A 55,983-nucleotide genomic window follows, 5' to 3' on the forward strand; every position below is an offset into this window, starting at 1 on the left:
CGCTGGTGCCGCTGTTGCAGTGGCTGTGCCTGGGCAGAATACCGGGCCTGATGTCGTGCATTGGTATCGTGCTGGCGTTCATCGGCCTCATTTTATTAGCCGGGCCGGAAAATAATCTGCTGGCGCTGGGGCCGGGAGAGATCATCACGCTGGTGGGGGCCGTTGCCATTGCGGCAGAAATTATTTTGATTAGCGCCTGGGCAGGAAAAGTGGACGTCAAGCGGGTGACGGTCGTGCAGCTTGCCACCGCGTCGCTGGTGGCGTTCGCGACGATGGTGCCGGCAGGGGAGTCCGTCCCGCCGATGTCTACCGGGCTTATCGTCGTGGCGCTGGGGCTGGGCGTTTTTAGCGCCATTATTCAGGTCACCATGAACTGGGCGCAGCGCAGCGTATCTCCGACACGGGCGACGGTCATCTATACCGGTGAACCGGTGTGGGCGGGTATTTTCGGGCGACTCGCCGGTGAGCGTCTGCCGCTGCTGGCGCTGGTGGGCGCGGCATTTATTGTCGCCGGGGTGCTGGTGAGCGAGTTAAAGTTAAAAAAACGACGTAAGGCGACTGCCGGGTTGGGCACTGAACAAGGGGCAGATAGCTAACAACGCGCACGCTGTCCGTTTTGCCCGGCGGCGCTTCGCTTGCACGGGCCTACAATTGGCATGTAGGCCGGGTAAGCGTAGCGTCAACCGGCTATTTCAGGATCAGGGGGTGACGGCTTCCGCTTGCGCTTTATCCCCTTTGCGGCGGCTAAGCAGGGCGTTGAGCAGGATCGCGCCGAAGGTCGCCGTACCAATCCCGCCCACCGTAAACCCGCCCAGCGTCAGGGCGAAGTCGCCTGCGCCCAGCACCAACGTGACCGCCACCATGATCAGGTTACCGTTCTGGCTCAGATCAACATGATTCTGCACCCAGATGCGTGCCCCCGCGACGGCAATCAGACCAAATACAACAATCGAGGCGCCGCCAATCACGGGTGCCGGGATGGTGTGGATCAATGCGCCGAATTTTGGGGAAAAGCCGAGCAGTATCGCCATCACCGCCGCCGCCACGAAGACCAGCGTCGAGTAGACTTTGGTCACTGCCATCACGCCGATGTTTTCCGCGTAGGTCGTCACGCCGCTGCCGCCGACCGAGCCGGAGAGCATGGTCGCCAGACCGTCTCCCACAAACGCCCGCCCCATATACGGGTCCATATTGCGCCCGGTCATTCCCGCTACGGCTTTCAGGTGGCCCAGGTTTTCAGCCACCAGAATCACCGCGACAGGCGCGATGAGCATCATCGCCTGAGCGTTAAAGGTGGGTGAGGTCACCTGCGGCATGCCGAACCAGGCGGCCTGGTGAATCAGTGTGAAATCAACCGGCTTGCCGAGACCAAACACGTTCGCCAGCAGCGCGTAGATCAGACAGGCCGCAATCAGCCCGACCAGGATCAGCAGCCGCTGGATCATCCCACGCGTAAAGACCGCCACCACGCCGATGCACAGCACCGTAATCACCGCCATCCAGCTTTCAAACGGCGAGCCGGATACGCTCTTCACCGCAATCGGCGCGAGGTTCAGGCCTATCGCCATCACCACCGCCCCGGTGACGACGGGGGGCATCATCCGCTCGATCCAGCGCGTGCCGACTTTCATCACCACCAGACCGGTCAGGGTGTAGACCAGCCCACAGGCGATAATGCCGCCGAGGGCCACGCTCAGGTTGGGGTTAATGCCCTGACCGTTAAACCCGGTCGCTGCAATAACGACTCCCACAAAGGCGGCGCTGGAGCCCAGATAGCTGGGCACGCGCCCGCCGGTGACAAAAAAGAACAGCAGGGTACCCATTCCCGACATCAAAATGGCGAGGTTAGGATCCAGCCCCATCAGCATGGGCATTAGCACCGTCGCACCAAACATCGCGACCGCATGCTGCACGCCCATCACCATTGTCTGCCCGAGCGGGAGCCTTTCATCCGGCGCGACCACGCCTGCTTCTGTGGAGGTCGATTTCAACTGCCAGTGGGGAAGTCCGAACATGTTCTGTCTCCTGAATGCGGATTAACACGCGGGTCGCATAAGTGCGTGATAGCCGCGGTCGAACCACACCAGCCCTTGCGGTGCCGGGTGGCGAACGATGGATACGATGTCGCAAAACAGAATGTCGTGGGTGCCGACGCTAACCACCTGGCTGATGCGGCAGTCGAACGAGGCCAGGGCATTTTCCAGACGTGGACAGCCCGTGTCGCCTGTCTGCCAGCGGGCAGCGGCAAAGCGTTCCGCCATCGGCGTTTTACCGCCAAACAGGTTGGATAATGGCTCCTGTCCGGCACTCAGCGTGTTAACGCACAGGGTGCGGTTCTCGCTGAAAATCGGCCAGACGGACGCGCCACGGTTGAGGCAAACCAGCAGAGTGGGCGGGGAATCGGTCACGCTGCATACCGCGCTGGCGGTGAAGCCCGCCATTCCCGCAGGGCCGTCGGTGGTGATGATATTGACCGCCGCACCGACGCAGGCCATGGCATCACGGAAGGTTTGTTGATCGGGTGTCGTCATGATGGCTCCTTACGCCAGCCCGCAGGCGTCTTCGAAGGTCAGACGCGGTAAGCGCCCATAGACTTTGCTCATATCGCCATAGCCGATGTTAATCAGCAGATTGCTTTTAAGCAGCGTGCCCGTGAAAAAGGCCGCGTCCACTTTTTCCCGGTCAAAGCCGGACATCGGCCCGGTGTCGAGCCCGAGCGCGCGGCAGGCGAAAATCAGGTACGCGGCCTGCATCGAGCTGTTGCGAAAGGCGGTCTCTTCCGCCAGTGCGGGGCTGGAGGTAAACCAGCTTCTGGCATCGCCGTGCGGGAACAGTACAGGCAGGCGCTCATAAAACTCGCTGTCCCAGGCGACAATTGCCGTGACCGGGGCGGTGAGCGTTTTCTCAAGGTTGCCGCTGGAGAGCGCCGGGCGCAGCTTCTCTTTTCCTTCCGGGCTTCGCACAAAGACAATGCGCGCCGGGGAACAGTTGGCGGACGTCGGCCCCCATTTCATCAGGTCATAAATCTCGCGCAGCGTCTCGTCACTGACCGGTATATCCAGCCAGCCGTTATGGGTACGTGCGCCGGTAAACAGCGTTTCCAGCGCGGCGGGCGTGATGGCTTCGCTCATTCAGGCTCCTTACAAAGCGGGTTCAGGGCTGTGCAGCAGGCTGGCAAGCCCGTTCAGCAGCAGCGTGTTAAAGATGTCCGGCGCGGTCACGTTGCAGGCATGCCCGCCCTGGCGCATGACCGTTTTGCGGGCGTGCGGGAGGGCGGCGTGCAGTTCCGCGGAGCAGACGGACGGCACCAGCAGATCGTCGGTGGAACAAATAATCTGCACGGGGCAGCGAACGCGTGCAGCGTGGCGGCTGAAATCGGCCTGTTTCAGCGCATGCAGCCTGCGCAGCAGATTGGCTTTGCCCTGGAAATGGGCCAGCGCCAGCGCTTCCTCGGCCTCCAGCCGCGGAGCGCGGGCAGCCATCCAGTCTGCCGGGTAAAGAAACAGCGGCTGTGCCTCTACCCACGCCTGAGCCCCGCCCGCATGCAGCAGACGTTCGCGAACGTCAAAACAGCGTCGGGTATGGGCATTGAGGGTCAGCCAGCCGTTGACACAAACCAGCGCGGTGAGTGCGTCAGGCTTATCGATAGCCAGCCGCAGGCCGACCAGCGCCCCCAGCGCGTGGCCGACCACGCAGTAACGGGCGATCCCGGCCCCGGCTAACGCCAGCGCGAGCTCGTCGGCCATGTGTGCGAGGGTGTAGTCTTCCGGCAGGGTATCCGGGTTATTCCCCGTGCCCCGCTGGTCGTAGCACACCACCTGATACTCCTGCCCCAGCACGGCGAGCTGAGGCAGCCAGTAGCTCCCGCTGCCTCCGAGCCCGGCAATCAGCACCACCACGGGCGCGCCCGCAAAGGGGGGCGGGGAAATGGACAGTTTCATGGCGGCCTCACTTCGCGATGTGCGCAACGGTGGCAATTTCAACCAGCGCTTCAGGCTTTACCAGCCCGCACTGGATGCAAAATCGCGCCGGTTTATCGCCGGGGAAAAACTCCGCGTAGATCTCGTTAATCGCGGCGTAGTTTTTCCAGTCGGTGATAAAGATGCTGTTGAAGGTCACGTCCTCCATCGTGCCACCCGCCGTTTCGATCACGGTTTTGATCGTCTCCAGCACGTGGCGGGTTTGCGCCTTTGGGTCATCGATAAACACCACGTTGTTGTCTTTATCAAACGGCAGCGTGCCTGAGACATACACCACGCCGTCGGCGAGGGTACCGGGGACAAACGGGGCTATCGGGGTGCTGGTGCCCGGCGGAATAATCACGGATTTCGGCATAGCGGTTCTCCTCAGGCGATGCGGGCGAGCGGGGGATCCAGCGCGTCGCAGAAATCATTGACGTTACTGACCCAGCCAAAAAAGGTTTCGATATTGAACAGGGCGGCTTTCTGGGCAAAATCCGGCCCGGCCTGATGGGTAGCGTCTTCCAGCACAACGCCAAAATACTCGAGGAAGAAGCCGTCGCGCAGGGTGGACTCCACGCAGACGTTGGTGGCAATGCCCGTAAAGACCAGATGACGAATGCCCCGGCTGCGCAGCAGGCTGTCGAGCGGGGTATTGAAAAAGCCGCTGTAGCGCGGTTTCGGCAGCACGATATCGCCAGCTTCCGGTACCAGCTCATCCACCAGCTGATAATCCCAGCCGCCTTTCGCCAGCAGCGTGCCCTGGAGTTCAGGCCGTTGGCGCATGGTTTTCAGGGCATTGGATTTGTGAAAGTTGGGTGAGCCGGGACCGCCAGCTTCGACGTACTGGTCGTCCCAGCCATTCTGGAACCAGACGATCAGCATGCCCGCAGCACGCGCGGCGCTCACGGCGGTTTTGATATTCTCAATCACCGGCTGCGTGGCCGAGACGTCGAACCCGGCCAGATCCAGATACCCGCCTTTACTGGCATAAGCGTTTTGCATATCCACCACGATCAGCGCGCTCTGCTGCGCGTCAAAGGTGATGGCCTCCGGGCGAGCGTTGAGGGTCGTCATTACGCCACCTCCTTCGTCACGGCAGGGATGTGGGCGCGGCACTGCATCAGCGGCTGAATACGCTCGCCGAAGGTTTCCACGCCGGTGAGAAAATCATCGAAGGTCAGCAGCACGCCTTCGGCGCCGGGCACGGCAGCTACTTCGTCGAGCATTCTGGCGACGCTGGCATACGAGCCAACCAGGGTGCCCATGTTGATATTAACGGCAGACGTCGGGTCGGCCATCTGGCGAACGTTGGTGTCCGCGCCGGAGCGGGTATCCTTCTGGCTCTGCTCGGTCAGCCAGCTCAGGGCTTCCTCGTCGGCGCCGTCCTTGTATCGTTCCCATTTGGCGCGCGCGGCGTCGTCGGTTTCGTCGGCAATCACCATAAACAGCACGTAGGAGCCCACGTCGCGCCCGATTTTGTCGGCGGCCGCTTTCATGCGTGCCGCGGTGGGCGCGAAGGCGGCAGGGGTGTTAACGCCTTTGCCGAAGCAGAAGTTGAAGTCGGCGTATTTGGCGGAGAATTCCATCCCCGCGTCGCTCTGCCCGGCGCAAATCACCTTCATCGGCACCGACGGCTGGGGGCTGACGCGGCAGTCGTTCATGGTGAAGAAGTCGCCTTTGAAATCGCTTTTGCCGGTGCCCCACAGATCGCGCAGCACCTGCACGTATTCAGTCAGGTAGTCGTAGCGACGGGAGAAGTAATCGTCCCCCGGCCAGATCCCCATCTGCTCGTACTCCGGCTTTTGCCAGCCGGTGACCAGGTTAACGCCAAAGCGCCCGCCGGAGATGGAGTCGATGGTGGAGGCCATCCGCGCCACGATTGCCGGGGGAAGGGTAAGGGTGGCGGCGGTGGCGTAAATCTGGATGCGCGAGGTTACCGCCGCCAGGCCCGCCATCAGGGTAAAGGACTCCAGGTTGTGGTCCCAGAATTCGGTCTTACCGCCGAAACCGCGCAGCTTGATCATCGAGAGCGCAAAGTCGAAGTGGTAATGCTCCGCTTTCTGCACGATGGCTTTATTCAGCTCAAAGGTCGGCATGTATTGCGGGGCCGTGGTCGAGATAAGCCAGCCGTTGTTGCCGATCGGTACAAATACGCCAATTTTCATCACGAACCTCTCTTCATTACGTCGCAGGTGTCACGACGTTTTTGCAAAGGGAGTGCCAGTTTTGAAAAATACTTTGTTATTAGGGAGTTAACTGGTGGCTGTTAAATTTAACAGCGAAAATGTGGACTAAGTGGTCAAAATCATTGCACAGAAAACAGGCACTCATGCGCGCTAAGGGTGCAGAAGGTCGTGGCGAGACGGGGGTTTTGCTATGCTGAGCGCAGGACAGAAAATGGAGAGCGAAAATGACACAAGGCGCAGTGAAAACACCCGGTAAACGTTCGCAGGCGGTGAGCGCCAAGAAACAGGCGATCCTCAGCGCCGCGCTGGAGACATTTTCGCAGTTTGGTATTCACGGTACACGCCTTGAGCAGGTGGCGGAGCAGGCCGGGGTGTCCAAGACCAATCTGCTCTACTACTACCCGTCGAAAGAGGCGCTATATGTGGCGGTGATGCAGCAGATCCTGGATATCTGGCTCGCACCGCTTAAAGCATTTCGCGAAGAGCTGGCCCCGCTGGTTGCGATAGAGGAGTACATACGCCTGAAGCTGGAGGTATCGCGTGATTATCCCCAGGCATCGAGGCTGTTTTGTCTGGAGATGTTACAGGGCGCGCCGCTGTTGCAGGCGGAGCTGACGGGAGATCTAAAGCAGCTGGTGGACGAAAAATCGGCCATTATTGCCGGATGGGTCGCCAGCGGAAAGCTGGCCCCGGTCGATCCGCAGCATCTGATTTTCATGATTTGGGCCTCAACCCAGCACTACGCTGACTTCGCGGCCCAGGTCGAGGCGGTAACCGGTAAAACGCTCCAGGACGAGGCGTTTTTCCAGAGCACCCTGGAAAACGTGCAGCGGATGATTATTGAAGGGATCCGCGTGCGTTAATCAGCCGGTTGGAAAGGGCAGCTTAAATTGCCCTCTTCACACTGCATCAACGAGGCCAGAAAGGCTTCGCGCTCCGCTGTTTTCTCCGTCAGGCACTGGTTGATAATCATCGGCTGAATAGTGCCACCTTCGGTTCCTGAACCCATCAATTTACAGTCTGCGTCACGCAGGGCGATCCACGCCTGCTGCGCCTTTTTCAGCAGGTCGCGCTGAGGGGCTGCCGCGCGTTTGATGGCGGCCTGGTACGTCTGGTTGAGCTTTTTATCCGCAGCCTGGTACTGCTCTGCCGCACAGGCACTGAGTTCTGTCTGGGTGGTCGCTTTGTCGCACTCGTCGGCAAGCGCACTGGCGCTGAGCAGCAGTGCTGCGCCTGCGAGAAATACTCTTTTCATCATTCCCTCCGTGTAAAAAAGCCGGATGCGCTGCGCTTATCCGGCCTACGGTGATTTTGTAGCCCCGGTAAGCGTAGCGTCACCGGGGAAAGTTTACACGATTAACCGATTGTCATCAGGCTGGCGTTACCGCCTGCCGCCGCGGTGTTGACGCTGAGCGAGCGCTCCACGTACAGACGCTCCAGCAGCAGGTTGGTTTCCCCGCGCGCAAAGCCCTGCACGGAAACGATGGCACCGCTGCGGGCCGCAACCTGCTCACACAGTTCGCGCAGCTGGTCGGAATCACCGTGGTAGATCACCGCGTCAAACGGCTGCGTCAGCAGGGCATCGGCCTTCGCAAAGCGAATGCGAGCCGAGACCGCTTTTGGCAACTGTTTGGCGAGGTCGCGATGCAGCGCATCTTCCGGCCACAGCACCTCACAGCCCGTTGCTGTAGCGGCTGCCAGCTGCACCAGCGCATCCTGCTCGTCATCCGCCATGCACAGCACACGCTCGCGCGGCATCAGCGTCCAGGTGTTGCGCTCACCGGTTGGACCCGGCAGCAGGCGCTGGGTACCGGCCTGCGCCAGCTCGCCGTACTGCTGCGCAATTGCACGCAGTTCAGGGCGGTTTTCTGCCCACTTAATCAGCGCCTCCAGCGGCTGGGTCAGCACGGCTTTCACCTGCGCATCCACCGGATAGTCCGCGTCCTGACGCGCCAGCGTCACGCCCAGCGCATTTTCCGGACGGTTTGCCAGCAGACGGTACAGATAGAGCGGACCGCCCGCTTTCGGGCCGGTGCCGGAGAGGCCTTCGCCGCCGAACGGCTGCACGCCCACGACTGCGCCGACCATATTACGGTTGACGTACAGGTTGCCGACTTTAGCATTGCCGGTCACCTGGGCAATGGTTTCGTCGATACGGGTATGTACACCGAGCGTCAGGCCGTAACCCGAGGCGTTGATCTGATCGATCAGCTCGTTGAGGTTGTTACGGTTGTAGCGCACAACGTGCAGTACCGGGCCGAAGACCTCTTTTTTCAGCTCGTCGAAGCTTGCCAGCTCAATCAGCGTTGGCGGCACGAAGGTGCCGGTCTGCCACTCGCGGGCATCTTCGCTGTTCTCGCGCACCGCCTGGAACACCGGACGGCCTTTGGCACGCATGGTCTGAATGTGGTTTTCGATGTTGGCTTTGGCTTCCGCGTCGATCACCGGCCCAATATCGGTGGTGAGACGGCCCGGGTTGCCCATGCGGCATTCCGCCATCGCACCGCGCAGCATCTTCAGCGTGTGGTCAGCCACGTCATCCTGTAAGCACAGCACGCGCAGGGCGGAACAGCGTTGACCTGCGCTGTCGAAGGCAGAGGCCAGCACGTCAACGACGACCTGCTCAGTGAGCGCGGAGGAGTCCACGATCATGGCGTTCATGCCGCCGGTTTCAGCGATCAGCGGCGTTGGACGGCCCTGCGCATCCAGACGGGTGGCGATGTTGCGTTGCAGCAGGGAGGCTACTTCGGTCGAACCGGTAAACATCACGCCGCGCACGCGGTTATCGGAGGTCAGTTTGGCACCCACCGTTTCACCGCGCCCCGGCAACAGCTGCACCACGCCCGCCGGTACGCCCGCTTCCAGCAGAATGTTGATGCCCTGAGCGGCAATCAGCGGAGTCTGCTCTGCCGGTTTTGCCAGCACGCTGTTGCCTGCGGCAAGGGCCGCGGCAATCTGGCCGGTGAAGATTGCCAGCGGGAAGTTCCACGGGCTGATACAGACCACCGGGCCGAGCGGACGGTGCGTTTCGTTGTCGAAATCATCGCGCACCTGACCGGCGTAGTAGTGCAGGAAGTCGACCGCCTCGCGCACTTCGGCGATGGCGTTGCTGAAGGTTTTACCCGCTTCACGCACCAGAATGCCGATAAGCTGCTGCATCTGATCTTCCATCAGCACCGCCGCGCGTTCCAGAATGGCGGCACGCTCCTGCGGCGGGGTGGCAAACCAGATTGGCGCGTTGTTCACCGCGCTCTCCAAAGCCTGATCCACTTCCGCTTCTGTGGCTTCGCGCACGTAGCCGACGATATCCTTCGGCTCTGCCGGGTTGATCACCGGCTGCATTTCACCGTCTTCAACGGACTGCTCAAGGATCGGTTTGGCCTGCCACTTCTGCAATGCGCTGTTAAGCAGGGCAGAAGAGAGCGACGCCAGACGGTGTTCGTTGGCGAGATCCAGACCCGCCGAGTTGACGCGACCTGCACCATACAGCTCGCGCGGCAGGGCAATCTTCGGATGCGGCAGACCAATCTGGCCTTCCTGCGCCGCCATCTTCTCTACGGCCTGTACCGGATCGGCCACCAGTTCGTCCAGCGGCAGGGTGGTATCGGCGATGCGGTTAACGAAGGAGGTGTTCGCCCCGTTCTCCAGCAGACGACGCACCAGGTAGGCCAGCAGGGTTTCGTGAGTACCTACCGGGGCATAAATACGGCACGGACGGTTCAGCTTGCCGTCGGCCACTTTACCGGTCACCTGCTCGTACAGCGGTTCACCCATGCCATGCAGACACTGGAACTCGTACTGGCCCGGATAGTAGTTCTGACCCGCCAGGCTGTAGATCGCCGCCAGGGTGTGGGCGTTGTGGGTGGCGAACTGCGGATAAATCAGGTTCGGCACGCCGAGCAGTTTTTTCGCGCAGGCGAGGTAAGAGACGTCGGTGTAGACCTTGCGGGTATAGACCGGATAGCCTTCCAGTCCTTCCATTTGGGCGCGTTTGATTTCGCTGTCCCAGTAGGCACCCTTCACCAGACGGATCATCAGGCGGCGACGGCTGCGGCTGGCCAGGTCAATCAGGTAGTCAATGACGAACGGGCAGCGTTTCTGGTAGGCCTGGATAACGAAACCAATCCCGTTCCAGCCCGCCAGCTCCGGCTCGAAGCACAGTTTTTCCAGCAGATCGAGGGAGATCTCCAGACGATCCGCCTCTTCGGCGTCGATGTTGATGCCGATGTCATACTGGCGCGCCAGCAGGGTCAGGGACTTCAGGCGCGGGTAGAGTTCTTCCATCACCCGGTCGTACTGCGCGCGGCTGTAGCGCGGGTGCAGGGCGGAAAGCTTGATAGAGATGCCTGGCCCTTCATAAATACCGCGACCGTTGGACGCTTTACCGATGGCGTGGATCGCCTGCTGGTAAGAGACCATGTAGGCCTGCGCGTCGGCGGCGGTCAGCGCCGCTTCACCCAGCATGTCGTAGGAGTAGCGGAAGCCTTTGTCTTCCAGCTTGCGGGCGTTCGCCAGCGCTTCGGCAATGGTTTCCCCGGTGACGAACTGCTCGCCCATCAGGCGCATCGCCATGTCCACGCCCTTACGGATCAGCGGTTCGCCGCTCTTGCCGATAATACGGTTCAGGGAGCGCGACAGGTTGGCTTCGTTATGGGTGGAGACCAGCTTGCCGGTAAACAGCAGGCCCCAGGTGGCGGCGTTCACAAACAGGGACGGGCTGCGGCCAATGTGGGAGTGCCAGTTGCCGTTGCTGATTTTGTCGCGGATAAGGGCATCGCGGGTGGCTTTATCCGGAATACGCAGCAGCGCTTCCGCCAGACACATCAGCGCCACGCCTTCCTGCGAGGAGAGGGAGAACTCCTGCAACAGACCCTGCACCATGCCGGCGCGTCCGCTGGCGGTTTTCTGATTACGCAGCTTGTCGGCGAGCTGATACGCCAGGCTGTGCGCCTGAGCGGCAACGGCTTCCGGCAGGCGCGCCTGCTCCAGCAGCATCGGCACGGCGTCGGTTTCGGCACGGCGATAGGCGCCGGTAATGGCGGCGCGGCTGACGGACTGCGGCAGGATCTGCTCGGCAAATTCCAGGAACGGCTGGTGGTTCTCATCAGCGGCCGTCGCGGCCTCTTCGCCTTCGTTCGCAGCGCCCGCCAGCAGGGCAGGCAGCTCCGGCAGACCTTCTTCACTCTCCAGTCTTTCCAGATAGTTAAAAATCGCCTGCTTGATTAACCAGTGCGGCGTGCGGTCGATACGGGTCGCAGCGGTTTTAATCCGTTCGCGGGTAGCGTCATCCAGCTTAACCCCCATGGTGGTCATCCCCATGCCAAAACTCCTGTTGTTCTGTAATAGCGTTCTGTTGATAGCGTGAAATATCCACCATGTTGCAACTTTGTGCAACCGTGTTAAATGTGACCTGGTCTGCAAGCTGGAAAATGAATGGATTGTTAACGATTAGTTAGCTGTGAAAAAGAACGCGCGGCGGTTTCTGAGCCCAGTTTTTATGCGGTGCTTAACACTTTTTAAAGGTGCAACCCATAAAAGCGTGAGCGAGTGCAACCTATAGGAAAGACGTATAAAACCAGGGATGAAATTCATGTAAATGCAGTGTTAAATCGTTTGTCAGTGGGATGCGTATACGGCAGGATAGCGCGCCCAACGGAAACACATACACACATCACTACGTTCCGGTGATGACATAACAAGGCAGCCCGGACGGCTGTCGCTCGACATTTTGGAGAATTTGAATGGCTATTAGCACACCGATGCTGGTGACATTTCTCGTTTATATTTTTGGCATGATCCTGATAGGGTTTTTGGCATGGCGTTCCACTAAAAACTTTGACGACTACATCCTCGGCGGGCGCAGCTTAGGCCCGATGGTCACCGCGCTCTCAGCGGGCGCTTCCGACATGAGTGGCTGGCTGCTGATGGGGCTGCCGGGCGCGATTTTCATCTCCGGTATCTCCGAAAGCTGGATCGCCATCGGCCTGACCGTTGGCGCGTGGATTAACTGGAAGCTGGTAGCAGGCCGTCTGCGTGTGCATACCGAAGCCAACAACAACGCCCTGACGCTGCCGGATTACTTCACCGGACGCTTTGAAGATAACAGCCGCATATTGCGTATTATCTCTGCGGTGGTGATCCTGCTGTTCTTCACCATCTACTGTGCCTCCGGCATTGTGGCGGGCGCGCGTCTGTTCGAAAGCACCTTCGGCATGAGCTATGAAACGGCGCTGTGGGCCGGTGCGGCCGCGACCATCCTCTATACCTTCGTGGGCGGATTCCTGGCGGTAAGCTGGACCGATACCGTGCAGGCGAGTCTGATGATTTTCGCCCTGATCCTGACCCCGATAATTGTGATTTTTACCGTCGGCGGCTTTGGCGAATCGCTGGAAGTGATCAAGCAGAAGAGCATCGAAAACGTCGATATGCTGAAAGGGCTGAACTTCGTGGCCATCGTCTCCCTGATGGGCTGGGGCCTGGGCTACTTCGGTCAGCCGCACATTCTGGCGCGCTTTATGGCGGCGGATTCTCACCACACCATCGTTCACGCGCGTCGCATCAGCATGACGTGGATGATCCTGTGTCTGGCGGGGGCGTGCGCGGTCGGTTTCTTCGGTATCGCCTACTTCAACAACAACCCGGCGCAGGCGGGCGCGGTGAACCAGAACGCCGAGCGCGTGTTCATCGAGCTGGCGCAGATCCTGTTCAACCCGTGGATTGCCGGTATCCTGCTCTCCGCGATCCTGGCGGCAGTCATGTCCACCCTGAGCTGTCAGCTGCTGGTGTGCTCCAGTGCCATCACCGAAGACCTCTACAAAGCGTTCCTGCGTAAGGGCGCGAGCCAGAAAGAGCTGGTGTGGGTAGGGCGTTTTATGGTGCTGCTGGTGGCGCTGGTGGCGATTGCGCTGGCGGCTAACCCGGAAAACCGCGTGCTGGGGCTGGTGAGCTACGCGTGGGCGGGCTTTGGCGCCGCATTTGGTCCGGTGGTGCTGTTCTCCGTTCTGTGGTCACGCATGACCCGCAACGGCGCGCTGGCGGGGATGATTATCGGTGCGGTTACCGTTATCGTCTGGAAACAGTTCGCGTGGCTGGGCCTGTACGAAATTATCCCGGGCTTCATCTTCGGCAGCCTCGGTATTGTGGTGTTTAGCCTGCTGGGTAAAGCGCCGTCTGCATCTATGCAGAAGCGCTTTGCGGAAGCGGATGCGCATTACCACTCAGCGCCGCCGTCTAAGCTCCAGGCTGAGTAATTTCCCCCTCACCCTAACCCTCTCCCCAAAGGGGAGAGGGGACAGACCGTTCACCCGTTCGAGATGAGAATGATGATTAAAACAGGGTTGATGATGGCAGCATTACTGCTGCTGGCGGGGTGTAACGCTCCCACGCAGCATGCGGCGGTGGAGACCTGCAAAGCGGATAACCAGATGCAGCAGACTACGCTCTATTTTGGCTTGAATCGCCCGGCAGGGGCGCAGATTACCGGCAGCGAGTGGCAGCAGTTTGTCGACCAGGACGTGACGCCGCGTTTTCGCGATGGCTTAACGGTGGTTGATGCCCGCGGGCAGTGGCTGGGGAACGACGGAAAAGTGGCGCGTGAACCCAGCAAAGCGTTAATGCTCATCCATGGTAAAGACGCGCAGAGCGAGAAGAACATCGAAGCGTTGCGCGGGATCTATAAGTCTCGTTTCGCGCAGGAATCGGTGATGCGGGTCGACCAGCCGGTGTGCGTGCAGTTTTAATGAAAACGGCGGGAATTCCCGCCGTTGTTGTTTTGTAGGCCGGGTAAGCGAAGCGCCACCCGGCATTGCATCAGAGCACCAACCCCGCAAAGCTCGCCGACAGCAAACTCACCAGCGTTGCCCCGTACACCAGGCGTAAACCAAACCGCGACACCACATTACCCTGTTGCTCGTTCAGGCCTTTTATTGCCCCCGCCACAATACCAATGGAGGCAAAGTTAGCGAACGACACCAGGAACACTGACAAAATCCCCAGCCCGCGCGGTGACATTTGGTGGGCTATTTTTTGCAGCTCGATCATCGCCACAAATTCATTCGCCACCAGTTTGGTTGCCATAATACTGCCCGCGCTTAAGGCATCGCTCAGCGGAATACCAATAAGCCACGCCAGCGGATAAAACACGTAACCCAGAATCTGCTGGAAGCTCAGGCCAAATACGCTGGAGAAGAGGGCATTAACGGCGCTAATAAGGGCGATAAAGCCAATCAGCATCGCCAGAATAATCATCGCCACCTTAAAACCGGCCAGAATATATTCGCCCAGCATTTCAAAGAAGCTCTGGGATTCATGCAGCTTTTCCAGTTTGATATCGGGTTCGGCTTCCGGGCGGGCCGGGTTAATGACCGAAAGGATAATAAAGGTGCTGAACATGTTCAGGATCAGTGCCGCGACGACAAATCTGGCGTCGAGCATGGTCATATAGGCACCGACAATCGACAGCGAAACCGTCGACATCGCCGTTGCAGCCATCGTAAACAGGCGGCGTGAGGAGAGATCGCCCAACACGCCCTTGTAGGCAATGAAGTTTTCAGACTGACCGAGTATCAGTGAGCTCACCGCGTTAAAGGATTCCAGCTTGCCCATGCCGTTCAGTTTTGACAGCAGCGTCCCGATAACCCGAATAAAGATCGGCAGAATACGCCAGTGCTGCAGAATACCAATCAGCGCCGAGATAAAAATAATGGGGCAGAGCACGCCAAGGAAAATGAACGCCAGCCCTTTTTCACCCATCCCGCCAAAGACAAAATTCGTCCCTTCGGCAGCGAATTTAAGCAGTGATTCAAAGAAACCGGAGACATGTTTAATAATGAACAGGCCGCTTTCTGCATGCAGAAAAAAGAATGCCAGCGCGATTTCAATCACGATCAGCTGTAAAACGAAACGAATGCGAATTTTTCGGCGGTCGAAACTCACCAGCCAGGCAAGCGCAAGAATAATCACCAGCGCCAGCAGGAAATGGACAATTTTAAACATGGTTTATTTTCAGTTGGTTTTCGAGGCGGACATTTAGCCACAGCCCCGGTTAACCGTAAATGGGCATTTTCGTTATACCTTATAAACGCAACGGTTACTCAGGCAATTATTATTCCGCAATGCGTTTACATCTGGTCATCAAAACTCCACATATTTCGCTTGTTTTTCTTGTGGCCGTAATGATAATCACTATCACAAGAATTTACCTTTCTTTGCATCAGTTGACCGCGATAAACATTTAAGGTGTCTGCATGTTTGTTCCTTTTCTCATTATGTTACGTGAAGGCCTTGAAGCGGCCCTGATTGTTAGCCTTATCGCCAGTTATCTGAAGCGCACCCAGCGCGGACGCTGGATCGGCGTGATGTGGGTTGGCGTCTTCCTGGCCGCGGCGCTCTGCCTGGGGCTGGGTATTCTTATCAACGAAACCACCGGAGAATTTCCTCAGAAAGAGCAAGAGCTTTTTGAAGGCATTGTTGCCGTAATAGCGGTGGTGATCCTCACCTGGATGGTGTTCTGGATGCGCAAGGTCTCCCGTAACGTGAAGGTACAGCTGGAGCAGGCGGTGGATAACGCCCTGCAAAAAGGCAACCACCACGGCTGGGCGCTGATCATGATGGTTTTTTTCGCCGTGGCGCGTGAAGGCCTGGAGTCAGTGTTCTTCCTGCTCGCGGCTTTTCAGCAGGACGTGGGCATCTGGCCGCCGCTGGGCGCGATGCTTGGGCTGGCCACGGCGGTTGTGCTTGGCTTCCTGCTCTACTGGGGCGGCATTCGTCTTAACCTGGGCGCGTTCTTCAAGTGGACCAGCCTGTTTATTTTGCTGGTGGCCGCGGGGCTGGCGGCAGGGGCGATCCGCGCCTTCCATGAAGCGGGCCTGTGGAACCACTTCCAGGACGTGGCGTTTGATCTTAGTAACGTTCTCTCCACCCACTCACTGACCGGCACGCTCCTTGAAGGTATCTTCGGCTATCAGGAAACGCCGAGCGTCAGCGAGGTGGCGATGTACTTTATCTATCTTATTCCGGCGCTGGTGCTGTTCTTCATGCCATCGCGCCCCAGCGCTCAGCCGTCGCGTACTGCGCCGTGAAGCGCTTTGTTTAGTTACAACATACTTTAAAGGGAAGAGACATGGCTATTCAATTCCGTCGTAGCGCGTTACAGGTTGGTGTGGCAGCGCTGTTCGCGTCTGCCTTCGCCGCTCAGGCAGCAGATATTCCGCAGGTAAAAGTCACCGTCAACGATAAACAGTGCGAGCCGATGACCATCACGGTTAACAGCGGTAAAACCCAGTTTATTATTCAGAACCACAGCCAGAAGGCGCTGGAGTGGGAGATCCTGAAAGGCGTGATGGTGGTAGAAGAGCGTGAAAATATCGCGCCTGGCTTCAGCCAGAAAATGACCGCTAATCTTCAGCCGGGGGAATATGACATGACCTGCGGCCTGCTGACTAACCCGAAAGGTAAGCTGATCGTCAAAGGCGCAGCGACGGCGGACGCGGCCAAAGGCACCGCGCTGCTGAGCCTCGGCGACGCCATTACCGCCTATAAAGCCTACGTCACCAAAGAGACGGCTGACCTGGTGGCAGGCACCAAAGCCTTTACCGACGCGGTGAAAGCGGGCGATATCGAAAAAGCGAAATCCCTGTATGCGCCTACACGTCAGCACTACGAGCGCATCGAGCCGATTGCCGAGCTGTTCTCTGACCTCGATGGCAGCATTGACGCCCGCGAAGATGACTACGAGCAGAAGGCCGCCGATCCGAAATTCACCGGCTTCCACCGCCTGGAAAAAGCCCTGTTTGGCGATAGCTCCACCAAAGGGATGGAGAAATACGCCGATCAGCTCAACAGCGACGTGCTGGAGCTGCAAAAACGCATCAGCGAGCTGGCCTTCCCGCCGTCGAAAGTGGTGGGTGGTGCTGCGGGTCTGATTGAAGAAGTGGCCGCGAGCAAAATCAGCGGCGAAGAAGATCGCTACAGCCACACCGACCTGTGGGACTTCCAGGCAAACGTCGACGGCGCACAAAAAATTGTCGATCTGCTGCGGCCTCAGCTGCAAAAAGAGAACGGCGAACTGCTGGCGAAAGTGGATGCAAACTTTAAGAAAGTTGACGCCATCCTGGCGAAATACCGTACCAAAGACGGGTTCGAAACCTACGACAAGCTGACCGATGCGGACCGTAACGCGCTGAAAGGCCCGATTACGACGCTGGCGGAAGATCTCTCTCTGCTGCGTGGCGTTCTGGGTCTGGACTAAGCGATGAACAAGCATGATGAGTACGACGTGGCGGAACCTTCCCGACGTCGGTTATTAAAAGGGGTAGGGGCGCTGGGCGGCGCGTTTGCCCTGGCGGGCGGCTGTCCGGTGGCGCATGCGGCAAAACCACAAAGCGCCCCCGGCACGCTCTCCCCGGATGCACGTATGGAAACGCAGCCATTTTATGGTGAGCACCAGGCAGGAATCCTGACGCCGCAGCAGGCCTCGATGATGCTGGTGGCTTTCGATTCGCTGGCGAGTGATAAGGCTGACCTTGAGCGTCTGTTCAGGCTGTTGACCACGCGCATTGCCTTCCTTACGGCGGGCGGTCCGGCACCGGAAACACCGAATCCGCGCCTGCCGCCGATGGATTCCGGGATCCTCGGGGCGTTTATCGCTCCCGATAATCTGACCATCACCGTGTCGGTGGGGGAATCGCTGTTTGATGATCGCTACGGTCTGGCGAAGCAGAAGCCGAAAGCGCTGCAAAAAATGACGCGATTCCCGAATGACTCTCTCGACGCGGCGTTGTGCCACGGCGATCTGCTGTTGCAGATCTGCGCCAATACCCAGGATACGGTGATCCACGCCCTGCGCGATATCATCAAGCACACTCCGGATCTGCTCAGCGTGCGCTGGAAGCGGGAAGGTTTTATATCTGACCACGCCGCGCGCAGTAAAGGGAAAGAGACGCCGGTCAACCTGCTGGGCTTCAAAGACGGTACCGCCAACCCGGACAGCAGCAATACCGTGTTGATGAAAAACGTGGTCTGGGTGACGGAGGATCAGGGCGAACCGGCCTGGGCGGTGGGTGGCAGCTATCAGGCGGTGCGTATCATTCAGTTCCACGTGGAGTTCTGGGACCGCACGCCGCTGAAAGAGCAGCAGACGATCTTCGGCCGCGATAAGCAAACCGGCGCACCGCTCGGCATGAAGCACGAGCACGATGAACCCGACTACGCCCGCGATCCGAACGGAGATGTCATCGCGCTGGACAGCCATATTCGTCTCGCTAATCCTCGCACCAAAGAGACCCAGTCCAGCCTGATGATGCGCAGGGGCTACAGCTACTCGTTGGGGGTGACCAATTCCGGTCAGCTTGATATGGGACTGCTGTTTGTCTGCTATCAGCACGATCTGGAGAAAGGGTTCCTCACCGTGCAGAAGCGGCTCAACGGCGAAGCGCTGGAGGAGTACATCAAGCCCATCGGCGGCGGCTATTTCTTTGCCCTGCCCGGCGCGCGTGACGCGAAGACCTGGCTCGCTCAGGGTCTGATAGAAGCCTGATAATTGTCCCTGCGACAGTTCGCGGGGACATTATTTTTCCATATGACTATCTTGTTGTTATATTTCTGTAATATTCATATATGAGACTGATTCCGCTGCAGGAGCAGTCTTAAAGGTTGCATCTAGGTAAAATAAATGTTGCATTTATGATAATTCCTGATGTACTTAAGATAAGACAGCGGTAGTTCCCGGCAGTGATATTGACTCACTATGGAGATCGCGAATGGTTGCGTCCTGTACTGGACAAGGTAAACACATCAACCGCAGCACCCGGCGCGGAGGCTCAGACTCCGGCAGCGATTTCCTCACCACAAAATTCTCCCCTCCACCTCTAAATACGATTTCTACCGACGTGCATAACGGTGCGCGTAGCCGTTCTGTATCGTCATCCGGTAATGCAAGCAATGGCTTACAAGGAAGCCAACCCTCTGATGTTCGTGCGCATAATCGTGCCGATGCTGGCGCGTGTGATGAATACCAACAACTCAAGGTGCTATCCATGGGAAGACAGAAAGCAGTGATCAAAGCTCGTCGCGAAGCAAAACGTGTGCTGAGACGGGATTCACGTAGCCATAAACAGCGTGAAGAAGAATCGGTCACCTCGCTTGTGCAGATGAGCGGCGTAGAATCCATTGGCATGGCGCGGGACAGCCGCGATGCATCGCCAATAGTGGCGCGGAATGAAGCTCAGGCGCACTACCTGAATGCTATCGAGAGTAAACAGCTCATCTTTGCAACCGGGGAAGCCGGATGCGGGAAAACCTGGATCAGTGCCGCCAAAGCGGCGGAGGCGCTGATTAATAAGGACGTGGAAAGGATCATCGTTACCCGTCCGGTACTGCAAGCGGATGAAGATCTGGGCTTCCTGCCTGGAGATATTTCTGAGAAGTTTGCCCCGTACTTCAGGCCCGTCTATGACGTGCTGGTGAAGCGGTTGGGCGCTTCCTTTATGCAGTACTGCCTGCGACCAGAGATTGGCAAGGTGGAAATCGCGCCGTTCGCCTATATGCGCGGACGTACATTTGAAAATGCGGTCGTTATTCTTGACGAGGCTCAGAACGTGACCGCTGCGCAAATGAAGATGTTTTTAACGCGCCTCGGGGAGAACGTGACGGTTATCGTCAACGGCGATATTACCCAGTGTGACCTGCCGTCGGGCGTGAAGTCTGGCCTGAGCGATGCTATGTCACGTTTTGAGGAAGATGAGATGATAGGGGTGGTCCGCTTCACAAAAGAGGACTGCGTCCGCTCAGCGCTGTGTCAACGAACGCTGGAAGTGTACTCCGACTAAGATCATTTCACATTTTAAGTCATTTCTTCCCGGCGTCATGCCGGGAAGCTTCTTTTATTCCCTCTGTTCGCATGGCTTTTTTTTAATCATATTTATTTCCTATAGCATTCAACGGGATTTACGTACCGTTTTGCGGTAATAATAATATTACTGTTAATTTGCCGCGAACGCTTTTTATACAGGTCGCAAAAGTGTGATATGTATTTACAATACCCACAAAATACCTGTGAATATAATGATCGCGCTAATTGTTAGGTGAAAATTAAACGTGAATGTTGTCACAGAACATGACTAAGCAGTAAAAATTAAGTTGGTGTCTTTTGGCTAATTATCTATGTTTCGTACTTGTTCAAATTAAATTCTAAGAAGAAACACACCAGGGGATCGTTTCCTCTGGAACATCACGCTGAGGGTCATACATGAACGAACTGGTTAGTGCAATTAACGGTGTTATCTGGAGCCCTGCGTTAATATTTTTATGTCTGGGTGTCGGTCTCTATTTCTCACTGCGTAGTCGTTTTCTACAATTACGTCATATAAAACATATGATTACCCTGATGTTTCAGGGCGGGGCTACCGATGCCGGCGTATCATCGTTTCAGGCGTTGACGATGACGCTGGCGGGCCGCGTAGGGACAGGGAATATCGCCGGTGTGGCGACCGCCATTACCTTTGGTGGCCCCGGTGCGCTTTTCTGGATGTGGGTAGTGGCATTTTTAGGCGCCAGCTCTGCTTTTGTTGAATCCACGTTAGGTCAGGTTTATAAAGAAAAAATTAACGGCGAATATCGTGGGGGACCTGCCTTTTATATTGAAAAAGGGTTGGGGGTGAAGTGGTACGCATGGTTATTTGCTATTGTGACCATTTTCTCCTGCGGTTTATTACTTCCGGGCGTACAGGCAAACTCAATTGCCGCCAGCCTGGATATTGCCTTCGGTCTTAACCCAAACGTTACAGCGGCAATACTGGCTGTACTGTTAAGCTTCATTATTTTCGGTGGTGTAAAAAGGATCGCCAGCTTTAGCAGTATGGTCGTTCCGTTTATGGCGCTCGGCTATATTATTGTTGCCTGCGTTATTATCGCGATCAATATTGAAAAACTGCCTGCTGTTATCCTGCTGATCTGGAAAAGTGCTTTTGGCCTTGAAGCGGGATTTGGCGCTATTCTGGGCCAGGCTATCATGTGGGGCGTTAAACGCGGCGTCTATTCCAACGAGGCGGCGCAGGGTACCGGGCCACATGCCTCCTCGGCAGCAGCCGTAAGTCATCCGGTGAAACAAGGGCTGGTTCAGGCGTTCTCCGTATATATCGACACGCTGTTTGTCTGCTCCGCGACCGGGTTTATGCTGTTGATCACCGGGCTTTATAATGTTCAGGGCGTCGACGGCGCAGCCCTTTATACCGGTATTGCAGGCGTGGCGGCCGGTCCTGGCTATGTGCAGACAGCGATGGAAAGTATGATGCCGGGCTTTGGTAATTACTTTGTCGCCATCGCGCTATTCTTCTTTGCCTTCACCACCATCATTGCCTATTACTATATCGCTGAAACCAATATCGCCTACATCAACCGTAAAATTCACCGTCCGTGGCTGACATTCCTGCTTAAATTATGTCTGATGGCTTCCACGGTATATGGCACAATCCGCACCGCGGATCTGGCATGGGGATTAGGGGATATCGGGGTAGGGCTGATGGCCTGGCTCAACATTATTGCCATTGTCCTCTTGCATAAAAAAGCCTTTGCCAGCCTGAAGGATTATGAAACCCAGAATGCGCAGGGAATTGATCCACAGTTTGATCCGGTTCGGCTTGGGATTAAAAATGCGGATTACTGGCTGGGGGAGCGCAGAGATGAAGAGGGGGGATTGCCGGGGCAGGTTTCTTCTCCTGAAGGAAAGCAGCCGGCGGGGAAGTTGAATAACTGAGGAATAGTTTAAAACGGGCCCGTGCTTATGCGCGGGCTTTTTTTATGGGTGAGGCGGTATCACCCGCACCGGCGGGGATTGACTCGCTTCGCTCTCAGTCTGTCCAACTGGCTGCGCCAGTTGTCGAACCCCGGTCGGGGGTTCTCATCCCCCCGCAGACGTGCAACATGCGAAAAAAAAGCCCGCATTTTCATGCGAGCTCTTCTTAAAATATGGCGGTGAGGGGGGGGATTGACTCGCTTCGCTCGCCCTGCGGGCAGCCTGTTCGCTATGCTCTCAGTCTGTCCAACTGGCTGCCGCCAGTTGTCGAACCCCAGTCGGGGGTTCTCATCCCCCCCTTTTCGGAGAATATAAAAGAAAAAAGCCCGTACTTTCGTACGAGCTCTCATCTTAAATATGGCGGTGAGGGGGGGATTCGAACCCCCGATACGTTGCCGTATACACACTTTCCAGGCGTGCTCCTTCAGCCACTCGGACACCTCACCATATTGTTTTGCTGCCTGACCGCTTGGGGGGCAACGGGGCGCTACTATAGGGAGTTGCGCGAAAGCGGTCAAGCAGATTTTCTGCATTCGTGCCTGTTCGGTTAAGCCTTAATCAGCTTATGGCGCACCGCGCAGGATCAACGCTGCGAATCGAGCACTTCGCTGTTTTTCACGACGTCCTGCGCTTTGCTGTAACTTTCGATCAGCAGCTGGTAGGCAGGGAAGATGTGTGTGTACACCTCTGCCCATTCTCCCGCATCTTCACGGTTCCACGTGCGCTGGATCTCTGAGGCCACTGCCGCTGTGTCCATCGGTACCACGCCTGCCTGCACCACGCGCGCCAGGGTGATCTCTTGCGCCATTTTGCTGTAGGTGCCGGAGGCATCAATCACCGCAAACACTTTATATCCGTCCGCCACCGCGCTGATGGACGGGAAGGCCATGCAAACGCTGGTAATCGTCCCCGCGATAATCAGCGTTTTGCGTCCGGTGGCTTTCACCGCCGCCACGAACTCCGGATTATCCCAGGCGTTGATTTCACCCTTGCGTGCCACATACTGTGCGTGCGGCGCATTGGCGTGGATCTCCGGGATAAGCGGGCCGTTCGGTCCCTGTGGAACCGACGCCGTGGTGATCACCGGGATCTTCGCCAGCGAGGCGATCTTTGCCAGCGCTGCTGCACGAGCGCGCAGCTCAGGCATTGGCATGTCTCCAACAGTCTGGAACAATCCGCTCTGGTGATCGATAAGCAGCATAACGGCATCATTGACGTCAATAACGGGACGTGCACCGTTGAAGTTTGCAGGGGTAGACATAATGCGCTCCTTTATTACGTTTAGATTTGGCCAAAGCGGCCGGAGTTGAAATCGCGAATAGCTTCGGCGATTTCGGTTTTACTGTTCATCACAAACGGGCCATAGCCCACGATGGGTTCATTCAGTGGCTCCCCGGCCATCAGCAACACTTTGGCATCGCTGCTGGCTTCGAGATGCAGCTTGTCGCCGCTCTGACTCAGCACGACCAGCTGCGCCTCACCCGCAGGCGTGGTGCCGTTCACTGTCACGCTGCCCTCAACAACAACCAGCGCCGTGCTCCAGCCTTCGGGCTGATTGAGCGTCAGGTGGCTGCCCTGGTGCAGAGCGAGATCCCATACGTTAAGCGGTGAGAAGGTATGCGCCGGGCCGGTTACCTCTCCAAAGCGGCCAGCAATCACGCGCATTGTTCCGCTGTTATCCGGCAGGGTGACCACCGGGATATCCGCCTGAGTGATGCTCTGGTAGCCAGGCGTCGCCATTTTGTCTTTGGCGGGCAGGTTGACCCACAGCTGCATCATTTTCAGTTCACCGCCTTTCTGCGAGAACGCGCTGGAGTGGAACTCCTCGTGCAAAATGCCTGCGCCTGCCGTCATCCACTGCACATCGCCTGGACCAATAACGCCGCCTCTGCCGGTGGAATCACGGTGCTCAACTTCGCCTGAGTAGACGATGGTCACCGTTTCAAAACCGCGATGAGGATGCTCGCCCACGCCGCGTTTTGCGCCATCCGCCGGGAAGGTATGTGGTCCGGCGTAGTCAAGCAGCAGGAACGGGCTCAGCGGTTCGCCGTGCGTCTGGTAAGAAAACATCGAACGAACCGGAAAACCATCACCGACCCAGTGCGGACGAGGTGCGGTATACACGCCTGTTACGTTTTTCATGATTAACTCCTGATGTCCTGTTGATGTAAATAGCTTATATTCAGGGTTAATATCCCGGTAGATAGCAAAAATGACATTCACTGTTCCTTAAATGGAACAATGGGGGCGTATGCAGGATCTCAATGATTTCGTATGGTTTGTGAAGGTGGTGGAGCATGGCGGCTTTGCGGCAGCGGGGCGGGCGCTCGATCAGCCAAAGTCGAAACTGAGCCGTCGGATTGCGCAGCTGGAAGAACGCCTGGGTGTTCGGTTGATACAACGTACTACGCGGCAGTTTGCGGTGACTGAAGTGGGGCAGACGTTCTTTCAGCACTGTAAAGCCATGCTGGTGGAGGCTGAAGCTGCGGAGGAGGCGGTGGCTGCTTTACAGGCTGAGCCGCGCGGTATGGTCAGGATCACTTGCCCCGTAACCCTACTGCACGTTCACGTGGGGCCCATGCTGGCGAGGTTTATGGCGCGCTATCCGGGAATTAACCTCCAGCTTGAAGCCACCAACCGCCGGGTCGATCTGGTGGGGGAGGGGGTGGATGTGGCGATCCGCGTTCGTCCGCGCCCGTTTGATGACAGCGATTTGGTATTAAGGGTGCTGGCGGACAGGGGTCACTGTCTGGTTGCCGGGCCGACACTGATTGAACGGATGGGCAACCCGGCGATGCCTTCTGAGCTCAGCGAATGGCCGGGTTTAAGTATGGGCGCTGGTAAACACCTGCATAAGTGGGAGCTGAGCGGGCCGGAGGGGGCGAAAGCAGACATTCACTTGACGCCGCGCCTGGTGACTACCGATATGCTGGCGCTGCGGGAGGCAGCGATGGCGGGCGTGGGCGTGGTACAGTTGCCCATTTTGATGGTGAAGGATCAGCTGGCTTCAGGTGAGCTTGTTCGGGTGCTGAATGCCTGGGAACCCAGAAGGGAAGTGATCCATGCGGTGTATCCTTCCCGGCGCGGCCTGCTGCCATCGGTCAGGACGCTGGTGGATTTTCTGACCGAAGAGTATGCAAAGATGGTTGAGGACTAGCTTTTCGTAGGTCGGGTAAGCGTAGCGCCACCCGACATAAAGAGCGCAGGGAGCGAATAGAATATAAAAGAAAAAAGCCCGCATTTTCATGCGAGCTCTTCTTCAAATATGGCGGTGAGGGGGGGATTGACTCGCTTCGCTCGCCCTGCGGGCAGCCTGTTCGCTTCGCTCACAGTCTGTCCAACTGGCTGCGCCAGTTGTCGAACCCCGGTCGGGGGTTCTCATCCCCCCCCGCAGTCGTGCAACATGCGAAAAAAAAAGCCCGCATTTTCATGCGAGCTCTTCTTCAAATATGGCGGTGAGGGGGGGATTCGAACCCCCGATACGTTGCCGTATACACACTTTCCAGGCGTGCTCCTTCAGCCACTCGGACACCTCACCATATTGTCATCCCGTTGTTGTCGGGACGGGCGCTAATGTAAGGAAAAGCCGTACTGCCGTCAACCCACTTTTTCAGTAATTTAGCGTGTTTAGACAAACTTCAGGCAACCTGATTTCGAAATGTGCGAAAAGCGCCTCTTTTATCAGCAACGCGGTTTAGCGATAAATTTGTTATGCTGACAAGCCAGTTAAAAATGAAAATAAAACAGCGCACTAAAAGGCAATGACTATGGATATTATCTTCTATCACCCCACTTTTGATACGGCTTACTGGATTAAGGCGCTCACGGCGGCACTGCCTGGCGCACGCGTTCGCGAATGGAAACAGGGCGATAATGAACATGCCGACTACGCGCTGGTCTGGCATCCCCCGGTCGAAATGCTTCAGGGACGCCGTTTGAAGGCGGTGTTTGCTCTTGGTGCGGGGGTGGATTCCATTCTCAGTAAGCTGAAGGCTCACCCTGAAATGCTGCCGGAAGATATTCCCCTGTTTCGTCTGGAAGATACCGGTATGGGGGAGCAGATGCAGGAATACGCCGTAAGCCAGGTGCTGCACTGGTTCCGCCGCTTCGACGATTATCAGGCGTTTAAACAGCAATCCCACTGGGAACCTCTCCCGGATTATCAGCGTGAAGATTTCATCATCGGCATCCTCGGGGCGGGTGTGCTGGGTTCGAAAGTCGCCGAAGCGCTCGCCCCGTGGGGCTTCCCACTGCGCTGCTGGAGCCGGAGCCGTAAGGATTATCCGGGCGTCGAGAGCTTTGCCGGAACGGACGAACTCCCGGCGTTCCTGAAAGGGACACGCGTTCTCATTAACCTGCTGCCGAATACGGCGGAAACGGTCGGCATTATCAATGGCACGCTCCTCAACCAGTTGGCAGAAGATAGCTACTTAATGAACCTGGCGCGCGGGGTACACGTTGTGGAAGACGATCTGCTGAAAGCGCTGGATAGCGGTAAACTGAAAGGCGCAATGCTGGATGTGTATAGCCGCGAACCGCTGCCGACAGACAGCCCGCTTTGGGCACATCCGCGCGTGGCGATGACGCCCCATATTGCGGCCGTGACGCGCCCGGCGGAGGCCGTGGCGTATATCTCGCATACCATCAGCGAAATAGAGAAGGGCAACGCGGTGACCGGACAGGTCGACAGACAGCGAGGCTACTGAGAGAAACCCGGCGTTCGCCGGGTTTTTGCTAATATTCGCCGCTGATAACTGCTATCCTTTGGAAAAACCGCAGAGGAGAGAAAGATGTATCCCGTTGACCTGCATATGCACACCGTCGCCAGTACTCACGCTTACAGTAACCTCCATGATTATATCGCTCAGGCGAAGCTGAAAGGCATCAAGCTGTTTGCGATAACCGATCACGGTCCGGATATGGCGGATGCGCCGCACTACTGGCATTTTGTGAATATGCGTATCTGGCCACGTCTGGTTGACGGTATCGGGATACTGCGAGGCATCGAAGCGAACATCAAAAATACCGACGGTGAAATTGACTGCACCGGCCCGATGCTGACCTCGTTAGATCTGATCCTCGCCGGCTTCCACGAGCCGGTCTTTGCGCCCCAGGATAAAGAGACCAACACCGCGGCGATGATTGCCACCATTGCCAGCGGCAATGTGCACATTATCAGCCACCCGGGAAATCCGAAATACCCGATCGATATTCAGGCCGTGGCACAGGCCGCAGCGAAGCACCGCGTGGCGCTGGAGATCAACAACTCCTCGTTCGTGCATTCGCGTAAGGGCAGTGAGGCCAACTGCCGCGACGTTGCGGCGGCCGTGCGTGACGCGGGCGGAATGGTGGCGCTGGGCTCTGATTCACACACGGCCTTCACGCTGGGTGATTTCAGCGAGTGCCTGAAAATATTGCGGGACGTGAATTTCCCGGAAGAACAGATCCTGAACGTCACGCCGCGTCGTATGCTCGACTTCCTTGAGTCGCGCGGCATGGCGCCGATTGATGAATTTGCCGATCTTTAATTAATAACGGAATAAAAACATGAATGAGTTTTCCATCCTTTGCCGCGTGCTGGGCACCTTATATTACCGCCAGCCGCAGGATCCGCTGCTGGTTCCGCTGTTTACCCTGATTCGTGAAGGTAAACTGGCGCAGAGCTGGCCGCTGGAACAGGATGAGTTGCTGGAACGCTTGCAAAAAAATTGCGATATGCAGCAGATTTCAACGGATTACAACGCGCTGTTCGTGGGGGAAGAGTGTCGCGTGTCGCCGTATCGTTCTGCCTGGCAGGAAGGTGCGACCGAAGCGGAAGTTCGGGCGTTTCTTTCAGAACGCGGCATGCCGCTGACGGATATGCCTGCCGATCATATCGGTACCCTGTTGCTGGCGGCCTCATGGATTGAAGATAAAGCAGGTGATGATGAGAATGAGGCGATTGAAACCCTGTTCGAAACGTATCTGCTGCCGTGGGTCGGAACCTTCCTGGGTAAAGTTGAAGCCCACGCCACCTCTCCGTTCTGGAGAACGCTGGCTCCGCTGACGCGTGACGCTATCGCTGCCATGTGGGATGAGCTGGAAGAAGAGAGTGAAGAGTGATTTAAATCACAAAAATCCTGCAACGATACATTTCAACTTGCACGTAACGTGCTTCTGATCTCATTTCTAGGGTGCGCATCTGCTAAGATGCGCACCATGAACATATTACTTTGTATTGCAATCACGACTGGCATCCTCTCCGGCCTCTGGGGTTGGGTGGCGGTATCTCTCGGTTTGTTGAGCTGGGCCGGTTTTCTTGGCTGCACGGCCTATTTCGCCTGTCCGCAGGGTGGTTTTAAAGGGCTCTTTATTTCAGGCAGCACGTTACTGAGTGGCGTGGTCTGGGCGCTGATCATTATGAAGGGCAGCGCGCTGGCGCCGCATGTGGAAATCCTGGGGTACGTCATGACCGGTATTGTGGCTTTCCTGATGTGCGTTCAGGCAAAACATCTGCTGTTGTCCTTTGTGCCCGGCACGTTCATGGGTGCCTGCGCGACCTTTGCAGGCCAGGGGGACTGGAAGCTGGTGGTCCCTTCGCTCATGCTGGGATTACTGTTTGGCTACGCTATGAAGAACAGCGGTCTCTGGCTTGCAGCCCGACGCGTGAAGAGCCAGAACGTTCCTGTGGTAGGTAAATAAAAAAAGGCGAGACGAAAATCTCGCCTTTTTATACGCCGCCAATCATGACTCCGGCGGAACCGACATCTCACGGTATTTCACCAGCACCGCATTACTCACGTCACTTTTATTCTGAAGATCCCACAAGCCGCGATCGATACCGTCATTAATCAGGAAAATCACCCCGGTTTCGATGGCCGACATCAGACACAGCATGACCGGCTCGTTAGAGGTATAGCCAATTTCAGCCTCCAGCAAACGCTGGTAGTCGATAAAGCGGAATACCCCCGCCTGCACTTCATATGAGAGAATCGTTTTGCTGGTGGTCACGGAGGATAAAATTTCACCCGTGCTCACGTTAACCACGCGCAGGTTGACGGCAATCTGATCCAGCTGATACTGCGTGTCGGCCCCGATACCAAAGTAACGGGCACCCGCGCCGCCCGATTTCACGTTACTTTCGTAGCCGATAATCGAGCCTTCCACCATGATATTGGCTGCGGTGAGAGACTGTAGCGGCATGCGGTTATTGACGCCAACGGTACCATTCTCCTGTGCAGCACGAATGATTTTTCGTTCGTTAAGCAGGTTTTGCAGCCCCTGGCGTTCCAGCGGGATAAACCAGCGCGAATCTTTCAGGGCGGTAACCAGCATCGCGGTGGCGCTCTGCGGTACGGCCGTGGAGAAGTTACTGGCCGGATACGGTTTGAACTGGCCCGTCTCATCCTGAATGTTATAGACCGAGACGAATATCTTCCCGGTAGGGCCGGGCAGATGCGTCAGATCCCGATAGCTCTGGGCACGGGGCATTAGGGTGGGTTTAGCGGCTTCTTTTGGCGGGGCAGTTAAACAACCGCTTAATAAGCACACTGCAACTAAAATAAAAAAGCGCTGCATGATAATTGTCCTTATTTCGGGGTTGTTTAGAAATCAGTTGAACTGGTCTGCAAACCGGAAACCTGGATTGTCGACGTCTTACCGGTTTTTCGGTCTGTCACATTTAACTGAAGCTGCCCGTCTTTATTGGCAATATCGACGATAAAGTCGTTAGTGACCATCCGGCCGGGTTTTCCGGTATTAATGTTGGTTAATAAGCCACCTAATATTTGCGACTGGATGGCCTGAGTAAAATTATCCAGAGCTGACGGGGTCTCGATACCGAAATCATCGTCATAGCTGGGGTCTTTATAGGAGTTTTGAGCCTGCGCCTGGTTAAGCATAAAGGCTCCGTTATTCGGGTTGCCGCCAAAATTAGGGTTGCGGAACTGGAATGTCATATTTCCGGCCCAACTCAACGGCGCAATGAGCATTAACGAAATCACTGTGTGTGCGAGACGCATTACAGCCTCCGAAATAGGTGTCGTTGCTAGAACTCATCTTTTGCTAAATCGCCTGTGCTCAAAAGGGCTTTATCTAACTGTAGGCGGTTAATAGCTTCTTCTGTTTGTGCCAGTGCGAAAGCGACGTTCTGATCGAAGTCTCTTTTCGTTGGGAATAAAAAAGTCTGGTAAATAACGTCCTGATTAGCGGTTATTGTGATCCAGCTTCCCCACCGCGCACTGGGCCGTTCGTTGATGGTTAAATTACCCGGATAATCGCTTTCCCACTTATCGCTGAAGGCACGATAAAAATCGTGTCCGACAGAGGTGACGGTGTGGTCGGTCAACAGTCCAGGAACTTCCACCTCAACAGCCTGAAGGTTTCCGGCAGCAAGCATAATGCCTGCGGCGGCAATCCAACTTAGGGTGCGTTTCATGCTATTAACGCCTGAGGTTATCGTTTGCCCACGACACCGCCTGCGTGCGATTTTTAACAGCTATCTTTTTGAAAAGATTATAAAGATGCGTCTTAACCGTATTTTCGCTGATAAATAACGAACGGGCGATTTCAATATTTGAAGCACCAATACGCAGTTTGTTCAGGATCTCTTTCTCACGGTGCGTCAGAAGGGCCGATTCCGAACTGTTATAGCGATAATTTCCGGAGTGGGTAATGAGGTAGCTGGCCAGTTTTTGCGAGAAATAACACTCCCCCCGCAATATGCCCTGCAAACCCTCCACGACACGGTTTTCTTCTTCTGTAACGTAAAACACGCCGTTAATATGCGGCCAGCTCTCAATTTCGCGGAAAGGATACTCATCAGGCGTATTCAATAACAACACGCGGATATTATTGTTTTTCCTGCTTAAATTATCTTGCCAGTAATGGATCAGTTTTTTATCCGCTTCCATCATATCGAGAAGAATGATGCTGCCAGGAGCGATATCATCAAAAGAACGTTGAATGTTATGAAGTTTCCCGTTAAGTGACAGGCATTGTTTTAAATGCTGCAATAACGCTGTCGCTTGTAAGGAAGGTTTTGTGATCAACAATAATGTATGACCGGGTAAGCTATGGACTTCATTAAACATGATGAAACCCCACGTTATTTATGACACCCGGCAGTTGCCCTCGTTTTATTGAAAAGGGCACCAGAAGTACTGCAGGTGTGGCACTGCTGTGTGTAGTTAAAAAACCTTCCTCCAAAGGAGGCGGTAAAATTAAAAACAAATAACGTACTGCTGTTTTCAATCTAGCTATTGCAAACTTTAAAGCAAGTGTTAATCGTGTAACAGAATGTAAAATTCGATATTTATTTGTGTATTTTGCAGGGTTAATAGATTTTAAGATAAGGGGAAAGTTGTACAGGTGTATAAACGTGCACAGATTTTAAAAACCATACGGTATATTATAATGAGTTGTATTATCTGGTTTTTTATTATTGTAAGCCAGCCGGTAAAAAGTATGAACTCTGCTAAAAACATAAGACTTCCCTAAGCCGGAATTTTTTCTTAAGAAAACTTGCTTCGTGTCACGCGCGTGACAAAGGGCATTGTCGTTTTTGTCTGAAGAAGCCGGTACAGGTTGGACAGCCTGTCTCGCTGTTGTACAAGCGCAGGAAGACATTTTTGGTTTCTGCTTTAGGCGAGTATCCCGTCGTTTCAGGCGAGATTTACGACTTTGAGGTGAAGGGGAATATAAAAATAAGGCGCACGGGTGAGATATTAAACATGTTTCGGCAGACATACTCTTTTCCGTAACGCGGCGTTAACAAAACGAATCGCGTTAACGGAGTAAGGAATACCTTTTTATAGCCAGGTCCAGGGTGACAGCATGAAAAACAAAACGTTGTTTATGATGTTTACATTACTGGGTGCGCCTGGGTTTGTAATCGCAGGTGATTCAGATTTAGCCAGTTCTGAATATAATTTTGCGATAAATGAATTAAGTAAAGCTTCATACAATCAGGCAGCCATTATTGGTCAGCAGGGTTCAGGAAATAATGCTGATGTACGCCAGGGCGGTTCTAAATTGCTGTCCGTTATTTCCCAGGAGGGCGGGAATAACCGCGCGAATGTTGATCAGTCAGGGACGTATAACCTTGCTTATATCGATCAGACCGGCAACGGCAACGATGCGAGTATTAAGCAGGGCGCTTTTGGCAACACCGCCATGATTATCCAGAAAGGCTCGGGTAACAGGGCGAATATAACGCAGTATGGTACGCAGAAAACAGCAGTTGTAGTACAGAGACAGTCGCAAATGGCTATTCGCGTTATTCAACGCTAGCGATGTGTGACGCCTTAATCAATCCGATGGGGGTTTACCATGAAACTTTTCAAAGTGGCAGTTATTGCAGCAATCGTAGTTTCTGGCAGTGCTTTCGCAGGTGCGGTACCACAATTTGGCGGCGGTCACGGTGGTGGCTGGGGTGGCGGCAATAACGGCCCTGACTCAACCCTGAGCATTTACCAGTACGGCGGCGGTAACTCCGCGCTTGCTTTGCAGACGGATGCCCGAGATTCTGAATTGACCATTACCCAGCATGGTGGCGGTAACGGCGCAGATGTTGGCCAGGGCTCTGATGACAGTTCTATCGATCTGCTGCAAAAAGGCTTTGGTAACAGCGCCACCATCGACCAGTGGAATAGCAAAGATTCTGTTATCAACGTGAAACAGTTCGGCGGCGGCAACGGCGCGGCGGTAGACCAGACAGCGTCCGGCTCAACGGTGACTGTGCACCAGGTTGGCTTCGGCAACAACGCGACCGCACACCAGTACTGATTCATTTCTGTACCAAAAAACAGGGCATCCGCCCTGTTTTTTTTCGGGAGGATCTCATGAGCACATTCATTCTCCTTGCCGCGCTTGCCAGCCAGATAACGTTCAGTACCTCACAGCAGGCAAATGTGACAACCATTATTCCTCAGGTCACGCTGGCAGACGCCTGCGAATGTCAGGTTGAGGTGTTATCTGTCCGACAGGGGCAGGGGGGACAAAGTACATCGCGGCAGAAAAATACTCTTTTTATACCCGCTAATCAGCCGATTGATTTAACGCGAATCAGTTTAAATATTCGCTCAGGGGATGCGGTAAAAATAATCGTCACCGTTTCCGATGGAAAATCGCTTCATTTATCACAGCAGTGGAGCGCACCGGCAAGTACGCTTTAATCATTCATAAAATCAATGATTTAATAAAGTGGCGGCGCTGCACAGGTAAGCTATGCTGATATCAAGAACCCAGCAAACGGGTTGCTTAAATTGATACGTCATAACGGAGCGTTTTTACCCCTCAAGGACGAATTTCATTGAGGAGTACAAATAATGTTCAAATCCGCAGCGTGTATTATTTCTGGTCTGGGACTGATCCTGTCCTCTTTTTTTTCTCCGGCTTATTCAGCAACTATAGAGAATGGTGGGGTGATTCATTTTCGTGGCGCGGTGGTCGCTGACCCGTGCGAAGTCACGCCCCGGCATCAGCAGTTTGCAATTTCCTGCCCGGAAAATAACCGTATGAAAACGCATACCATCAGTTATGACGAGGCGCTCCGGGGCCATCATCCTCACTCAGCGCTGGCCGCTGTTACCATGAAATACCTGAATGAAAAGAAAACGCTTGCGGTCGTTCAGGTGGATTACCGTTAACCGCCGTTTTTTTCGCGACAGTTTTTCTCCTTCTCCCTCTGCGATACACTGATGAAAAAGGCGGGTTGCAGAGGGTGTTTATGAGACCGCAAATCGACGTTATTCATGGCGATATCACGACGGTGCACGTTGACGTGATCGTCAACGCAGCCAATTCCTCCCTCTTGGGTGGGGGCGGGGTGGATGGTGCCATTCACCGGGCCGCGGGCCCTCAGCTCCTTGAAGCATGCAAAACCGTGCGCCAGCAGCAGGGAGAGTGCCCGCCGGGGCATGCTGTTATTACGCTTGCGGGCGATCTCCCGGCCAAAGCGGTGATCCATACCGTTGGACCCGTCTGGCACGGTGGCGACCGCCATGAGGCTGAGATTCTGGAGCAGGCTTATCGTAACTGCCTGCGGCTTGCGGCAGATAACGGCTATAAGACCATGGCGTTCCCCGCCATTAGCACCGGGGTGTACGGTTATCCAAAGGAAGCGGCAGCTACGATCGCCGTGAATACCGTTTATCACTACCTTTCCCTCAAACCCATGCCGGAAAAAGTCATTTTTGTCTGTTTCGATGAGCATACCGCCGACCTGTATCAGCGGCTTTTGACCGCGCGCAGCCAGGCATTTTGATGTTTGAAAAGCAAAAACGGCGCTCTGGAGGCGCCGTTTTTTTATCCCGCTTTAACCTGAGGTTTGCCTGAGAACAGGAAACGCAAAAGCGGGATCCGCAGGTGGATTTCATACAACACGATGGCAATGCCAACCACAAAGACCAGACCGGTGAAGAAGCCCAGCGCATTCGATTTGATATGCGGCGTAATGTACGCCCCGAAAAACAGCGTCAGCGGATGGTGGACCAGGTAGATAAACAGTGAAGCATTAACGAAATAGGTGACGCGACTGGATTTAAAATTCAGCAGACGATGGCCAAGGGCGAACACCACGTTAACCATCCACAGGCCCATCAGCATCGTTATCACGCTCTCTGTCTCATACATCCACGCGTCCCCGCTGCCAAAGCGCTGATTGAGAAGATAGGCGGCAAAGGCCAGCGCAGCACCCACCGCACACCAGGGGGAGGGGTGGTAAACAGCGCTTTAAGCCGGGGATGAATAAATGCCAGCGCCCCAATCAGGAAGAAGGGAATGTAGAACAGGGTCTGCATCACCACGAAATTAAACAGCCCATCGCTCAGAATGGGAGGGTAGACAATGAGCAGGGTACGCCTGACGGCGGCATACGCGACCCCCAGCGCAAGAAACAGCAGCGACAGCTTGCCCAGGGTGATGTTGGCGAAGAAGGTCGAGGTTGCGGCGCTCGCGCGCTGGCGCAGTTGACTGAAGATCAGCAAACTCACCGTGGTTAGCACCACCAGTACCAGCAGGAACCAGAGGTGGGAAATCAGCTCCCAGACCAGGGTGTTGTATTTCTCATAGAACGAGAGATTAGGCCAGTTTTCCGCCTTGCCTTTAACATGCTGCAACATGATGAACTGCGGCAGCGTCAGCAGCGGAATGGCCGTCAACATTGGTATGCCCACGCGCTCCACGCGCACTTTCCACCACCGCTTGAGGGGATAGCGCAAGAAGAGCATGTAAGAGAAATAGCCTGAAATGACGAAAAACACCTGCATGCGGAAGGCATGGATAAAATCATTGAACAGCGTCAGCCACCAGGAGGGCATCTGGCTGTTCACATGCCAGGTGTGGCTGGAATAGATCAGTGAAATATGAAAAGGGATCCCCAATAGCATGAGCCATGCGCGGATCGAGTCGAGGAAATATTCACGTTGTACAGGGTTGTGCTCATATAACTTTGCGCATTCTCAGACTTTTCGCCTTATCCCTAAGGCTCATAATGGTTACATTCGGAGCCAACCCTACACCAAGACCGACACCCTGTCTCCAGGATAAGCACGCAAAGTGAAAAGCGGGTTCTTTCATTTGCTTAATCCATGAGCCAGCGAGCTGAACAAAGCAGTGATAATGTTGTCGGATTGCCTGAGTTTCCATTAAAATGGATCGGATCGATATAAGCACACAAAGGGGGAAGTGCTTACTTATTATGAAACATAAACCACAAATGATGAAAATGCGTTGGTTGGGTGTAGCAGTGCTGTTGTCACTGTATACCTCATCTGCACTGGCCTTTAACATCGATGATGTCGCAAAACAGGCTAAATCGATGGCGGGCAAGAGCTACGAAGCGCCAAAAAGTAACCTGCCCTCCGTTTTCCGCGACATGAAATACGCGGACTATCAGCAGATCCAGTTCAATCACGATAAAGCGTACTGGAACAATATTAAAACCCCGTTCAAGCTTGAATTTTACCACCAGGGTATGTACTTCGACACGCCGGTTGCCATCAATGAAGTGACGGCGACCGCGGTACGTAAAATCAAGTACAGCCCGGATTATTTCAATTTTGGCGATGTGCAACACGATAAAGACACGGTGAAAGACCTCGGCTTCGCAGGCTTCAAGGTGCTTTACCCGATTAACAGCAAAGATAAAAACGACGAAATCGTCAGCATGCTTGGCGCCAGCTACTTCCGCGTGATTGGCGCGGGGCAGGTGTACGGGCTTTCTGCGCGCGGTCTGGCAATTGATACCGCGCTGCCATCAGGTGAAGAATTTCCACGTTTTCGCGAGTTCTGGATCGAACGTCCAAAACCAACCGACAAACGTCTGACAATTTATGCGCTGCTGGACTCCCCTCGTGCGACAGGCGCTTATCGCTTCGTGATCATGCCAGGGCGTGACACGGTGGTTGACGTGCAGTCTAAAGTTTACCTGCGCGATAAAGTGGGCAAACTGGGCGTCGCGCCGCTGACCAGCATGTTCCTGTTCGGGCCGAATCAGCCGTCTCCGGCGACTAACTTCCGCCCTCAACTGCATGATTCTAATGGCCTTTCCATTCATGCTGGTAACGGCGAGTGGATCTGGCGTCCGCTTAACAACCCGAAACACCTCGCCGTCAGCAGCTTTGCGATGGAAAACCCGCAGGCTTTGGTCTGCTGCAACGTGGCCGTCAGTTCTCCCGCTTTGAAGATCTGGACGACCGCTACGATCTGCGCCCAAGCGCCTGGGTTACACCGAAAGGCGACTGGGGTAAAGGCAAGGTTGAGTTGGTTGAAATTCCAACCAATGATGAAACCAACGATAACATCGTGGCGTACTGGACACCGGATCAGCTGCCTGAAGCCGGTAAAGAGATGAACTTCAAGTATGCGATCACCTTCAGCCGTGACGAAGACAAACTGCACGCACCGGATAACGCGTATGTGATGCAGACGCGTCGTTCTACGGGGACGTGAAGCAGTCCAACCTGATTCGTCAGCCGGATGGCACGCTGGCATTTATCGTGGACTTCACCGGGCAGGATATGAAAAAACTGGCGCCGGATACTGCCGTGACGGCACAGGCCAGCATTGGCGATAACGGTGAAATCGTTGAGAACGCCGTGCGTTACAATCCGGTCACCAAAGGGTGGCGTTTGACCCTGCGCGTGAAGGTGAAAGATCCGAAACAGACCACTGAAATGCGCGCCGCGCTGGTCAGTAACGATAAGCCGCTGAGTGAAACTGGAGCTATCAGCTACCTGCCAATGAATAATACATCTGAATATATTGATGCCATGCCGCTAACGGACATTGAAAAAGCGGCACTCCCTGCGAGCGACATCCGCGCGGTTCACACCGCGCTGGATGGTGAACATCGTCACTTTTCCCGTGATGATGATACGCCGCTGGGGTCAGTGAAGGCACGTCTGGAGCAGGCATGGCCAGACTCGCTGGCAGAAGGGCAGTTAATCAAGGATGACGAAGGGCGTGACCAGCTACAGGCGATGCCGAAGGCCACGCGTTCCTCTATGTTCCCCGATCCGTGGCGCACCAACCCGGTGGTCGCTTCTGGGATCGCCTGCGTGGACGTGACGTGACGCCGCGCTATCTGTCACGTCTCACCAAAGAACAGCAGGCGTCCGAGCAGAAATGGCGTACCGTGGGAACGATTCGTCGTTACATTCTGCTGCTGCTGACGCTGGCACAGACGGTTGTCGCCACCTGGTACATGAAAACTATTCTGCCGTACCAGGGCTGGGCATTGATTAACCCTGCTGACATGATTGGCCAGGATATCTGGGTCTCCTTCATGCAGCTGCTGCCGTATATTTTACAGAGCGGCATCCTTCTGCTGTTCGCCGTGCTGTTCTGTTGGTCTCCGCCGGGTTCTGGACGGCGCTGATGGGCTTCCTGCAACTGCTGATGGGGCGTGACAAATACAGCATTTCCGCGTCGACGGTCGGGGATGAACCCCTCAATCCTGAGCACCGTACCGCGCTGATCATGCCTATCTGTAACGAAGATGTTGACCGCGTATTCGCCGGGCTGCGTGCCACCTGGGAGTCCGTAAAGGCGACCGGTAACGCGGCGCATTTCGACGTCTACATCCTGAGCGACAGCTACAACCCGGATATCTGCGTGGCAGAGCAAAAAGCCTGGATGGAGCTGATTGCTGAAGTGCAGGGCGAAGGGCAGATCTTCTACCGTCGTCGTCGTCGTCGTGTTAAGCGTAAGAGCGGGAACATCGATGACTTCTGCCGTCGTTGGGGTAACCAGTACAGCTACATGGTGGTACTGGATGCGGACTCCGTGATGAGCGGCGACTGTCTGAGCGGGCTGGTCCGTCTGATGGAAGCCAATCCGAACGCGGGTATTATTCAGTCCTCGCCAAAAGCGTCAGGTATGGACACGCTGTATGCGCGCTGCCAGCAGTTTGCGACCCGCGTCTACGGGCCGCTGTTTACTGCCGGTCTGCACTTCTGGCAGCTGGGTGAATCTCACTACTGGGGCCACAACGCCATTATCCGCGTGAAGCCATTCATCGAGCACTGCGCCCTGGCGCCGCTGCCGGTGAAGGATCGTTTGCCGGGTCCATTCTGTCGCATGACTTTGTGGAAGCCGCGCTGATGCGTCGCGCAGGGTGGGGCGTCTGGATTGCCTACGATCTGCCGGGCTCGTATGAAGAGCTGCCGCCGAACCTGCTGGATGAGCTCAAGCGTGACCGCCGCTGGTGTCACGGTAACCTGATGACTTCCGCCTGTTCCTGGTGAAGGGGATGCACCCTGTTCACCGTGCGGTGTTCCTGACGGGCGTCATGTCCTATCTGTCTGCGCCGCTGTGGTTTATGTTCCTGGCACTCTCGACCGCGTTGCAGGTTGTGCATGCCCTGACGGAGCCGCAGTACTTCCTGCAACCGCGCCAGCTGTTCCCGGTGTGGCCGCAGTGGCGTCCGGAGCTGGCGATTGCGCTGTTCGCGTCGACCATGGTGCTGCTGTTCCTGCCTAAGCTGCTCAGTATCATTCTGATCTGGTGTAAAGGTTCGAAGGAGTACGGTGGTTTCTGCCGCGTAACCCTTTCACTGCTGCTGGAAGTGCTGTTCTCGGTCCTGCTGGCACCGGTGCGTATGCTGTTCCACACGGTATTCGTGGTGAGCGCGTTCCTGGGATGGGAAGTGGTGTGGAATTCACCGCAGCGTGACGATGACTCTACGCCATGGAGTGAAGCCTTTATGCGCCACGGCTCTCAGCTACTGCTGGGCCTGGTGTGGGCCGTTGGTATGGCCTGGCTGGATCTGCGTTTCCTGTTCTGGCTGGCGCCAATCGTCTTCTCGCTGATCCTGTCGCCATTTGTGTCGGTGATCTCCAGCCGTTCTACGGTGGGCCTGCGTACCAAACGCTGGAAGCTGTTCCTGATCCCGGAAGAGTATTCTCCGCCGCAGGTGCTGGTGGATACCGATACCTATCTGGAGCAGAACCGCAAACGCACGCTGGATGATGGCTTTATGCACGCCGTGTTTAACCCGTCATTCAACGCGCTGGCAACCGCGATGGCGACTGCGCGTCACCGCGCTAGCCAGGTGCTGGAGATCGCCCGCGATCGCCACGTTGAGCAGGCGCTGAATGAGACGCCAGAAAAACTTAACCGCGACCGTCGTCTGGTGCTGTTGAGCGATCCGGTGACGATGGCACGGCTTCACTACCGCGTGTGGACTTCTCCGGAGAGATACTCTTCGTGGGTGAACTACTACAAGGACGTGAAGCTGAATCCGCTGGCACTGAAGACGAAGTAAGTTGTTAAGTAGGGCGGGTAAGCGAAGCGCCACCTGCCAAATAAAATACCGGCTGTGAGGCCGGTATTTTTTTTAGAGGTCAGAAATGAAAGTAATCATCGTCGTCATGATGGCATGCCTGCTCAGCGGCTGCGGCAGCATCATCAGCCGCACCATTCCCGACAGGGCCACGGGAATCAGTACTACCCCGGCGTACAGTGGGATGTCCGCGATTCCGCATGGCGCTATCTCACCGTGCTCGATCTGCCGTTTTCGCTGATTTTCGACACGCTACTGCTGCCCATCGATGCCAGCCACGGCCCTTACGAGTAACGAGAGCTTATCGCTCGTCCCATTCGTCCGCTGCGGCCTGACCTTCTTCGGTATCCAGCGGCGGTTCGAGCTGAAACTCACCTTCATCCCATTCATGCAGCGTATTTTCTTCCAGCCACTCCTGACGTAACTCAATTTCGTCATAGTCGCCGTCGAATACCGCCTGCGCACCTTCACCACTCATATCGGCAGACATTCTCCGTCCTCACCTTCATCAGCAAAGAATTCGGCCTGCCACATAATATCGCCGTCCTGAAGGACGTATTTTTGGATATTGAGTTGTTGCACGTCAGCATCTTCTTCCTCAATGCCGGGATTATCGGCGAGGAATTCTTCGCGAGCGGCATCGATAGCTTCTTCCAGCGTGCTGTAAAATACATATTCTTTATCAGACATAATGATTTCCTCATGATTAAGTTTATCAAATGTATAGGTGCCTGAATGCGAACTGTCAAAGCGTATGTGTATAGCAGGGTATCAAGTATGCAACAGGTTGATGCCTTTGGCTTAGACAGACAAATCAGCACTGTCATGGACTTTCTTGAAAATGCCAAACTGCCTGACGAGTTAGGGTATCGACTCGATCCAAATAATTATGAAGTACGAAAGTGACAAGGATTGTCGGGTTATAAGGGGCACAACTTCACGAAAGGATCTCTGGGGCGATTCAAGGAACGTGTAAAGGCAAGAGAGATCACAGAAGGTTGCTTAATAATCGAGTCCGTAGACAGGTTTAGCAGGAAATAGCTACCTTATAGTGGTGATGTTCGATTACTCGACACATGATAGAATTGCCATATGCAAACAGCAGGGAAACAAAATGCAAATAATGAGGATGACATACGACGACATTGATAAAAATGGCTATGCCAAATTACACGTCTATGGAATAGGAACTTTCTCGTGTTCAGTGGGCAGAACCCATATACCAATGATCCCAATTGTGCGTTTATGCCTAACAGTGCAATCCCTACTGGACGGTACTGGATAGTTGATAGGCCAACGGGTTCTACTCTGAATCAGATCCGGGCATGGGGCATTGATACAATAACTGGTAACGATCACTCCGAATGGTTTGCACTCTTCAGTGCTCAAACCATGACAGATAGCATTCTGATTAATGTGTATCGCGTGGTAGTTTCCGTTTGCATCCATTACGGCCAGATGGAACGGGTGTATCAGAGGGATGCATAACATTCGTCAATCGCCCTGATTTCTATACTGTACGTAGTCAGTTGCTACGTACTAAAAAGGTTAAAGTACCAGGTTCCAGAACTGGATTAATGGCGTATGGCTGGGTGGACGTACAAGGGGGAAGCAACTATGCGAACTGTAGGATTCGTTAAGTATGCAGCCTTATATAGTATCTGCATCATCTTTTCATGGTGGCTATCAAGCTTTGGTAAGCCCCTGAACGGCATAACACAATGGGCTATGGATACTGCCTATATTACTTTCGTTCCGGCCTGAGCGGTCATATGAAGCTGATGCAGATCCAGTAAGATTCATAGCCTTAATCGTGATGGTACTCATCTACGCTACGGTACTGTTCCTGCTCATACGCTTAGCCCTCAGAAAGTTCCAGCACAACGCTAATACCTCATTCCTGTTAAGTACCCTCACTAGATATAGTGGGGTATTTTTTATCTTTTACCCAAATAATAAAAATAAATAACTAAAAAATAAAGAGGTTTCCTGCTGAAACTCATTAACAACGACCCTCTGATCTAAGTAAATCAATTTATCAATATCAATTTTTGTTTTTTTCATTGTCCTTGCTCACACACTTTATAAGAAGATATTTAATGTTCGCTGAGTATAATGATAGCCATCTGGAAATATCAAGAGATCACGATCAAAACGGTAATTCACCCTGCATATCACAGAATGCATCATCCTTATCATGTGCCTCTAACATAGCTTGTTGTGCGTAGAACCAACTACTGACAGCAAAGATATCCACTGCTTAGCTACCTCAAGCATAAAGTAGTATGCGTTACTTGAATGCACACCGAACCAGTACAAACGAGTACCGTCCTCATGAGGCAATGTCTCGAACAGGACACATTGCCCGTCTTCAATACGTTCTAAGTACCCGCCAGGATGAACAACCACTATCCGTTGTCCACACTGCTAATACACCTGAATACCTTTTCTAACGCTTGGATCAAACGAATTCTTATTGCCCATCTTAAGCCCTCCCGTTTGAACTGTATGTATGTACAGCATTGCGGTGAGAACCTACGAAATACAGTACCGATACTTCATCGTAAGCCTCGCTAACAGGATATCCATTCATATCAGTCACAAAGCTAAAGATTTAGATGGACATGCCGATACCTAAACCTACATGTTAAAAGATGTTAACGCATCTTCATTTATCCATGATTATCTGTAGGTTAATTCATACAAGGGAAGTTACGACAAATGGCAATAAGCGAAGCAGCAATAAAACGTACATTTACTGAACAGGGGCGTTATTGATAGCCTCAATCCCTTCCTGCGGGGATTGGTATTGGTTGGTGTACGTAACGACATAACTGAAGCTGGGTATGGTGATGATCTAACATTCTCTGGGATTTTCTTTACTTTCGTGGTGGCCTATATCATCGCGGTATTTGCAGGCTGGGCTACTATGCTTATGGGGTTAGTAACACCATACATAGCAAAACTTTTTGATATTCAGAATAGCTCTTTACGCTGGTTATTCACAATATTGTATTTTTTAATATTCTCTACCATTACTTTTTACATCTTAACTCTTGTAATGGAGTGGGTTTCAGAATCAGCTACTTTACAACAAATATATCCTTCATTAGCATTTTCATCATTTGTTGTTTCTATAATGCATGCAGGTATGTTTAAAGAATTACTTTCGAAATAAGTTAATCGCCTCGTTAAAGAGGCGAATTGTTTTGAAGTGAATTTATTGCTTGTTTTTTGGTTTGAATATACGATCACTTACAATAAACGCAACTATCAGGAATATAACAGTAGATATTAATGCGCAATCTTCCCAAAGGGTCACAGCGAGTATACCAAAGATAAAAGTTAAACCAATAGGTATATAAACTTGCATCACAAGCCTAACTAATTCTTTCCACCACACGCTAAGCATCTTTTCCATTGTACTATCCTAAGAATATCAGAAACAATATCGTTATCACTTTTTTGATATTGGTTGTGTAGGTCAACACGATCAATTTTTGGTTCAACCAGGAAGTATAACATCTCAAGATCGCGACTGTAGAGATCTCTATAGTACTTGTACTTGATGCTTTGGTATTGTGGTTATCCAAGTACCATTAGGACAACTACTGCAAGTACTATTGATTATGGTTGGGGGGCAGTAAAATCCCCCGAAGAGAATTTTGATTGATTGTATTACAAAAAACATTTTTATTGTAAGGGGGTGAAAACTTCGTTCTCTTCCATAAATTCCTGCAGTGTAGAATAAAAGTAATCTTCATCTGGCTTGGAACCACAAATTCTTATAAGCTCACGACCAATGTTAGTTAACAGTACCATACCGATGTCAACACTATTTGGTTTTTTAGGCAAAAAAGGATTCTTATTTGATGTGTTAATTTTTATCACAATCGTTCTGCCATAGTAAATAAAATAACCAAAATCTTTCTCAAATTGAACGGAATAACTCATATTTCCTAATGTTATTACTCCTATTGACTCTAAGTGTCTTAAAGAATCATAATTTAAGCCAATTTTTTGGATTGAATCGTCCTCATAACTAAAGACAATTGGTAGTGGCAAGTTGTGCTGATTCCATACGGTTGTGCCTAAAGTTGTAATCAGTTCAGCATCTCTTTTATCCAGCGTTGATAAGAAATTTAATGTTCTTTTTGAAAAACTACCATTTTTTTTAGCCTCGCCTGTTAATACTCTCGACCAAAGCCCTTGCATCATATCATCACTAATATCTTCACACTGATTAAAGAAGTGATTAATCCAGTCTTCATCTAAGAGCTCAATATCATTTTGCTCTTGTTCGTCGATCTCTTTTGCAGCTTTGATTGTTATGCTATCTATATTACGTTGCTTTCTGGCTTGTGAATTTATGGTTCTCCTCAAAGCTCGCTCTTCTAAATCAGAAAGCTCTATTGAACTTTGAAATTCAATTTTCTTTACTTCGGACTGTGCTTTAGCGATATTTTTCATTTTGGTTGGTTCATAAAGAACGCCTATGGCATCACTGATTTTTTCTACAAGCTTCGTTGCAGGTTCAGATAGTCCAGAGAAATCAACATTAATTAAACTCATATTAATTTTTCCTAAATAACCGTACAACAACTGTACAAGAGTATTTTATGGCAAGACTTACGAAAAAGGAATCTACTAATCACATAAAAGTGATGGAATTAATCCACTCGGATAAGCAGCTCACATATGAAGACAAAGAATTTATTTTTAATAACTATAGGGGGATGGTATAGGTGCTACTGGTGCTTTCTTTTCCCTGAAATGCTTGCATAGGTTTTCATACTCGGCGCTGGCTGTACTGGTCAATGCATAGAACTGTGTGCGGGTATCGGTCGCCTTAGCTACTACCAGGACTTAAGGAATAGACCTACGTATATCACATGCGTTGAACTCATTTCAGAGTACGTTATGATCGGGAAGAGCGTACTACCAGAGGCAAAATGGATCATTGGTGACGCTCTCCAGTACTCACCAGACCGTTTCTACGATGTTGCCTATGGCAATCCACCTTTCGGTAAGATCAACACATCAAAAGCGTATACAGGCCGTTATACAGGCTCAGAGTTTGAATACAAGGTCGTTGTACATGCCAGTAATTTTCGTCCTTTGGGGCATGGATCGTACCGCATGGTTCCGCCGGGTTTAAGTACTCAGGTCAAAGATACTTTGACGCCACAGTACAGACACAGAAGTACCATAAGTTTTTAAAGGATACTGGCTATGAGTTACATCCAGGCGTAGGCATTGATACGAGTATCTACCGTGATGAATGGAACGGTACAAAGGTGATATGTGAGAGCGTTTTGGTTGATTATGACGGTACAAATTTATGATGTATTTTACTTTACGCTTCTTCCAGCGTGGCGTACATGGTCATTGGTGTCTCCCTGTTTTTCGTGAAGGTATTCAGGGAAAGAATAGCTGATTATATGATTGTGCAAGTATGAATGCGTAAATTAGCCGTCACGATGTTGTGTTATGCGCGCCGGGCGTAGCGCCCGGGATAAGCTGAGCCAGGAATAAACAGCGTTGAACAGCACGACGCCTGCCGTCACGATAAAGACCGCCCGGAAACCGAAACTGGCCGAAACCCCCGCGCCGACCAGCGGCCCGGTGACGTTACCCAGATCGCGAAACGACTGGTTGTAGCTGAAAATACGCCCGGCAATCTGGTTGGTGGAGTTATAAACCAGCAGCGTCTGCACCGCCGGAAGCAACGCGCCGTCCGCTGCGCCCAGCAGAAAGCGCAACACGCCGAGCTGCCACGGTGAGTTCACCATCGACATGGGGATCAGCAGCAGAACGGAGAGGATCAGGGCGCAGATCAGAATTTTCTCCGGGCCGATGCGATCGCCCAGCCTACCGAGCCGTGGCGCGCTCAGCAACGCGGCCACGCCGGGAACAGAGGCGATCACGCCGCTGATAAAGGCGATATTGCTGACGTTGCCGGCCAGGTCGCGGACATAGAGCGTCAGAATAGGCGCGATTGAACCGGTGGCCACCTGAATAATCATGGTGGTCACAAACAGGCTCAGCACCAGCTTTGGGTTTTTCAGCGAGGCCAGCACATCCCGGGCGTGCAGCATCTCTTTTTTGGCTACCGGCGTGAAATTCTCACGGATGCAGATAAGCGTCACGAGGAAGCAGAGGAACAGCACGCTGGCGGTAATGAAGAATACCGGCCGCAGTCCGTAGTGGTCGGCCAGCAGCCCGCCCGCCAGCGGACCCAGCAGTGCGCCGCTTACGCCGCCAGTGGAGAGCGTACCTAATGCCCAGCCGCTTTTATGGCGTGGGATTTGGGTTGCGATCAGGGCGTTGGCATTGGGGATAAATCCCCCGAGCAGACCCAGAAGCGCGCGTAATATCAGGAACTGCCAGACATTCTGCGCCACCCCCATCAACAGCATTATGATCGCCATGCCGAGCGCGGAGCGCAGCAGCATAATTTTGCGGCCTTTGCGATCCGCAAGCCCACCCCAGAAAGGCGACGCAATGGCGGAGAACAGGAACGTAATGCTGAACACCAGGCCGGACCACATATTCAGTGCGCTATGGCCGGTGACGCCGAGCTGTTCAACGTAGAGGGGCAGGAAGGGCATTACCAGGCTAAAGGCGGCGCCAGTAAGAAAACAACCCAGCCATGCAACCGTCAGGTTGCGTTTCCAGTTTATGGGAGCATCTGTGGAGGACATAACTATCCGCATAATGAGGTGCAGGGCACCGTGACCAGTGAGGTAATAAGCCTGCTAATTATGCGCCTGGGGTATGATTGCCGCAATGACGGGGAGCTTTTAAAGCTAAAACAGCTTGCGGCCCGGAAGACCGCATGCAGATTAATAACGAGAAGGGACGCCCTGAGGCCGGGTTTTGAAGCGGCGATGCAGCCACATGTACTGCTCGGGAGCGAGCATAATGCATTTCTCCACAATGCCGTTCATCCAGCGCGCGGTGGTTTCTGCATCATCCAGCGGCGGCGTGAGTTCCGGCTCCAGCATGATGAGCTGATAGCCTGAACCGTCTGGTTTACGGCGCGGTACAAACGGCACGATAGCGGCTTTGGACATCCGCGCCAGCATCCAGGTCCCGGTGGTCGTCGCGGCCTCTTCCACCGCAAAGAACGGGACAAACACGCTGGATTGCGGGCCGTAGTCATGATCCGGGGCATACCAGACCACTTCACCTGATTTGAGGGCGCGGATCATCCCTTTAAGGTCTTTGCGGTCGATCATGCTTTTGTTGGAGCGCATGCGTCCGTTGGTCTGGATCAAATCGATCACCGGATTATCGTTGGGACGATAAACGCCAATACCCGGCGCCTGCATGCCGAACATGCGTGCGCCAATTTCGAGCGTCAGGAAATGAACGCCAATCAGCAGGACGCCAGTCTGGTTGGCCTGGAGATTATGCACCGGATCCATGCCGGTTCCGGCCACTTCCGTCCAGCGCGCCATGCGCTTATCCGACCAGAACCAGGCCATACCGGTCTCCATCAGTCCCATGCCGACAGATTCGAAGTTTTTAACCACCATGTCGTGACGCTCAGATTCGCTCATCTGAGGAAAGCAAAGCTCAAGATTTCGATACGCGATCCTGGCGCGACGCTTCATAAATTGTTGAGCAATGCGGCCCAGTCCTTTACCCATGCGGAAAATTACGGGATAAGGCAGCTGTACAATTAGCCACAACAAGCCAATGCCTGACCATGTTAACCAATAGCGTGGGTGTAAAAGCGCGGCAGTAAATTTCGGTAACTGGGTCATGTCTGTCCTGTGTTCTAACGTCCTGAAGGGCTATTGTCTCATTTTTTGAGGCATAGCCAAAATGTCTGTCATCGAAACATGAAAGAATATGCAAGTGTTAAGTCTGATTAATCAGGTTGACTGAAATGTAGCGTAAATTGTGTGGATGTAAATTGTCTTTGTTTGCTATATCATGCCGACCGATTTTTATTTCTCAACGATTGCAGGACTTGTACACCATGCCAGTGTTACACAACCGCGTTTCGAATGAGATGTTGAAAGCGCGTATGTTGGCCGAAACCGAACCGCGCACAACGATCTCTTTCTATAAATATTTTACCATCAACGATCCACAGGCGACCCGCGATGCGCTTTACCAGGCTTTCACCGCCCTGAACGTGTTTGGTCGCGTCTATCTGGCGCGTGAGGGTATTAACGCGCAGATCAGCGTGCCGGAAAGCAAAGTCAGTGCCTTCCGCGATCTCCTTTATGGTTTTGATCCGGCGCTTAACGGCTTACGCCTGAACATTGCGCTGGATGATGACGGCAAATCGTTCTGGGTGCTGCGCATGAAGGTGCGTGAGCGTATTGTGGCGGATGGCATCGACGATCCGAACTTCAATGCCGCTAATGTGGGGGAGTACCTCAAGGCCGCTGAAGTGAACGCGATGCTCGACGATCCGGATGCAGTGTTCATCGATATGCGTAACCACTACGAATATGAAGTGGGCCACTTCGAGAATGCGATGGAAATTCCTGCCGACACTTTCCGCGAACAGCTGCCGAAAGCGGTTGAGATGATGCAGGAGCATAAAGACAAAAAGATCGTTATGTATTGCACCGGGGGGATCCGCTGCGAAAAAGCCAGTGCCTGGATGAAACACAACGGTTTTAATAAAGTCTGGCATATTGAGGGTGGGATCATTGAATATGCCCGCCGCGCCCGCGAGCAGGGGTTACCGGTGCGTTTTATCGGTAAAAACTTTGTATTTGATGAGCGTATGGGCGAGCGAATTTCAGAGGACGTAATCGCTCACTGCCACCAGTGCGGTACGCCGTGCGACACGCATACCAACTGCAAAAACGACGGTTGTCATCTTCTGTTTATTCAGTGTCCTGCATGTGCCGAGAAGTTTAATGGCTGCTGTAGCGAGCTGTGCAGTGAAGAGAGTATCCTGCCTGAAGAAGAGCAACGTCGTCGCCGTGCCGGGCGCGAGAACGGGAATAAGATCTTTAATAAATCCCGGGGCCGACTGAATACCAAACTGGGTATTCCGGACCCGGAGTAAAACATTGCCCGGCGGCGTAAAAGCCTGCCGGGCCTGTTTTATGACTTCTGCTGAACGCCTTCCACCGAAATAATCAGCTCTACATCCTGCGATGCCGGTCCTAAATCTGTGGTGATATTAAAATCTTTCAGATGAATTTTGCCGGCGGCTTCAAAGCCAGCACGTTTTCCGCCCCACGGATCGTCGCCCTGGCCGATTAATTTCGCATCCAGTGTTACCGGTTTTGTTACGCCGTTCAGCGTAAGATTACCGGTAATAGCGAGCTTATCACCGTCTTTCTTCACTTCTGTCGACGCGAAAGTAGCTTGCGGGAATTTGCCTACGTTCAGGAATTCAGCGCTGCGCAGATGTTTATCACGCTCGGCGTGATTAGTGTCGACGCTGTTAGTATTAATGGTGACGTTTACTTTATCGGCAGCAGGGTTTTTCTCGTCGAAGCTAAATGTGCCATCGAAATCATTGAACGTACCATATAACCAGCTGTAACCCAGATGCTGAATACGGAAATTGACGAAGGCATGCTGGCCTTCTTTATCAATTTTATAGTCGGCGGCAATGGCCGAACCGGTGGTAAATAACAGCGAACCTAATGCGATACCCAACAGGCGTTTTTTCATTTTATGCTCCAGAGTCAACTGACGAACGGCCAAGCATGCGCTTCAGCGTATCGTCTTTATCAATAAAGTGGTGTTTCAGGGCCGCAAGGCCATGCAGAACAGACAGGATCACCACGCTCCATGCCAGCCACAGATGAACCACACCTGCGGTGTCAGCCTGTGAACCGGCGTCAGCCAGCGTGGCAGGGACGTCAAAGAGCCCAAACACGCTGATCGGTTTGCCGTCTGCGGTCGAAATGAGATAACCGCTGATCAGAATGGCGAACAGCAGGGCATAGAGTGCGATATGTGCGCCAACAGCGCTTATGCGGGTAAGACGGCCATGGCTTTTGGGGGCAGGAGGGGGCGGAGAGAGATGTCGCCAGACCACGCGAAAAACCAGACCCATCATCAGCAGAACCCCAATGCTTTTGTGCAATTCGGGGGCCTGATGATACCAACCGTCATAATAGCTTAATGTCACCATCCAGAGGCCGAGACCAAACATGGCATAGACAGCAAGTGCAAATAGCCAGTGTAAACACATGGATATTATTCCGTAGCGGCTGGAGGAGTTACGCCATTGCATATGAATTTCCGTTCTCAAATGTCTGAGCAATAAAAATGGCCGGATTAATTAAATAATGCAACTGAAAAAAAGGAATAATGTTATTTGGTTATTTTATTTCAGCGAATTTGAATGTGTTTCCGCAATGTATTTCAATCGCTTCGTCCAATAAATTTGAGATGACTTTTTATAAAAACTATAAGTTAAATAAGTTTAAAGGAGTGTCAATAAACGTCAGTGATGGTTTTCAGAAGAATACAATAAAGATGACGTCAACAATCGCCAGCAGCGACCAAAGGACAATGTAGAGCATGAAATGCTCGCGGATGTTATTGATAAGGTAATTCACCAGTCTGCGCATCATGATCCTCTCGCAAATCAGGCTCCGGTTATTCGGAGCCTGTAGCGGTATTATCGGCTAAAGCGCGAGAGCGCGAAGGGTTTGAGATCAAACGAAGGCGCAATCCCCTGAGCAAACTGGGCGGCGATTTCACCTAACACAGAGGCAAATTTAAACCCGTGACCGCTGAGCCCGGTTACGATCAGGGTGTTGTTGTGCCCAGGCAGGGTGTCGATGATGAAGTCTTCATCTGGCGTATTGTCGTAGGTGCACGCTGCGCCATAAAGCAACCCGCCTACGCCCGGCAGAATATTACGCAGGAACGTGAAGGCTTCGGAACCATCCTGCGGATAGGCTCCGTACGGCTTGCGTTCTTCCGCAGAGGAAATTACCTGTCCGCCGTTATGTTTGCCAATCTTGAGCGCGTCTTTTTCCGAGGGGAAACCGTAGTACTGGTCGCCATTAGGTAACTCGCCCGTGAACGCCGGGAATTTGTTCTGGCTGCTGTAACGCCCGTCAGACTGGAACCAGGAGAAGACTTTGCGTACCGGCTGGATGGGCAGATCCGGCAGCAGTTTCGTCACCCACGTTCCCGCACTCACCAGCAGGCGCGTGGCGGTATATTCACCTTCAGACGTGGTGACGGTTGAACCCCCGGCATGGTGGGTGATACCCGTGACCGGACAGTTAAACAACTGTGCGCAGCCCGCTTTGGCGGCGAGATCAATCCAGGTCTTAATGGCCGTTTCGCTGTGCAGTACCCCGGAATTGGCTTCAAACAATCCAATGTAGTCTTCAGGGACAGAAATTTCCGGCCAGCGCGCCATTATGTCGTTCGCATCCAGACGCTCAACGTCCAGACGGTAGGCTTTCGCGCTCTCCTCGACCGTCGCAAGAAACGTGGAGTTGGCGGGCCCCAGATTAATAACCCCGGTGCGCTCAAAAATGCGTTCTTCGGTGACTGCGGCCAGCTCATCCCACAGCGTCTGAGCCCGAAGCACCAGCGGTACATAGCGCTCACCTTCGCCGTAAGCGTGACGGATAAGACGGGTATCGCCGTGATGGCTTCCTTCAGAATGAGGGGGATGGTGGGCGTCAATCATCAGCACATTCAGACCCGCCTGCGTAGCGTAATAACCGGCTGCAGATCCAACGGAGCCGCTTCCGATAATGATCAAATCGTATTTCATAGGCTTCTCTTTACTAACGCTTTGTTAGCAGAGTAATTAACTATGTGGGCTTATACAAGAGCGAAATAAATAAGGCACCGCGAGGGTGCCTGTTGAGGGAAAAGGGGCATAAGGTCAATGCCGTTTATACTCATTTTCCTGGTAGTCGCCAGATTCTATTTTTGCGATGCCTGCTTCCAAAATAGAAATAAACTGACGGGCGACGTCTGTTGTAAGCCACAGCGTCTGTCCAACTTCCGCTTCGTCACGGTTTAGCTGATTCGGGGTCTGGTAGTGCAAACGCAGCATCAGCGCATCGTAGCTGTCTACGGTGCTGATATCCCAGCCAACGAGTGGATGGGTCTGGATGACTTCATTATTCTTTTCCATTATAACCCCCTTAATGCGTGTTAGAAGACAACGACTTTGAGGTTCAATGCATGTTTTTCTGAAAGCTTTTTCAGTATATCAATTAATAAGGGTTCCGCAGGAAAAAATAAACGGGTAGCAACACATTTTTCTGCTTTTTAGGATTGTTCGAACAATAAAACGTCATCTTGTTCACGATTTTCTAAGAAGATACTGAAATATTTTGAACTTTCAGGAGACGAAACGAAAAAAAGCCGGGGCGACCCGGCAAAAAAACACAATGAGGGAGCAAATTTTAATCAGTGATAAACCAGTCGTCGGCGCTTTCCCATGTTTCCTGCAAAATTTCGCTGATGCGGTCTTTGTCTTCTTTCGCGCCGCCAATGACGGAAAGATGGTTTGCTGTCGCATAACGTACCGTTATGGCACCATCGTTTTCAGGAAAAGTGCTGTTAATACGTCGGGATAGCTCACCCGCCAGAGCGTCGAGTGCGCCAGCAGGCAGGACGGTGGTTTTGGCAATGGTGACTTCAATACGCATAAATGCCCCCTGTGTAATATACTGTTTATTTATACAGTTATATTGGCGGTTTGACAACAGGGGGATGACAATTTTTTAGCTTTTTACCGTCCAGCTTACGGTTTCACCGGCCAGGAAGGGGATCAGCGTATCGTCGGTGAGCGCAATCGACGCTTCAACCTGGCTTTCTTTGCGCTCCAGCTCAATGAACGTGTCATTAACCGGCAGACCGTAGAAACGCGGGCCGTTAAGGGAGCAGAAGGCTTCGAAATGGCCTAACGCATTCATCTCGTCAAAGACGGTTGCGTAACTTGCCAGGGCGGTCGGGGCGTTAAAGCAGCCTGCACAACCGCAGCTAGCCTCTTTTCGGTGACGGGCATGCGGGGCGGAATCCGTGCCGAGGAACGCGCGCGGGAAGCCGCTGGCGACCAGCTCACGTAGCGCCTGCTGGTGGATATTGCGCTTGAGGATCGGCAGACAATACAGATGTGGACGAACGCCACCCACCAGCATGTGGTTACGGTTAAACATCAGGTGCTGCGGGGTGATGGTGGCGGCAATCAATTCGTTTCCATCCCGGACATACTCTGCGGCATCTTTGGTCGTAATGTGTTCAAACACCACTTTCAGCCCAGGAAGACGCTGGCGCAGCGGCTCCATGACCGTTTCGATAAAACGCGCTTCGCGATCGAAAATATCAATGTCAGCGTGGGTCACTTCCCCGTGCACCAGCAGTGGCATTCCCAGTTTTTGCATACGCTCCAGAACGGGCATGATGGCGTCAATGCTCGTCACCCCATGGCTGGAGTTGGTGGTGGCGTTTGCCGGGTAGAGCTTCGCGGCGGTGAACACACCTTCGTTAAATCCGCGCTCAACCTCATTGGGATCCAGCGAGTCCGTCAGGTAGCAGGTCATCAACGGAGTAAAATCGTGCCCGGCCGGAACGGCGTCAAGGATACGCTGGCGATAGGCGATCGCGGCCTCGACGGTGGTGACTGGCGGAACCAGGTTAGGCATAACAATCGCACGGCCATAAATTTCGCTGGTATACGGCACGACGGTTTTCAGCATGTCGCCATCACGAAGATGGATATGCCAGTCGTCTGGGCGGCGGATTTTGAGAACCTGGGATTGTACAGTCATGGGAGCTCCGGCTTGAAAGGGATCAGTCATAAGATGGCTGTTTTTGCCGGACACAAATCATAAGCGGAAACGTTTTCGTTTGCACACTATTCCGTTAAAAAAAACGGGCGCCTGAGCGCCCGGAGTATTTAGTCGGTGAAAGGAATGATGATTTCACCCGGTTTCACCTCTATCCCTTTGGCATATTTTTTCGCCAGAGATTCGCCCTTACTCTTGTCTTCGCTCAGAACGTAGGCGGGCTGCTGGTTGAAATAGTTCTGTAACGACTGGTTGAGATAAGGCATCAGCGTTTGCAGCACCGGTTTCATTTTATCGGGCGTGACGACCGCATCGACGATTTCCATCTCTTGCAGGAAAATTGCCCCTTTCTCTTTATTGAAGACCGGCAGCGCCTTGAGCTTCAGCTTGATATCCGCTTTCTGATTGCCGAAGAGCGAGGTCATGTCGAGGCTGGCATCGCCGGACAGGGTGACTTTGTTAGGCTCCTCGCGCCCAATCTGGCTGGCGAGATTCGTCAGGACGATATGTGCATCCGCAAGGCCGGGCACGCCGATATCTTTTGAAAAGTTATTATGTTTTTCCAGCGCCTGATTAATTTCCTGCTCACTGACGGTGTACTGCGTAAGCTGGTTACATCCCACCAGCAGCCCACTGACAATTAACGCAGCGGCAATAACGATCTTTTTCATGGTGTTCCTCAACATAAAATCGGCGCATCTGTCCTGATACGCCAGTATGTCAGGGTGATCCTGGAGAAACCAGCAGAAAAAACTGATAGTGAAGGGAGGTAAATATCCTCCCCCAGAAGGTCAGGCGCCAGGTTCCAGCATCCCGCGGGTGCTGCGTTTATCACTGAACTGCCACCAGAGGGCAATCAGCGTCATAAAGCCGACCATACCGAGCATGACCCACGGCAGCTCCGGCTGATGGAGCGCTTTTCCGGCATCAAACAGCCAGCCGCCACCGGTGTAACCCAGCGCGCCGCCAAGCGCCAGTCCGAGACGGCTGAAGCCCATGTAGCTGCCACGGGCCCGGGCGTCGGCAAGTGACGCGCTCAGGGTTTCACGTGCCGGCTCGGCAATGATTGAGCCAATATAGAAGGTGCAAATCAGCATAAACAGCTGCTGGAGTGAGCTCACCAGGCCGATGGGCATCATGCTCAGCGTCATCAGCAACAGCCCGGCCATCAGACGGTGCTCAAGCCGGAAACGGCGCTCGCTCCACCGGGCAATCGGATAGAGCAGAGTCAGGGAAAGGCAGGCCTCAATGGCATACATCCATTTTACCGCCGCCGGCGTGCCGGCAATATCGTTAACCATAATCGGCAGCATCAGCATGACCTGCACGGCGAGCATGTAGTAGCCGGTCAACGTTAAAACATAGGTGACGAAGCGTTTATCGCTCAGCACGCGGTCAAGCCCTTCCCGCACCGGCGCTTTTACCGTCGACAGCTTCCATGCAGGCAGAAACAGACCGTTAAACAGCGCGCAGAGAATAAACAGCACCGCGCCGGTGGCGCAGACCAGGCGGAAATCGTATTGCAGCAGCCAGCTTCCCAGCAGGGCGCCCACCACCGCGCCAGCGCTGTCCTGCATCATTAAAATCGAGAAGAAGCGCCCCCGGTGTTGCGGACGGATCAGCTTGACTACCAGCGCGGTACGCGGTGGGTCGAAAAGGGTGCCGCCAATCCCGGAAAGGAAACAGGAGAACCACAGCAGCCAGGGGTCATGAGCGATTGCCATCGTGGCGAATCCCGCCGCACGTAACAGCATGCCGGTGACGATCATCGGTTTCGCACCAAAGCGGTCGGCTATTGCCCCGTCAAACACGCCAAGACCCTGTTGTACAAACTGGCGTAAGCCCAGCGCGAACCCGACCATTAGCGCCGCCCAGCCCATTTGATCGACAAAACGAATCGATATAAGTGGAAAAACGACAAAAAAGCCGAGCACGACCAGCATGTTATCGACGAGCAGGAAATATTTACCCAGGCTCCTGGCCTGTGATACGCGGGACATTTTCCCTCCAGGGAAAATAAAAGGTGAGCACGCTAATATTCTGCGGTGTCGCCGCGCTTTTTCACATACCTGCTGGCGACAATATTTTTTTATCAAAAAGGTGCTTTGATAGAGAGTTCTCATCGAAAAATGTGAAAAGCGATAAAAATGGTATGTCACTGTTTTCACAGAAGGCACAGGCGCAGGTATAGTAAAGCTAACAGGCAGAGCAGAAGCGACGGGAAGGAGTGGTATCGATGTTTGGCTATCGCAGTAATGTGCCAAAAGTGCGTCTGACGACGGACAGGCTGGTCGTTCGTCTGGTGCATGAGCGTGATGCCTGGCGTCTGGCGGATTATTACGCCGAGAATCGCCAGTTTTTAAAACCCTGGGAACCCGTTCGGGACGAGAGCCATTGCTACCCCTCTGGCTGGCAGGCGCGCCTCAGTATGATTGCGGAATTTCACAAACAGGGAAGTGCGTTTTATTTCGCGCTTCTCGATCCGGAAGAGAAAGAGATCGTTGGCATTGCCAATTTT

At 53.7% G+C, this 55,983-nt stretch carries 55 protein-coding genes, 2 tRNA genes, 2 other RNA genes and 6 pseudogenes (2 of these 65 cut by a window edge); 29 read left to right on the forward strand and 36 right to left on the reverse strand.

All coding sequences use genetic code 11. The features are described from left to right. On the forward strand, nt 1-596 hold the 3' portion of the coding sequence (locus tag HWQ15_RS16280) for a DMT family transporter (protein WP_063149023.1). 325 nt of this gene lie to the left of the window's left edge; 596 of the gene's 921 nt are visible here — the last part of the coding sequence; its start codon lies off the left edge, out of view; it ends in the stop codon at nt 594-596. 102 nt (nt 597-698) lie between these two features. Here the strand turns inward: HWQ15_RS16280 and rutG are convergent, their stop codons facing one another. Genes rutG through rutA form a run of 7 tightly spaced genes read right to left on the reverse strand, consistent with a single transcriptional unit; the run spans nt 699 to nt 6,127 of the window. Further along, nucleotides 699-2,015, reverse strand: a complete 1,317-nt coding sequence (gene rutG / locus HWQ15_RS16285) for a pyrimidine utilization transport protein G (RefSeq protein ID WP_063149022.1) — start codon at nt 2,013-2,015, stop codon at nt 699-701. Between the two features lie 21 nt (nt 2,016-2,036). After that, nucleotides 2,037-2,531, reverse strand: coding sequence for an NADH-dependent FMN reductase RutF (rutF, locus tag HWQ15_RS16290; RefSeq protein ID WP_023299762.1), 495 nt, complete (start codon nt 2,529-2,531; stop codon nt 2,037-2,039). A gap of 9 nt (nt 2,532-2,540) precedes the next feature. After that, the gene (locus tag HWQ15_RS16295; RefSeq protein WP_022647679.1) at nt 2,541-3,131 is read right to left on the reverse strand and encodes a malonic semialdehyde reductase; all 591 of its coding nucleotides are present in this window, start codon (nt 3,129-3,131) and stop codon (nt 2,541-2,543) included. A gap of 9 nt (nt 3,132-3,140) precedes the next feature. Continuing rightward, nucleotides 3,141-3,941 (reverse strand): pyrimidine utilization protein D, encoded by an 801-nt coding sequence (gene rutD / locus HWQ15_RS16300; protein ID WP_022647680.1) that lies wholly within the window; start codon nt 3,939-3,941, stop codon nt 3,141-3,143. Between the two features lie 7 nt (nt 3,942-3,948). Then, nucleotides 3,949-4,335 carry a pyrimidine utilization protein C gene (gene rutC / locus HWQ15_RS16305; protein ID WP_015570870.1) on the reverse strand — a complete coding sequence of 129 codons (387 nt, stop codon included), beginning with the start codon at nt 4,333-4,335 and terminating at the stop codon, nt 3,949-3,951. 11 nt (nt 4,336-4,346) lie between these two features. Further along, nucleotides 4,347-5,036 (reverse strand): pyrimidine utilization protein B, encoded by a 690-nt coding sequence (rutB, locus tag HWQ15_RS16310; RefSeq protein ID WP_022647681.1) that lies wholly within the window; start codon nt 5,034-5,036, stop codon nt 4,347-4,349. Then, nucleotides 5,036-6,127, reverse strand: coding sequence for a pyrimidine utilization protein A (gene rutA, locus HWQ15_RS16315; RefSeq protein WP_023305836.1), 1,092 nt, complete (start codon nt 6,125-6,127; stop codon nt 5,036-5,038). Before rutA ends, rutB begins: the two co-directional genes overlap by 1 nt. A 245-nt stretch (nt 6,128-6,372) precedes the next feature. On the opposite strand from rutA, the gene rutR reads away from it, so the two are divergent. Beyond that, nucleotides 6,373-7,011, forward strand: a complete 639-nt coding sequence (gene rutR / locus HWQ15_RS16320) for an HTH-type transcriptional regulator RutR (RefSeq protein ID WP_022647683.1) — start codon at nt 6,373-6,375, stop codon at nt 7,009-7,011. Here rutR and HWQ15_RS16325 read toward each other — a convergent pair. Both HWQ15_RS16325 and putA read right to left on the reverse strand, forming a co-directional pair. Continuing rightward, nucleotides 7,008-7,403 (reverse strand): lysozyme inhibitor LprI family protein, encoded by a 396-nt coding sequence (locus tag HWQ15_RS16325; RefSeq protein WP_022647684.1) that lies wholly within the window; start codon nt 7,401-7,403, stop codon nt 7,008-7,010. The genes rutR and HWQ15_RS16325 overlap by 4 nt on opposite strands. Nucleotides 7,404-7,504: 101 nt before the next feature. Continuing rightward, a complete protein-coding gene (gene putA, locus HWQ15_RS16330; RefSeq protein WP_063149021.1) occupies nt 7,505-11,467 on the reverse strand; it encodes a trifunctional transcriptional regulator/proline dehydrogenase/L-glutamate gamma-semialdehyde dehydrogenase in 3,963 nt (1,320 codons plus the stop codon). 422 nt (nt 11,468-11,889) lie between these two features. On the opposite strand from putA, the gene putP reads away from it, so the two are divergent. Further along, nucleotides 11,890-13,398 (forward strand): sodium/proline symporter PutP, encoded by a 1,509-nt coding sequence (putP, locus tag HWQ15_RS16335; RefSeq protein ID WP_022647686.1) that lies wholly within the window; start codon nt 11,890-11,892, stop codon nt 13,396-13,398. 69 nt (nt 13,399-13,467) lie between these two features. Beyond that, on the forward strand, nt 13,468-13,887 hold the full coding sequence (locus tag HWQ15_RS16340; RefSeq protein ID WP_045307917.1) for a DUF3574 domain-containing protein: 420 nt from the start codon (nt 13,468-13,470) through the stop codon (nt 13,885-13,887). A gap of 70 nt (nt 13,888-13,957) precedes the next feature. On the opposite strand, the gene HWQ15_RS16345 is transcribed toward HWQ15_RS16340, so the two are convergent. Next, entirely contained in the window at nt 13,958-15,142 is a 1,185-nt protein-coding gene (locus HWQ15_RS16345) for a NupC/NupG family nucleoside CNT transporter (protein WP_023305841.1), read from the reverse strand. Nucleotides 15,143-15,393: 251 nt separating this feature from the next. Between HWQ15_RS16345 and efeU the strand changes: the two genes are divergently transcribed. From efeU to HWQ15_RS16370, 5 genes are all read left to right on the forward strand, one after another. Next, nucleotides 15,394-16,227 (forward strand): iron uptake transporter permease EfeU, encoded by an 834-nt coding sequence (efeU, locus tag HWQ15_RS16350; RefSeq protein WP_038415809.1) that lies wholly within the window; start codon nt 15,394-15,396, stop codon nt 16,225-16,227. A gap of 41 nt (nt 16,228-16,268) precedes the next feature. Further along, nucleotides 16,269-17,396 (forward strand): iron uptake system protein EfeO, encoded by a 1,128-nt coding sequence (efeO, locus tag HWQ15_RS16355; RefSeq protein WP_022647690.1) that lies wholly within the window; start codon nt 16,269-16,271, stop codon nt 17,394-17,396. A gap of 3 nt (nt 17,397-17,399) precedes the next feature. Further along, nucleotides 17,400-18,683 (forward strand): iron uptake transporter deferrochelatase/peroxidase subunit, encoded by a 1,284-nt coding sequence (gene efeB / locus HWQ15_RS16360; RefSeq protein ID WP_022647691.1) that lies wholly within the window; start codon nt 17,400-17,402, stop codon nt 18,681-18,683. 499 nt (nt 18,684-19,182) lie between these two features. Continuing rightward, nucleotides 19,183-19,974: a phosphate starvation-inducible protein PhoH gene (gene phoH / locus HWQ15_RS16365; protein WP_169802903.1), complete on the forward strand. Its 792-nt coding sequence runs from the start codon at nt 19,183-19,185 to the stop codon at nt 19,972-19,974. Between the two features lie 419 nt (nt 19,975-20,393). Then, complete coding sequence (locus tag HWQ15_RS16370; RefSeq protein ID WP_022647693.1) at nt 20,394-21,899, forward strand: sodium:alanine symporter family protein; 1,506 nt, start codon at nt 20,394-20,396, stop codon at nt 21,897-21,899. Nucleotides 21,900-22,112: 213 nt separating this feature from the next. On the opposite strand, the gene HWQ15_RS16375 is transcribed toward HWQ15_RS16370, so the two are convergent. The 4 genes from HWQ15_RS16375 to HWQ15_RS16390 form a co-directional block, all read right to left on the reverse strand. Further along, nucleotides 22,113-22,251, reverse strand: a non-coding RNA gene (locus HWQ15_RS16375) — RtT sRNA. A 45-nt stretch (nt 22,252-22,296) separates the two neighbouring features. After that, nucleotides 22,297-22,384, reverse strand: a tRNA-Ser gene (locus HWQ15_RS16380). 137 nt (nt 22,385-22,521) lie between these two features. Continuing rightward, entirely contained in the window at nt 22,522-23,199 is a 678-nt protein-coding gene (locus tag HWQ15_RS16385; RefSeq protein ID WP_003858068.1) for an isochorismatase family protein, read from the reverse strand. 20 nt (nt 23,200-23,219) lie between these two features. Further along, entirely contained in the window at nt 23,220-24,080 is an 861-nt protein-coding gene (locus HWQ15_RS16390; protein WP_022647694.1) for a pirin family protein, read from the reverse strand. A 109-nt stretch (nt 24,081-24,189) separates the two neighbouring features. Between HWQ15_RS16390 and HWQ15_RS16395 the strand changes: the two genes are divergently transcribed. After that, entirely contained in the window at nt 24,190-25,095 is a 906-nt protein-coding gene (locus HWQ15_RS16395; RefSeq protein ID WP_176587437.1) for a LysR family transcriptional regulator, read from the forward strand. 109 nt (nt 25,096-25,204) lie between these two features. Here the strand turns inward: HWQ15_RS16395 and HWQ15_RS16400 are convergent. Continuing rightward, nucleotides 25,205-25,341: non-coding RNA, RtT sRNA (locus HWQ15_RS16400), on the reverse strand. Between the two features lie 47 nt (nt 25,342-25,388). Continuing rightward, nucleotides 25,389-25,476 (reverse strand) — tRNA-Ser (locus HWQ15_RS16405). A 229-nt stretch (nt 25,477-25,705) separates the two neighbouring features. On the opposite strand from HWQ15_RS16405, the gene ghrA reads away from it, so the two are divergent. The 4 genes from ghrA (at nt 25,706) to HWQ15_RS16425 (ending at nt 28,619) form a co-directional block, all read left to right on the forward strand. Continuing rightward, complete coding sequence (ghrA, locus tag HWQ15_RS16410; RefSeq protein ID WP_063149018.1) at nt 25,706-26,644, forward strand: glyoxylate/hydroxypyruvate reductase GhrA; 939 nt, start codon at nt 25,706-25,708, stop codon at nt 26,642-26,644. Between the two features lie 84 nt (nt 26,645-26,728). Beyond that, nucleotides 26,729-27,466 (forward strand): phosphatase, encoded by a 738-nt coding sequence (locus HWQ15_RS16415; RefSeq protein ID WP_022647697.1) that lies wholly within the window; start codon nt 26,729-26,731, stop codon nt 27,464-27,466. Between the two features lie 19 nt (nt 27,467-27,485). After that, nucleotides 27,486-28,040 carry a molecular chaperone gene (locus HWQ15_RS16420; protein WP_045307924.1) on the forward strand — a complete coding sequence of 185 codons (555 nt, stop codon included), beginning with the start codon at nt 27,486-27,488 and terminating at the stop codon, nt 28,038-28,040. Between the two features lie 96 nt (nt 28,041-28,136). Then, nucleotides 28,137-28,619, forward strand: coding sequence for a DUF1097 domain-containing protein (locus HWQ15_RS16425; protein WP_074143551.1), 483 nt, complete (start codon nt 28,137-28,139; stop codon nt 28,617-28,619). Between the two features lie 42 nt (nt 28,620-28,661). On the opposite strand, the gene csgG is transcribed toward HWQ15_RS16425, so the two are convergent. Genes csgG through csgD form a run of 4 tightly spaced genes read right to left on the reverse strand, consistent with a single transcriptional unit; the run spans nt 28,662 to nt 31,009 of the window. After that, nucleotides 28,662-29,495: a curli production assembly/transport protein CsgG gene (gene csgG / locus HWQ15_RS16430; protein ID WP_023299773.1), complete on the reverse strand. Its 834-nt coding sequence runs from the start codon at nt 29,493-29,495 to the stop codon at nt 28,662-28,664. Nucleotides 29,496-29,521: 26 nt separating this feature from the next. After that, nucleotides 29,522-29,938: a curli production assembly/transport protein CsgF gene (gene csgF / locus HWQ15_RS16435; RefSeq protein ID WP_003858054.1), complete on the reverse strand. Its 417-nt coding sequence runs from the start codon at nt 29,936-29,938 to the stop codon at nt 29,522-29,524. A 26-nt stretch (nt 29,939-29,964) separates the two neighbouring features. After that, nucleotides 29,965-30,354, reverse strand: a complete 390-nt coding sequence (csgE, locus tag HWQ15_RS16440; RefSeq protein ID WP_003858052.1) for a curli production assembly/transport protein CsgE — start codon at nt 30,352-30,354, stop codon at nt 29,965-29,967. A 4-nt stretch (nt 30,355-30,358) separates the two neighbouring features. Then, nucleotides 30,359-31,009 carry a biofilm master transcriptional regulator CsgD gene (gene csgD / locus HWQ15_RS16445; RefSeq protein ID WP_006809293.1) on the reverse strand — a complete coding sequence of 217 codons (651 nt, stop codon included), beginning with the start codon at nt 31,007-31,009 and terminating at the stop codon, nt 30,359-30,361. A 742-nt stretch (nt 31,010-31,751) separates the two neighbouring features. On the opposite strand from csgD, the gene csgB reads away from it, so the two are divergent. The 5 genes from csgB to ymdB all read left to right on the forward strand — a co-directional run bounded on the left by csgB (nt 31,752) and on the right by ymdB (nt 34,182). Then, nucleotides 31,752-32,207, forward strand: a complete 456-nt coding sequence (gene csgB, locus HWQ15_RS16450) for a curli minor subunit CsgB (RefSeq protein WP_023299774.1) — start codon at nt 31,752-31,754, stop codon at nt 32,205-32,207. 39 nt (nt 32,208-32,246) lie between these two features. Further along, nucleotides 32,247-32,702: a curli major subunit CsgA gene (gene csgA, locus HWQ15_RS16455; RefSeq protein WP_003858043.1), complete on the forward strand. Its 456-nt coding sequence runs from the start codon at nt 32,247-32,249 to the stop codon at nt 32,700-32,702. Nucleotides 32,703-32,758: 56 nt separating this feature from the next. Next, nucleotides 32,759-33,091 (forward strand): curli assembly chaperone CsgC, encoded by a 333-nt coding sequence (gene csgC, locus HWQ15_RS16460; RefSeq protein ID WP_022647702.1) that lies wholly within the window; start codon nt 32,759-32,761, stop codon nt 33,089-33,091. Between the two features lie 153 nt (nt 33,092-33,244). Beyond that, on the forward strand, nt 33,245-33,565 hold the full coding sequence (locus HWQ15_RS16465) for a type 1 fimbrial protein (RefSeq protein WP_022647703.1): 321 nt from the start codon (nt 33,245-33,247) through the stop codon (nt 33,563-33,565). An 80-nt stretch (nt 33,566-33,645) separates the two neighbouring features. Then, nucleotides 33,646-34,182, forward strand: a complete 537-nt coding sequence (ymdB, locus tag HWQ15_RS16470) for an O-acetyl-ADP-ribose deacetylase (RefSeq protein ID WP_022647704.1) — start codon at nt 33,646-33,648, stop codon at nt 34,180-34,182. A gap of 170 nt (nt 34,183-34,352) precedes the next feature. Here the strand turns inward: ymdB and HWQ15_RS23465 are convergent. Together HWQ15_RS23465 and mdoC are read right to left on the reverse strand one after the other, a co-directional pair. After that, a pseudogene (locus HWQ15_RS23465) lies at nt 34,353-34,616 on the reverse strand (acyltransferase family protein); the annotation flags it as partial. Then, the gene (mdoC, locus tag HWQ15_RS16475) at nt 34,529-35,305 is read right to left on the reverse strand and encodes a glucans biosynthesis protein MdoC (protein ID WP_369806289.1); all 777 of its coding nucleotides are present in this window, start codon (nt 35,303-35,305) and stop codon (nt 34,529-34,531) included. The pseudogene HWQ15_RS23465 and the gene mdoC, both read right to left, overlap by 88 nt. 431 nt (nt 35,306-35,736) lie before the next feature. Between mdoC and HWQ15_RS16480 the strand changes: the two are divergent. The 4 pseudogenes from HWQ15_RS16480 (at nt 35,737) to HWQ15_RS16490 (ending at nt 39,996) form a co-directional block, all read left to right on the forward strand. Beyond that, nucleotides 35,737-36,869 (forward strand): annotated as a pseudogene (locus HWQ15_RS16480) (glucan biosynthesis protein G). 68 nt (nt 36,870-36,937) lie between these two features. Beyond that, nucleotides 36,938-37,078 (forward strand): annotated as a pseudogene (locus tag HWQ15_RS23230) (hypothetical protein); the annotation flags it as partial. 81 nt (nt 37,079-37,159) lie between these two features. After that, nucleotides 37,160-39,684, forward strand: a pseudogene (mdoH, locus tag HWQ15_RS16485) (glucans biosynthesis glucosyltransferase MdoH). Nucleotides 39,685-39,769: 85 nt separating this feature from the next. Continuing rightward, nucleotides 39,770-39,996, forward strand: a pseudogene (locus HWQ15_RS16490) (YceK/YidQ family lipoprotein). 7 nt (nt 39,997-40,003) lie between these two features. Here the strand turns inward: HWQ15_RS16490 and HWQ15_RS16495 are convergent. Next, nucleotides 40,004-40,392, reverse strand: a pseudogene (locus HWQ15_RS16495) (MysB family protein). Between the two features lie 87 nt (nt 40,393-40,479). Between HWQ15_RS16495 and HWQ15_RS23235 the strand changes: the two are divergent. From HWQ15_RS23235 to HWQ15_RS16505, 4 genes are all read left to right on the forward strand, one after another. After that, complete coding sequence (locus HWQ15_RS23235) at nt 40,480-40,608, forward strand: hypothetical protein (RefSeq protein ID WP_255319016.1); 129 nt, start codon at nt 40,480-40,482, stop codon at nt 40,606-40,608. Between the two features lie 339 nt (nt 40,609-40,947). Then, nucleotides 40,948-41,190, forward strand: coding sequence for a tlde1 domain-containing protein (locus tag HWQ15_RS23470; RefSeq protein WP_369806290.1), 243 nt, complete (start codon nt 40,948-40,950; stop codon nt 41,188-41,190). After that, entirely contained in the window at nt 41,142-41,342 is a 201-nt protein-coding gene (locus HWQ15_RS23475) for a tlde1 domain-containing protein (protein WP_369806291.1), read from the forward strand. Before HWQ15_RS23470 ends, HWQ15_RS23475 begins: the two co-directional genes overlap by 49 nt. Before the next feature lie 1,169 nt (nt 41,343-42,511). Beyond that, nucleotides 42,512-42,880 carry a hypothetical protein gene (locus HWQ15_RS16505; protein WP_176587399.1) on the forward strand — a complete coding sequence of 123 codons (369 nt, stop codon included), beginning with the start codon at nt 42,512-42,514 and terminating at the stop codon, nt 42,878-42,880. 42 nt (nt 42,881-42,922) lie between these two features. Here HWQ15_RS16505 and HWQ15_RS16510 read toward each other — a convergent pair whose 3' ends face one another. The 4 genes from HWQ15_RS16510 to HWQ15_RS16525 all read right to left on the reverse strand — a co-directional run bounded on the left by HWQ15_RS16510 (nt 42,923) and on the right by HWQ15_RS16525 (nt 47,474). Continuing rightward, entirely contained in the window at nt 42,923-43,123 is a 201-nt protein-coding gene (locus HWQ15_RS16510) for a hypothetical protein (protein ID WP_032624490.1), read from the reverse strand. A gap of 272 nt (nt 43,124-43,395) precedes the next feature. Then, complete coding sequence (locus HWQ15_RS16515; protein WP_063149013.1) at nt 43,396-44,274, reverse strand: DUF2806 domain-containing protein; 879 nt, start codon at nt 44,272-44,274, stop codon at nt 43,396-43,398. An 896-nt stretch (nt 44,275-45,170) separates the two neighbouring features. Continuing rightward, nucleotides 45,171-46,406, reverse strand: coding sequence for a multidrug efflux MFS transporter MdtG (gene mdtG, locus HWQ15_RS16520; protein ID WP_063149012.1), 1,236 nt, complete (start codon nt 46,404-46,406; stop codon nt 45,171-45,173). Nucleotides 46,407-46,547: 141 nt separating this feature from the next. Beyond that, entirely contained in the window at nt 46,548-47,474 is a 927-nt protein-coding gene (locus HWQ15_RS16525; protein WP_063149011.1) for a Kdo(2)-lipid IV(A) acyltransferase, read from the reverse strand. Nucleotides 47,475-47,692: 218 nt separating this feature from the next. On the opposite strand from HWQ15_RS16525, the gene HWQ15_RS16530 reads away from it, so the two are divergent. Beyond that, nucleotides 47,693-48,742, forward strand: a complete 1,050-nt coding sequence (locus HWQ15_RS16530) for a rhodanese-related sulfurtransferase (RefSeq protein ID WP_023299780.1) — start codon at nt 47,693-47,695, stop codon at nt 48,740-48,742. Between the two features lie 38 nt (nt 48,743-48,780). On the opposite strand, the gene HWQ15_RS16535 is transcribed toward HWQ15_RS16530, so the two are convergent. The 9 genes from HWQ15_RS16535 to mdtH all read right to left on the reverse strand — a co-directional run bounded on the left by HWQ15_RS16535 (nt 48,781) and on the right by mdtH (nt 55,465). Then, nucleotides 48,781-49,359, reverse strand: coding sequence for a YceI family protein (locus HWQ15_RS16535; protein ID WP_022647711.1), 579 nt, complete (start codon nt 49,357-49,359; stop codon nt 48,781-48,783). Nucleotide 49,360: 1 nt separating this feature from the next. After that, the gene (locus HWQ15_RS16540) at nt 49,361-49,927 is read right to left on the reverse strand and encodes a cytochrome b (protein ID WP_032624486.1); all 567 of its coding nucleotides are present in this window, start codon (nt 49,925-49,927) and stop codon (nt 49,361-49,363) included. A 226-nt stretch (nt 49,928-50,153) separates the two neighbouring features. Next, nucleotides 50,154-50,267 carry a YceO family protein gene (locus HWQ15_RS16545; protein WP_022647713.1) on the reverse strand — a complete coding sequence of 38 codons (114 nt, stop codon included), beginning with the start codon at nt 50,265-50,267 and terminating at the stop codon, nt 50,154-50,156. Between the two features lie 50 nt (nt 50,268-50,317). Then, nucleotides 50,318-51,436 carry an N-methyl-L-tryptophan oxidase gene (gene solA, locus HWQ15_RS16550; protein WP_063149010.1) on the reverse strand — a complete coding sequence of 373 codons (1,119 nt, stop codon included), beginning with the start codon at nt 51,434-51,436 and terminating at the stop codon, nt 50,318-50,320. A gap of 114 nt (nt 51,437-51,550) precedes the next feature. Then, nucleotides 51,551-51,805, reverse strand: coding sequence for a biofilm formation regulator BssS (bssS, locus tag HWQ15_RS16555; protein WP_023299782.1), 255 nt, complete (start codon nt 51,803-51,805; stop codon nt 51,551-51,553). Between the two features lie 274 nt (nt 51,806-52,079). Beyond that, nucleotides 52,080-52,325: a DNA damage-inducible protein I gene (gene dinI / locus HWQ15_RS16560; protein WP_022647715.1), complete on the reverse strand. Its 246-nt coding sequence runs from the start codon at nt 52,323-52,325 to the stop codon at nt 52,080-52,082. Between the two features lie 75 nt (nt 52,326-52,400). Beyond that, nucleotides 52,401-53,447 (reverse strand): dihydroorotase, encoded by a 1,047-nt coding sequence (pyrC, locus tag HWQ15_RS16565; protein ID WP_022647716.1) that lies wholly within the window; start codon nt 53,445-53,447, stop codon nt 52,401-52,403. Between the two features lie 128 nt (nt 53,448-53,575). Next, the gene (locus HWQ15_RS16570; RefSeq protein ID WP_023305855.1) at nt 53,576-54,136 is read right to left on the reverse strand and encodes a lipoprotein; all 561 of its coding nucleotides are present in this window, start codon (nt 54,134-54,136) and stop codon (nt 53,576-53,578) included. 120 nt (nt 54,137-54,256) lie between these two features. Beyond that, a complete protein-coding gene (mdtH, locus tag HWQ15_RS16575; protein WP_063149009.1) occupies nt 54,257-55,465 on the reverse strand; it encodes a multidrug efflux MFS transporter MdtH in 1,209 nt (402 codons plus the stop codon). Nucleotides 55,466-55,701: 236 nt separating this feature from the next. Between mdtH and rimJ the strand changes: the two genes are divergently transcribed. Then, nucleotides 55,702-55,983, forward strand: partial view of a ribosomal protein S5-alanine N-acetyltransferase gene (gene rimJ / locus HWQ15_RS16580; RefSeq protein WP_003858007.1) — the 5' end (the start) only. 303 nt of this gene lie beyond the right edge of the window; 282 of the gene's 585 nt are visible here — the first part of the coding sequence; its start codon is at nt 55,702-55,704; its stop codon lies beyond the right edge, outside the window.

This window comes from Enterobacter sp. DSM 30060, assembly GCF_013375955.1.
GTDB lineage: Bacteria > Pseudomonadota > Gammaproteobacteria > Enterobacterales > Enterobacteriaceae > Enterobacter > Enterobacter intestinihominis.

Bases quoted from the DNA above. Each gene is read 5' to 3' on its own strand.
- rutG (WP_063149022.1), bottom strand. From the start codon at position 2,015: ATGTTCGGACTTCCCCACTGGCAGTTGAAATCGACCTCCACAGAAGCA.
- rutF (WP_023299762.1), bottom strand. From the start codon at position 2,531: ATGACGACACCCGATCAACAAACCTTCCGTGATGCCATGGCCTGCGTC.
- HWQ15_RS16295 (WP_022647679.1), bottom strand. From the start codon at position 3,131: ATGAGCGAAGCCATCACGCCCGCCGCGCTGGAAACGCTGTTTACCGGC.
- rutD (WP_022647680.1), bottom strand. From the start codon at position 3,941: ATGAAACTGTCCATTTCCCCGCCCCCCTTTGCGGGCGCGCCCGTGGTG.
- rutC (WP_015570870.1), bottom strand. From the start codon at position 4,335: ATGCCGAAATCCGTGATTATTCCGCCGGGCACCAGCACCCCGATAGCC.
- rutB (WP_022647681.1), bottom strand. From the start codon at position 5,036: ATGACGACCCTCAACGCTCGCCCGGAGGCCATCACCTTTGACGCGCAG.
- rutA (WP_023305836.1), bottom strand. From the start codon at position 6,127: ATGAAAATTGGCGTATTTGTACCGATCGGCAACAACGGCTGGCTTATC.
- rutR (WP_022647683.1), top strand. From the start codon at position 6,373: ATGACACAAGGCGCAGTGAAAACACCCGGTAAACGTTCGCAGGCGGTG.
- HWQ15_RS16325 (WP_022647684.1), bottom strand. From the start codon at position 7,403: ATGAAAAGAGTATTTCTCGCAGGCGCAGCACTGCTGCTCAGCGCCAGT.
- putA (WP_063149021.1), bottom strand. From the start codon at position 11,467: ATGGGGATGACCACCATGGGGGTTAAGCTGGATGACGCTACCCGCGAA.
- putP (WP_022647686.1), top strand. From the start codon at position 11,890: ATGGCTATTAGCACACCGATGCTGGTGACATTTCTCGTTTATATTTTT.
- HWQ15_RS16340 (WP_045307917.1), top strand. From the start codon at position 13,468: ATGATGATTAAAACAGGGTTGATGATGGCAGCATTACTGCTGCTGGCG.
- HWQ15_RS16345 (WP_023305841.1), bottom strand. From the start codon at position 15,142: ATGTTTAAAATTGTCCATTTCCTGCTGGCGCTGGTGATTATTCTTGCG.
- efeU (WP_038415809.1), top strand. From the start codon at position 15,394: ATGTTTGTTCCTTTTCTCATTATGTTACGTGAAGGCCTTGAAGCGGCC.
- efeO (WP_022647690.1), top strand. From the start codon at position 16,269: ATGGCTATTCAATTCCGTCGTAGCGCGTTACAGGTTGGTGTGGCAGCG.
- efeB (WP_022647691.1), top strand. From the start codon at position 17,400: ATGAACAAGCATGATGAGTACGACGTGGCGGAACCTTCCCGACGTCGG.
- phoH (WP_169802903.1), top strand. From the start codon at position 19,183: ATGGGAAGACAGAAAGCAGTGATCAAAGCTCGTCGCGAAGCAAAACGT.
- HWQ15_RS16370 (WP_022647693.1), top strand. From the start codon at position 20,394: ATGAACGAACTGGTTAGTGCAATTAACGGTGTTATCTGGAGCCCTGCG.
- HWQ15_RS16385 (WP_003858068.1), bottom strand. From the start codon at position 23,199: ATGTCTACCCCTGCAAACTTCAACGGTGCACGTCCCGTTATTGACGTC.
- HWQ15_RS16390 (WP_022647694.1), bottom strand. From the start codon at position 24,080: ATGAAAAACGTAACAGGCGTGTATACCGCACCTCGTCCGCACTGGGTC.
- HWQ15_RS16395 (WP_176587437.1), top strand. From the start codon at position 24,190: ATGCAGGATCTCAATGATTTCGTATGGTTTGTGAAGGTGGTGGAGCAT.
- ghrA (WP_063149018.1), top strand. From the start codon at position 25,706: ATGGATATTATCTTCTATCACCCCACTTTTGATACGGCTTACTGGATT.
- HWQ15_RS16415 (WP_022647697.1), top strand. From the start codon at position 26,729: ATGTATCCCGTTGACCTGCATATGCACACCGTCGCCAGTACTCACGCT.
- HWQ15_RS16420 (WP_045307924.1), top strand. From the start codon at position 27,486: ATGAATGAGTTTTCCATCCTTTGCCGCGTGCTGGGCACCTTATATTAC.
- HWQ15_RS16425 (WP_074143551.1), top strand. From the start codon at position 28,137: ATGAACATATTACTTTGTATTGCAATCACGACTGGCATCCTCTCCGGC.
- csgG (WP_023299773.1), bottom strand. From the start codon at position 29,495: ATGCAGCGCTTTTTTATTTTAGTTGCAGTGTGCTTATTAAGCGGTTGT.
- csgF (WP_003858054.1), bottom strand. From the start codon at position 29,938: ATGCGTCTCGCACACACAGTGATTTCGTTAATGCTCATTGCGCCGTTG.
- csgE (WP_003858052.1), bottom strand. From the start codon at position 30,354: ATGAAACGCACCCTAAGTTGGATTGCCGCCGCAGGCATTATGCTTGCT.
- csgD (WP_006809293.1), bottom strand. From the start codon at position 31,009: ATGTTTAATGAAGTCCATAGCTTACCCGGTCATACATTATTGTTGATC.
- csgB (WP_023299774.1), top strand. From the start codon at position 31,752: ATGAAAAACAAAACGTTGTTTATGATGTTTACATTACTGGGTGCGCCT.
- csgA (WP_003858043.1), top strand. From the start codon at position 32,247: ATGAAACTTTTCAAAGTGGCAGTTATTGCAGCAATCGTAGTTTCTGGC.
- csgC (WP_022647702.1), top strand. From the start codon at position 32,759: ATGAGCACATTCATTCTCCTTGCCGCGCTTGCCAGCCAGATAACGTTC.
- HWQ15_RS16465 (WP_022647703.1), top strand. From the start codon at position 33,245: ATGTTCAAATCCGCAGCGTGTATTATTTCTGGTCTGGGACTGATCCTG.
- ymdB (WP_022647704.1), top strand. From the start codon at position 33,646: ATGAGACCGCAAATCGACGTTATTCATGGCGATATCACGACGGTGCAC.
- mdoC (WP_369806289.1), bottom strand. From the start codon at position 35,305: ATGCTATTGGGGATCCCTTTTCATATTTCACTGATCTATTCCAGCCAC.
- HWQ15_RS23235 (WP_255319016.1), top strand. From the start codon at position 40,480: ATGCAACAGGTTGATGCCTTTGGCTTAGACAGACAAATCAGCACTGTC.
- HWQ15_RS23470 (WP_369806290.1), top strand. From the start codon at position 40,948: ATGCCTAACAGTGCAATCCCTACTGGACGGTACTGGATAGTTGATAGG.
- HWQ15_RS16510 (WP_032624490.1), bottom strand. From the start codon at position 43,123: ATGGAAAAGATGCTTAGCGTGTGGTGGAAAGAATTAGTTAGGCTTGTG.
- HWQ15_RS16515 (WP_063149013.1), bottom strand. From the start codon at position 44,274: ATGAGTTTAATTAATGTTGATTTCTCTGGACTATCTGAACCTGCAACG.
- mdtG (WP_063149012.1), bottom strand. From the start codon at position 46,406: ATGTCCTCCACAGATGCTCCCATAAACTGGAAACGCAACCTGACGGTT.
- HWQ15_RS16525 (WP_063149011.1), bottom strand. From the start codon at position 47,474: ATGACCCAGTTACCGAAATTTACTGCCGCGCTTTTACACCCACGCTAT.
- HWQ15_RS16530 (WP_023299780.1), top strand. From the start codon at position 47,693: ATGCCAGTGTTACACAACCGCGTTTCGAATGAGATGTTGAAAGCGCGT.
- HWQ15_RS16535 (WP_022647711.1), bottom strand. From the start codon at position 49,359: ATGAAAAAACGCCTGTTGGGTATCGCATTAGGTTCGCTGTTATTTACC.
- HWQ15_RS16540 (WP_032624486.1), bottom strand. From the start codon at position 49,927: ATGCAATGGCGTAACTCCTCCAGCCGCTACGGAATAATATCCATGTGT.
- HWQ15_RS16545 (WP_022647713.1), bottom strand. From the start codon at position 50,267: ATGCGCAGACTGGTGAATTACCTTATCAATAACATCCGCGAGCATTTC.
- solA (WP_063149010.1), bottom strand. From the start codon at position 51,436: ATGAAATACGATTTGATCATTATCGGAAGCGGCTCCGTTGGATCTGCA.
- bssS (WP_023299782.1), bottom strand. From the start codon at position 51,805: ATGGAAAAGAATAATGAAGTCATCCAGACCCATCCACTCGTTGGCTGG.
- dinI (WP_022647715.1), bottom strand. From the start codon at position 52,325: ATGCGTATTGAAGTCACCATTGCCAAAACCACCGTCCTGCCTGCTGGC.
- pyrC (WP_022647716.1), bottom strand. From the start codon at position 53,447: ATGACTGTACAATCCCAGGTTCTCAAAATCCGCCGCCCAGACGACTGG.
- HWQ15_RS16570 (WP_023305855.1), bottom strand. From the start codon at position 54,136: ATGAAAAAGATCGTTATTGCCGCTGCGTTAATTGTCAGTGGGCTGCTG.
- mdtH (WP_063149009.1), bottom strand. From the start codon at position 55,465: ATGTCCCGCGTATCACAGGCCAGGAGCCTGGGTAAATATTTCCTGCTC.